42 protein-coding genes and 1 pseudogene are annotated in these 49,962 nt (G+C 69.2%); 23 read left to right on the top strand and 20 right to left on the bottom strand.

Annotation, left to right across the window (positions count from 1 at the left end; translation table 11 throughout):
* Nucleotides 1-85: 85 nt before the first annotated feature.
* Nucleotides 86-1,270, top strand: coding sequence for a benzoate/H(+) symporter BenE family transporter (locus HH110_RS18855; RefSeq protein ID WP_176991038.1), 1,185 nt, complete (start codon nt 86-88; stop codon nt 1,268-1,270).
* Between the two features lie 46 nt (nt 1,271-1,316).
* Here the strand turns inward: HH110_RS18855 and HH110_RS18850 are convergent, their stop codons facing one another.
* Genes HH110_RS18850 through egtB form a run of 3 tightly spaced genes read right to left on the bottom strand, consistent with a single transcriptional unit; the run spans nt 1,317 to nt 5,801 of the window.
* Nucleotides 1,317-3,488: a lytic murein transglycosylase gene (locus HH110_RS18850; RefSeq protein ID WP_176991037.1), complete on the bottom strand. Its 2,172-nt coding sequence runs from the start codon at nt 3,486-3,488 to the stop codon at nt 1,317-1,319.
* Between the two features lie 55 nt (nt 3,489-3,543).
* Nucleotides 3,544-4,518: an L-histidine N(alpha)-methyltransferase gene (egtD, locus tag HH110_RS18845; protein WP_176991036.1), complete on the bottom strand. Its 975-nt coding sequence runs from the start codon at nt 4,516-4,518 to the stop codon at nt 3,544-3,546.
* Nucleotides 4,515-5,801, bottom strand: a complete 1,287-nt coding sequence (egtB, locus tag HH110_RS18840) for an ergothioneine biosynthesis protein EgtB (RefSeq protein ID WP_176991035.1) — start codon at nt 5,799-5,801, stop codon at nt 4,515-4,517. Before egtB ends, egtD begins: the two co-directional genes overlap by 4 nt.
* Nucleotides 5,802-5,970: 169 nt before the next feature.
* Between egtB and HH110_RS18835 the strand changes: the two genes are divergently transcribed.
* Nucleotides 5,971-7,278 (top strand): diguanylate cyclase, encoded by a 1,308-nt coding sequence (locus HH110_RS18835; RefSeq protein WP_176991034.1) that lies wholly within the window; start codon nt 5,971-5,973, stop codon nt 7,276-7,278.
* Here HH110_RS18835 and HH110_RS18830 read toward each other — a convergent pair.
* Nucleotides 7,257-7,652 (bottom strand): YchJ family metal-binding protein, encoded by a 396-nt coding sequence (locus HH110_RS18830; RefSeq protein ID WP_176991033.1) that lies wholly within the window; start codon nt 7,650-7,652, stop codon nt 7,257-7,259. The genes HH110_RS18835 and HH110_RS18830 overlap by 22 nt on opposite strands.
* 62 nt (nt 7,653-7,714) lie before the next feature.
* On the opposite strand from HH110_RS18830, the gene HH110_RS18825 reads away from it, so the two are divergent.
* On the top strand, nt 7,715-8,491 hold the full coding sequence (locus HH110_RS18825) for a TSUP family transporter (RefSeq protein WP_176991032.1): 777 nt from the start codon (nt 7,715-7,717) through the stop codon (nt 8,489-8,491).
* 37 nt (nt 8,492-8,528) lie between these two features.
* Here HH110_RS18825 and HH110_RS18820 read toward each other — a convergent pair whose 3' ends face one another.
* The 4 genes from HH110_RS18820 to folE form a co-directional block, all read right to left on the bottom strand.
* Nucleotides 8,529-12,161 (bottom strand): ATP-binding protein, encoded by a 3,633-nt coding sequence (locus tag HH110_RS18820; protein WP_176991031.1) that lies wholly within the window; start codon nt 12,159-12,161, stop codon nt 8,529-8,531.
* A gap of 46 nt (nt 12,162-12,207) precedes the next feature.
* A complete protein-coding gene (locus HH110_RS18815) occupies nt 12,208-12,909 on the bottom strand; it encodes a DUF4194 domain-containing protein (protein WP_176991030.1) in 702 nt (233 codons plus the stop codon).
* On the bottom strand, nt 12,896-14,365 hold the full coding sequence (locus HH110_RS18810; RefSeq protein ID WP_176991029.1) for a DUF3375 domain-containing protein: 1,470 nt from the start codon (nt 14,363-14,365) through the stop codon (nt 12,896-12,898). Before HH110_RS18810 ends, HH110_RS18815 begins: the two co-directional genes overlap by 14 nt.
* 127 nt (nt 14,366-14,492) lie before the next feature.
* Nucleotides 14,493-15,095, bottom strand: a complete 603-nt coding sequence (gene folE, locus HH110_RS18805) for a GTP cyclohydrolase I FolE (protein WP_019183982.1) — start codon at nt 15,093-15,095, stop codon at nt 14,493-14,495.
* 159 nt (nt 15,096-15,254) lie between these two features.
* On the opposite strand from folE, the gene HH110_RS18800 reads away from it, so the two are divergent.
* The 6 genes from HH110_RS18800 (at nt 15,255) to HH110_RS18775 (ending at nt 20,922) form a co-directional block, all read left to right on the top strand.
* Nucleotides 15,255-15,710 (top strand): MarR family winged helix-turn-helix transcriptional regulator, encoded by a 456-nt coding sequence (locus HH110_RS18800; protein ID WP_176991028.1) that lies wholly within the window; start codon nt 15,255-15,257, stop codon nt 15,708-15,710.
* Nucleotides 15,711-15,811: 101 nt separating this feature from the next.
* Nucleotides 15,812-16,021, top strand: coding sequence for a DUF1656 domain-containing protein (locus tag HH110_RS18795; protein ID WP_019183984.1), 210 nt, complete (start codon nt 15,812-15,814; stop codon nt 16,019-16,021).
* Entirely contained in the window at nt 16,018-16,926 is a 909-nt protein-coding gene (locus HH110_RS18790) for an efflux RND transporter periplasmic adaptor subunit (protein WP_176991027.1), read from the top strand. Before HH110_RS18795 ends, HH110_RS18790 begins: the two co-directional genes overlap by 4 nt.
* Nucleotides 16,923-18,380, top strand: coding sequence for an efflux transporter outer membrane subunit (locus HH110_RS18785; RefSeq protein ID WP_176991026.1), 1,458 nt, complete (start codon nt 16,923-16,925; stop codon nt 18,378-18,380). The genes HH110_RS18790 and HH110_RS18785 overlap by 4 nt, the downstream gene beginning before the upstream one ends.
* A gap of 3 nt (nt 18,381-18,383) precedes the next feature.
* A complete protein-coding gene (locus tag HH110_RS18780) occupies nt 18,384-20,441 on the top strand; it encodes an FUSC family protein (protein WP_176991025.1) in 2,058 nt (685 codons plus the stop codon).
* 85 nt (nt 20,442-20,526) lie between these two features.
* Nucleotides 20,527-20,922 (top strand): hypothetical protein, encoded by a 396-nt coding sequence (locus HH110_RS18775; protein ID WP_088435243.1) that lies wholly within the window; start codon nt 20,527-20,529, stop codon nt 20,920-20,922.
* Between the two features lie 14 nt (nt 20,923-20,936).
* Here HH110_RS18775 and recD read toward each other — a convergent pair whose 3' ends face one another.
* From recD to recC, 3 genes are read right to left on the bottom strand one after another with little or no spacing between them, the layout of a single operon-like run.
* Nucleotides 20,937-22,835, bottom strand: coding sequence for an exodeoxyribonuclease V subunit alpha (gene recD / locus HH110_RS18770; protein WP_176991024.1), 1,899 nt, complete (start codon nt 22,833-22,835; stop codon nt 20,937-20,939).
* Nucleotides 22,832-26,473, bottom strand: a complete 3,642-nt coding sequence (recB, locus tag HH110_RS18765; RefSeq protein ID WP_176991023.1) for an exodeoxyribonuclease V subunit beta — start codon at nt 26,471-26,473, stop codon at nt 22,832-22,834. Before recB ends, recD begins: the two co-directional genes overlap by 4 nt.
* Nucleotides 26,470-29,817, bottom strand: a complete 3,348-nt coding sequence (gene recC, locus HH110_RS18760) for an exodeoxyribonuclease V subunit gamma (RefSeq protein WP_176991022.1) — start codon at nt 29,815-29,817, stop codon at nt 26,470-26,472. The genes recB and recC overlap by 4 nt, the downstream gene beginning before the upstream one ends.
* Before the next feature lie 144 nt (nt 29,818-29,961).
* Here recC and HH110_RS18755 point away from each other — a divergent pair, with 144 nt between their 5' ends.
* The 6 genes from HH110_RS18755 (at nt 29,962) to HH110_RS18730 (ending at nt 34,094) form a co-directional block, all read left to right on the top strand.
* Nucleotides 29,962-30,750: an ABC transporter ATP-binding protein gene (locus tag HH110_RS18755; protein WP_176991021.1), complete on the top strand. Its 789-nt coding sequence runs from the start codon at nt 29,962-29,964 to the stop codon at nt 30,748-30,750.
* Nucleotides 30,750-31,499 (top strand): MlaE family lipid ABC transporter permease subunit, encoded by a 750-nt coding sequence (locus tag HH110_RS18750; protein WP_176991020.1) that lies wholly within the window; start codon nt 30,750-30,752, stop codon nt 31,497-31,499. The genes HH110_RS18755 and HH110_RS18750 overlap by 1 nt, the downstream gene beginning before the upstream one ends.
* Before the next feature lie 107 nt (nt 31,500-31,606).
* On the top strand, nt 31,607-32,134 hold the full coding sequence (gene mlaD, locus HH110_RS18745; protein WP_019183994.1) for an outer membrane lipid asymmetry maintenance protein MlaD: 528 nt from the start codon (nt 31,607-31,609) through the stop codon (nt 32,132-32,134).
* Nucleotides 32,131-32,793: a phospholipid-binding protein MlaC gene (locus HH110_RS18740; protein WP_019183995.1), complete on the top strand. Its 663-nt coding sequence runs from the start codon at nt 32,131-32,133 to the stop codon at nt 32,791-32,793. Before mlaD ends, HH110_RS18740 begins: the two co-directional genes overlap by 4 nt.
* Nucleotides 32,783-33,094: an STAS domain-containing protein gene (locus tag HH110_RS18735; RefSeq protein ID WP_176991019.1), complete on the top strand. Its 312-nt coding sequence runs from the start codon at nt 32,783-32,785 to the stop codon at nt 33,092-33,094. The genes HH110_RS18740 and HH110_RS18735 overlap by 11 nt, the downstream gene beginning before the upstream one ends.
* Before the next feature lies 1 nt (nt 33,095).
* The gene (locus HH110_RS18730) at nt 33,096-34,094 is read left to right on the top strand and encodes a VacJ family lipoprotein (protein WP_176991018.1); all 999 of its coding nucleotides are present in this window, start codon (nt 33,096-33,098) and stop codon (nt 34,092-34,094) included.
* 119 nt (nt 34,095-34,213) lie between these two features.
* Here HH110_RS18730 and HH110_RS18725 read toward each other — a convergent pair whose 3' ends face one another.
* From HH110_RS18725 to rmuC, 3 genes are all read right to left on the bottom strand, one after another.
* On the bottom strand, nt 34,214-34,774 hold the full coding sequence (locus HH110_RS18725; protein ID WP_342589255.1) for a glutathione peroxidase: 561 nt from the start codon (nt 34,772-34,774) through the stop codon (nt 34,214-34,216).
* Nucleotides 34,775-34,830: 56 nt separating this feature from the next.
* Nucleotides 34,831-35,187, bottom strand: a complete 357-nt coding sequence (locus tag HH110_RS18720) for a hypothetical protein (RefSeq protein WP_176991016.1) — start codon at nt 35,185-35,187, stop codon at nt 34,831-34,833.
* Between the two features lie 85 nt (nt 35,188-35,272).
* Entirely contained in the window at nt 35,273-36,856 is a 1,584-nt protein-coding gene (rmuC, locus tag HH110_RS18715; RefSeq protein ID WP_176991015.1) for a DNA recombination protein RmuC, read from the bottom strand.
* 49 nt (nt 36,857-36,905) lie between these two features.
* Between rmuC and HH110_RS18710 the strand changes: the two genes are divergently transcribed.
* Entirely contained in the window at nt 36,906-37,529 is a 624-nt protein-coding gene (locus HH110_RS18710) for a glutathione S-transferase family protein (RefSeq protein WP_176991014.1), read from the top strand.
* Nucleotides 37,530-37,533: 4 nt separating this feature from the next.
* On the opposite strand, the gene nfsB is transcribed toward HH110_RS18710, so the two are convergent.
* The gene (gene nfsB / locus HH110_RS18705; RefSeq protein WP_176991013.1) at nt 37,534-38,187 is read right to left on the bottom strand and encodes an oxygen-insensitive NAD(P)H nitroreductase; all 654 of its coding nucleotides are present in this window, start codon (nt 38,185-38,187) and stop codon (nt 37,534-37,536) included.
* 29 nt (nt 38,188-38,216) lie between these two features.
* On the bottom strand, nt 38,217-39,224 hold the full coding sequence (locus HH110_RS18700; protein ID WP_176991012.1) for a zinc-binding alcohol dehydrogenase family protein: 1,008 nt from the start codon (nt 39,222-39,224) through the stop codon (nt 38,217-38,219).
* Between the two features lie 91 nt (nt 39,225-39,315).
* On the opposite strand from HH110_RS18700, the gene HH110_RS18695 reads away from it, so the two are divergent.
* Nucleotides 39,316-40,239, top strand: coding sequence for a LysR substrate-binding domain-containing protein (locus tag HH110_RS18695; protein ID WP_176991011.1), 924 nt, complete (start codon nt 39,316-39,318; stop codon nt 40,237-40,239).
* A 59-nt stretch (nt 40,240-40,298) separates the two neighbouring features.
* A complete protein-coding gene (gene leuE, locus HH110_RS18690; RefSeq protein WP_176991010.1) occupies nt 40,299-40,925 on the top strand; it encodes a leucine efflux protein LeuE in 627 nt (208 codons plus the stop codon).
* A gap of 46 nt (nt 40,926-40,971) precedes the next feature.
* Here leuE and HH110_RS18685 read toward each other — a convergent pair whose 3' ends face one another.
* Nucleotides 40,972-41,871, bottom strand: a complete 900-nt coding sequence (locus tag HH110_RS18685; protein WP_176991009.1) for a LysR family transcriptional regulator — start codon at nt 41,869-41,871, stop codon at nt 40,972-40,974.
* Nucleotides 41,872-41,972: 101 nt separating this feature from the next.
* On the opposite strand from HH110_RS18685, the gene HH110_RS18680 reads away from it, so the two are divergent.
* From HH110_RS18680 to HH110_RS18670, 3 genes are all read left to right on the top strand, one after another.
* Complete coding sequence (locus HH110_RS18680) at nt 41,973-42,968, top strand: aldo/keto reductase (protein WP_176991008.1); 996 nt, start codon at nt 41,973-41,975, stop codon at nt 42,966-42,968.
* Nucleotides 42,969-43,067: 99 nt separating this feature from the next.
* On the top strand, nt 43,068-43,478 hold the full coding sequence (locus tag HH110_RS18675) for a hypothetical protein (protein ID WP_176991007.1): 411 nt from the start codon (nt 43,068-43,070) through the stop codon (nt 43,476-43,478).
* A gap of 146 nt (nt 43,479-43,624) precedes the next feature.
* The gene (locus tag HH110_RS18670) at nt 43,625-45,037 is read left to right on the top strand and encodes an amino acid permease (RefSeq protein ID WP_176991006.1); all 1,413 of its coding nucleotides are present in this window, start codon (nt 43,625-43,627) and stop codon (nt 45,035-45,037) included.
* Between the two features lie 86 nt (nt 45,038-45,123).
* On the opposite strand, the gene HH110_RS18665 is transcribed toward HH110_RS18670, so the two are convergent.
* Together HH110_RS18665 and HH110_RS18660 are read right to left on the bottom strand one after the other, a co-directional pair.
* Nucleotides 45,124-46,368: a dipeptidase gene (locus tag HH110_RS18665; RefSeq protein WP_176991005.1), complete on the bottom strand. Its 1,245-nt coding sequence runs from the start codon at nt 46,366-46,368 to the stop codon at nt 45,124-45,126.
* A gap of 151 nt (nt 46,369-46,519) precedes the next feature.
* Nucleotides 46,520-47,689 (bottom strand): class I SAM-dependent rRNA methyltransferase, encoded by a 1,170-nt coding sequence (locus tag HH110_RS18660; protein ID WP_176991004.1) that lies wholly within the window; start codon nt 47,687-47,689, stop codon nt 46,520-46,522.
* Between the two features lie 279 nt (nt 47,690-47,968).
* Between HH110_RS18660 and HH110_RS18655 the strand changes: the two genes are divergently transcribed.
* Both HH110_RS18655 and HH110_RS18650 read left to right on the top strand, forming a co-directional pair.
* Nucleotides 47,969-48,928: a TerC family protein gene (locus HH110_RS18655; protein WP_123730941.1), complete on the top strand. Its 960-nt coding sequence runs from the start codon at nt 47,969-47,971 to the stop codon at nt 48,926-48,928.
* Nucleotides 48,929-49,025: 97 nt separating this feature from the next.
* Nucleotides 49,026-49,808 (top strand): rhomboid family intramembrane serine protease, encoded by a 783-nt coding sequence (locus HH110_RS18650; RefSeq protein WP_176991003.1) that lies wholly within the window; start codon nt 49,026-49,028, stop codon nt 49,806-49,808.
* A 44-nt stretch (nt 49,809-49,852) separates the two neighbouring features.
* Here the strand turns inward: HH110_RS18650 and HH110_RS18645 are convergent.
* Nucleotides 49,853-49,962 (bottom strand): annotated as a pseudogene (locus HH110_RS18645) (IS110 family transposase); the annotation flags it as partial.

Here is a 49,962-nt window from a genome sequence, read left to right as displayed (position 1 = left end):
CATCAACAAGCGCGGCAGCACGCGCGTTGCGCGTGCTGCCGCTGGCTTGCTAACAATGCATCTCTTGTCATCAGGAATGCATGCGATGTCTGCGGTCGGCAAACGTTCGTTGTGGCGCGATCTCTCTCTGCCAGCGGTGATGGCAGGCTTCATTACGGTATTGGTGGGCTTCGCCAGTTCGGCGGTGATCGTGTTCCAGGCCGCACGTGCGGTGGGCGCAGATCAGGCGCAGATCGCTTCATGGATGTGGGCGTTGGGCCTTGGCATGGGCGTGACGTGCATTGGTCTGTCACTGCGTCATCGGATGCCCGTCGTCACCGCATGGTCGACGCCGGGTGCTGCCATGCTCGTGGTGGGTGCGAGCGCCGTCGGCTACAGCGATGCGATCGGTGCATTCGTCCTTGCCGCAATGCTGGGGATGCTGGCCGGCTTCTCGGGGATCTTCGCGAAGGTGATGAAGCGTGTACCGATGGCGTTGGCCGCCGGCATGCTCGCCGGTGTACTGCTGCGCTTTGGACTGGATGTATTCGTCTCCATGGGCACCCAGCTCGGGATGGCGCTGGCGATGTTCACCACCTGGCTGATGGGGCGACGGCTGTTCCCGCGCTATGCGGTGATCGCCACCCTGCTTGTCGGTGTGATGGTGGCGGCCGGCCAGAGCCTGCTGCATATGCAGGACGTACGGCTGGAACTGGCGATGCCGGTGTTCACCTGGCCGACGCTGTCGTGGTCGGCAGTGTTCGGCATCGCCCTGCCCCTGTTCGTGGTCACCATGGCCTCGCAGAACATCCCGGGCGTGGCCGTGATCCGCGCCTCCGGCTACGACACGCCGGTGTCGCCGGTGATCGGCTGGATCGGGGTGGTCAATACGCTGCTCGCCCCCTTCGGCGCCTTTGGGCTGAACCTGGCTGCGATCACTGCGGCGATCTGCATGGGACGCGAGGCACACGAGGATCCTGCGCGGCGTTACACCGCAGCGGTGGCCGCCGGCGCCTTCTATATCGTGGTCGGGCTGTTCGGGGCGACGGTGGCGGCCGTGTTCGCCGCCTTCCCCAAGGAACTGGTGGCCTGCGTGGCCGGTATCGCGCTGTTCGGCACCATCGCCAACAGCCTCGCGATGGCGTTGCGTGAGGAGGCGGATCGGGAGGCAGCGCTGGTGACGTTCCTGGTCACTGCCTCGGGCCTGTCGCTGGCCGGGATCGGCTCGGCGTTCTGGGGGTTGGTGGCCGGTGGCATCTGCCTGGTGGCGCTGCGACCGCGCCCTGCCTGATGCAGCCGGGGCAGCGCGCGACAAACGCCCTGCCCCCGGCCATGACTTAGTGAAGCGGCAGCACCCGGAAGGTCTGGGTCAGGGTGTGGCTGGCACCCGCCGCCAGGGTCACCACGTCCGGACCGGCGTTGGCCGCCTCCAGACATACATAGCTGCGCCAGCCTGCCCCGACATCGGTCATCCTGCTGGCGCCCGCCTCGCCCGGGTTCCAGGCCACCAGTGAGCGGCTGCCGGTGGTGGTGATCTCGATGCGGCGCTTCAGGCCCGGGTCCTTGAGCAGGTAGCGGCCGCCGGCCTGCGTATAGATGCGGTCGCTGCGGCCGGGATCGCGCGGGTCGCGCAGGCTCCACTCGCCCTGCTGCTGGCGCGGCGCGGCATAGTCCTCGAACTTGTCCAGGTAGGACAGGCCATCCAGGCCTTCGACGCTGACCTGCATCGCGTCGCTGACATGGAAGTAGTTGTGCAGGGCCTGGGTGAAGGCGACCGGCTGCCGGCCGGTGTTCTCGGTGATCAGGCGCTGTTCCAGGGTGCGGCCGATCCGCAGTTCCATGCGCAGGCGCAGGTCCAGGTTCTCCAGCACCGGCGGGGCCAGGGTCAGCACCATCGTGCCGTCGGCCTCGCGGCGTGCCTGCTGCAGGGTCCACGGCACGTTGCGGACGAAACCGTGCGAGGGCACGTCATTGCCCTGCCCCTGGCGGCCGAAGTAGGGCCAGCACACGGGGGTGCCACCGCGGATCGGCGTCGGCAGCGGCTGGGCGCTCGGCGAGAGCCACATCACGTCCTGCCCGCCCTTGGGCACATAGGACAGCAGCTGGCCGCCGAACACGCTGATCGCGGCGGTGGCGAACGGGGTCTCGACCGTCCACGCGGGGAAGCCCTGCACATCGGCCAGGCTGAGGCCGGGCACCTTGGGCAGGGCAGCGCGCGGCGCGGCCGGCGACTGGACGTACTGGGCGTGGTTGGGCGGCAGGGTGAAGACGGTGGATGCGGGCATGGTCGGCGTTGAAGAAGAAGGAGCACCGCGCAGGGCGGTAAGGATGCGCTGGCCGGCACGGCCATCCGCAGGGGTCCAGCCCAGGCGCTGTTGCTCGGCCTGGATGGCGCGGCGGGTCGCGGTGCCGATCATGCCGTCCGCGGTACCGATATCGTGGCCGCGGGCCAGCAGCAGGGTCTGCAGCTCGCGGCGTTCGGTCCGGCCGATGCCGGGATCGTCGGTCGGCCAGGCCGCGACGATACCCGTTCCACCGCGCAGGCGGTCGGCCAACGTGGCGATGGCCAGCGCGTAGCTCTCGGCGGCGTTGTAGGCGTAGATCGCGTCGTAGTTGCGGAACACCAGCCAGGCCGGGCCCTTGGCACCGGTCGGGAGCAACAATGCGGGATTGCTGTCCGCCGGGAGCCCGGTAGGCGCCAGGGCACCCCCGGCGATCGGCACGATGCCCAGCGCGCGCCAGTCGGCCAGCGGCTTGCGCTGGGTGCGACCGGCCAGGCCGGCGTTGAAGCCGGCCGGAATCTTCACCTCGACGCCCCACGGCTGCCCGGTGCGCCAGCCGGCCTTCTTGAGGTAATTGGCAGTGGACGCCAGGGCATCGGGAATGGACGCGACCAGATCACGACGACCATCGCCATCGCCGTCCACCGCGATGCGCGCATAGGTGGAGGGCATGAACTGGGTGTGGCCGAACGCGCCGGCCCAGGAGCCGGTCAGGCCTTCGGCACGCAGGTCGCCGGCGTCGATCAGCTTGAGCAGCGTCAGCAGTTCGCCCCGGAAGAAGGGCTGGCGACGGCCTTCGCAGGACAACGTGGCCAGCGACTGCAGCAGGGGGCGCTTGCCGAACACGCGCCCGTAGTCGCTCTCCACCCCCCAGACCGCCACGATCGTGGCCGGATCGACACCGTACTCGGCCGATACCCGCGCCAGCAGATCACGGTGCTCGGCCAGGCGGGCGCGCCCATCCGCCACGCGCTGGGTATCCACCAGGGCGGCCAGGTAATCCCACAACGGGGTGGTGAACTCCGGCTGCGCATCGAGCAGCGGCAGCACGCTGGGGTCCGGGGTCAGCCCGGCGGTGAGCACGTCGAAGCGCTCGCCCGTGATGCCCTGCTTGCCGGCCTGCGCCTTGAGCGTGCCCAGGCACGTGGAGAAGGCATCCGGCGCAGCGATCGCGAGCGACGGTGCGCCGAGACACAGCCCGGCCAACAACAGGGGCGACCATCGCATTGGCGGGAATCCTTGCAGCCAGTGGACCTGCATCATAGCGGCAATGCCGCGCAGGTCAGGCCGGCTGCAGCAGGCGCAGGCCGAAGGCGGGATCGGTGGCGTTCCAGTGCGCCGTCACCTGCAGACCGGCGTCGGCAGCCATCCGGGCGAATACCGCGTCGGTGTACTTGTGGCTGTACTCGACGGTCATCGCCTCACCTTCGGCGAAATCGAAGCTCTGCCCATCCACATGCACGCGCTGGTCGCGCTGGCTGACCAGCTCGGTTTCGATGCGCAGGCGCGGCACGCTGTAGCGGGCGCGATGGCGGAAGCCGTCCAGGTCGAAGTCACTGCCGATGTCGCGATTCAGACGACGCAGCAGGTTGAGGGTGAACTCGGCGGTCACCCCGGCGGCGTCGTTGTACGCGGCCTCGATCAACGCCGCATCCTTGTGCAGGTCGATGCCGATCAGGGCCATCCCCTCCGGGCCCATGGTCTGGCGCATCGCCTTCAACAGCGCGACCGCCTCGTCATGGGCGAAGTTGCCCAGCGTCGAGCCGGGGAAGAACACCAGGCGGCGGGCCGGTTCGCGCTGCGGGGACGGCAGCTGCACCGGCTGGGTGAAGTCGGCACACACCGGCAGCATCTCGATGTCGGGCAGCGACGCGGCCAGCCGGCTGATGCTGTCCAACAGCGCGGCACGGGAGATTTCGATCGGGGTGTAAGCAACCGGATCGCGCAGCGCATGCAGCAGCAGTTCGGTCTTGCGCCCGCTGCCGCTGCCCAGCTCCACCACATGCAGGTGCGGGCCGACCACCTTGGCGATATCCCGCGCGCAGTCCTGCAGCAGCTGCAGCTCGGTGCGGGTCGGGTAGTACTCCGGCTGCCGGGTGATCTGCTCGAACAGCGCCGAGCCGTGGGCATCGTAGAAGTACTTGGACGGCAGCTGGCGCGGCGTGGCAGAGAGCCCGCGCAGGATGTCGGCGGTGATCTGGTCGCGATCCGGCTGCAGATCGGTCAGTGCGTCGAGCGCATCCCGGACCGAACTCATGCGGCGTCCCGTGCAAGGCGCAGGCCGGCGAACTGCCACCGGGCCGACGGGGCGAAGAAATTGCGGTAGCTGGCGCGCAGGTGATCCGCCGGCGTCACGCAGCTGCCGCCTCGCAGCACCCACTGCCCGCACATGAACTTGCCGTTGTACTCGCCCAGGTTGCCCGGGAAGGTGCGGAAGCCCGGATACGGCCCATAGGCGCTGCTGGTCCATTCCCAGACGTCGCCGAACAGCTGGACCATGTCCCCGTCCTCCTCCGCGCCGCCGGGATGCAGCTGATCCGCCTCGGCAAAGCGTCCCCGCAGCGGACGGCCCGCGGTCGCCGCTTCCCACTCGAACTCCGTGGGCAGGCGGGCATCCTGCCAGCGCGCATACGCGTCGGCTTCGAAATAGCTGAGATGGCAGACCGGTGCGTGGGGATCGAGCGCGCGCCAGCCACCGAGGGTGAACTCGCGCTCCAGTGCGTCGTCCCAGTACAGCGGATGCTGCCAGTGCTGGTCCTGGCACAGCGTCCAGCCCTCGCTCATCCACCAGCGCGGCTCGCGGTAGCCGCCGGCCTGCACGAACTGGCGGTACTCGTCGTTGCTGACCGGGCGGTTGGCCAGCGCATGGGCGGCGACCAGGGCACGGTGCACCGGCGATTCGTTGTCATAGGCGAATGTGGGCTGGGTCGGCCAGACCGGCGCGCCGATCTCCACGATCTGCTCGGGACTGCTGAGCCACTGCAGCGGCAGCGCACGCGCCGGCGTCGCCACGAGGTCATCGCGGTACGCGGGCTGCAGCGGGTTGCACCAGAACGCGTGCTTGATGTCGGTCAACAGCAGTTCCTGGTGCTGCTGCTCATGGTGCAGGCCGAGCAGCAACTGCTGCTGGGCCTGCCCGCTCAACGTGCCGGCCTGCAGTGCGGCGATTACGCGCTGGTCGATCTCGGCGCGGAAGCGCAGCACCTCATCCAGCGTCGGCCGCGAGAGCAGGCCGCGCTGGGGACGCGCATGCGCCGGGCCGATGCTCTGGTAGTAGCTGTTGAACAGGTAATGCCAGTCCGCATCGATCGGCACGTAGCCGGGCCGGGTCGCCAGCACGAAGCGCTCGAAGAACCAGGTGGTATGGGCCAGATGCCATTTCGCCGGGCTGGCGTCGGGCATGCTCTGCACCATGGCATCTTCGGCGCTGAGCGGCGCGGCCAGCGCGACCGTGCGTGCGCGCACACCGGCATAGCGGGCGGCCAGCGACGACGGCGGGGCGGCAGTGAGGGGAAGTGCGGCAGCAACGGCGGTATTCATTCCGATCAGGATCGACCAGCCGGGGTGAGTGCGACGTCATGGCACGGCATCGGTACGGTGACAGCTCAAGTTGAATACGCGCAGGCCGCTATCGGGGGAGACCCCTTGCCTGTGTTGTCCGGTTTGCACGCTGCAGCCTCGGCGCGCCGGCCCACCACTGGACCCCTTCTTGCGGACGCACCTGCTACGCCAGCCCAGCCACTATCTGTTCGTGCTGCCTGCCGTGCTGGTGGCCGTCGGGCTGTGGGGCGCCACGCCGGCGGCCGAGGTCGGCAATCCCGTGCACCGCCTGCTGCCACTGGTGCTGGCCTGCCTGGGCGTCGGCCTGGGACTGATCTACGCCCGCGTGCGGGCCGTGTGCCTGATGCTGGCGATCGCGCTGGCCTTCGCCGTGCTGCACGGCGTGGTCGGCACCTTCCTGCGCGAGGGCACGATCTCGGCGCTGACCCCGCTGATCTTCCATGCGGTGTCCTGGTGGCTGCCGCTGCTGTTCCTCTTGCATGGGCTGTGGCCCGAGCGCGGGCGGCTGCGCCAGGACCTGCTGCTGCGCGGCGTGGTCAGTGGAACCGCACTGGGGATTTTCCTGCTGCTGGCGGCACAAGGCCCCGACGGCATGCAGGCGCTGCTGTCGGACCGGCACCTGGCGTGGCTGCCGGGTGGCTGGAGCGCGCTGGCCCAGTTCCCGGCGCTGCTGTTCGTGGTGACCACCGCAGCGCTGGCGGCGCAGGCCTGGCGCCGGCCGCGGCCCCTGCACACCGCCCTGCTGGTCGCCCTGCTCTGCCTGTGGTGGATGTTGCCGCGGGTGTTCGTCTCTCCCGCGCTGTTGCCCGCGGTCAGCTGCATGGCCCTGCTGCTGATCACCTCGGCGATGCTGCAGGAAGCCTTCCACATGGCCTACCGCGACGAACTGACCGGCCTCCCGGGGCGCCGGGCCTTGAACGAGTGCCTGCAGCGGGTCGGGACGACCTACACCATCGCCATGGTGGACGTGGACCATTTCAAGCGTTTCAACGATACCCACGGCCACGACGCCGGCGATGACGTGCTCAAGCTGGTGGCCGCGCGCCTGGCCGACATCGGCGGCGGTGGCCGCGCGTTCCGCTATGGCGGCGAAGAATTCGCGCTGGTGTTCCTGGACCGCCCTGCCCCGGCCTGCGTAGCGGCGGTGGAGGCGATCCGCGCCCGGATCGAGGGCGGGCGCATGCACCTGCGCGACCGCGCCGCGCGCAGCCGCGATGATGCGGCAGGGCAGCTGCAGCGCGGACGCGGGGGCAGCGGCGAGGTGGTGCAGGTGACGGTGAGCATCGGCGTGGCCGACAGCCGGGTCGCCAACAGTCCGCAGGCGGTGATCAAGGCCGCCGACCAGGCCCTGTATGCGGCCAAGGACGCCGGCCGCAACTGCGTGCGCGCGCATGGGCAGCAGGGGACCGTGCCGGTGCGCACGGCCGCGTTGGCTCAGGGCACTGCGTCGAGATAGAACCAGCGGCCGTCCTCGCGGACGAAGCGGCTGTGTTCGAGCATCTTCACCGCGCTGCGGCCGCCGACCTTGTAGCGCGCGGTGAAGCGGACCTGCGCGTGATCGGCATCCGAGCGGGTATGTGCGTGGATCGTCAGCCCCAGCCACTGGGTGCGCTGCCCGGGTGCTTCATCCAGCGACAGCTCGGCCGGACGCGTGGACGGGTGCCAGCTGGCCAGCAGGTAGTCGGCCAGGTGGTGCACGTAGGCGCTGTAGCGCGAACGCATCAGCGCTTCGGCATCCGGTGCGGGGGTGCCGGCGTGATAGAGGCCGCAGCAGGCGGCGTAGGCAAGCGGGCGGCCGCAGGGACAGGGATCGGAGGGGACGATGGTCATGGGGGTATTGTCGCGCGATGGGCGGGCGTATGCTGGCGCGCCTTCTGCCGCGATGTGCCGCCGTGCTTGAGCTGGTTCCCCCTGAGCTGTTGTGGTTGGTGGCGATCGCCTTCATCGCCGGCCTCGTCGATGCCGCCGTCGGCGGCGGTGGGCTGGTGCAGTTGCCCGGGTTGTTCACCGTCCTGCCGCAGCACACGCCGGCGATGCTGTTCGGCACCAACAAGTTCAGCTCGATGTTCGGCACCGCAGCCGCGGCATTCCGCTATGCGCGCAATGTGCGCTTCCCGTGGCGGCCGGTGCTGTTCGCGGCGGGCACGGCCTTCGTGTTCTCGTTTGCCGGGGCCACGGCGGTCAGCCTGCTGCCCAAGGACGCGGTGCGCCCGCTGGTGCTGGTGCTGCTGGTGGCGATGCTCGGCTACACGCTGTGGAAGAAGGACTTCGGTGCCCTGCACCGCCCGCGCGAGATCGGCCGCAGGGAGCTGGTGACCGCACTGGCGATCGGTGCGGTGATCGGGTTCTACGACGGCTTCTTCGGGCCCGGCACCGGCAGCTTCCTGATCTTCCTGTTCGTGCGCTTCTTCGGGCTGGACTTCCTGCGTGCGTCGGCCGCGTCCAAGGTGGTGAACCTGGCGACCAACGTGGCGGCGATCTCGTTCTTCGTACCGACCGGCAACATCCTGTGGCTGTTCGCGCTGCCGATGGCCGCGGCCAACATCATCGGCTCGGTGGTCGGCACGCGGATGGCGCTGCGCGGTGGCACGCCCTTCATCCGCAAGCTGTTCGTCGGCCTGGTGGTGGTGCTGATCGCCCGGATGGGCTGGGATACCTTCGCCGGTTAGCCGGACGGGCCAGCCCTGGGGCTGACCCGTCGATGGCTCAGCGCTTGGGCTTGGCCGGCTTCTTCGCGGCGGCCTTCGGGCCGGCCCTGGTGGCCGTCTTCGTGGCGGCCTTCTTTGCCGGCGCCTTGGCTGCGGCCTTGGCTGCGGCCACCTTCGGGCGCGATACCGGTGCCGGTGCGTCCACGGCGTCCACCTCGGCGTCGGCCTGCCCGGCGGGCGATCCGGCGATCCCCTCGTCGGCAACCTCCTTCGGCACATCGACCACGTCAGACACCGCGATCACCGCGGGTGCCGATGCCGATGCCGCGGCCGTCTCACCCGCGCGGGCCCGCTCCGGCAGCTTCAGGCGCCGACCCTCGTCGTCGTACTCGATCAGCAGCACGCCGGAGTCGTGGCGACCACTGATTTCCACGAAGCAGGCACCCCCGATGAAGGGCTCCAGCGTCATCACCGACTTCAGCGGGGTGGCCACGACCATCTGGAACCCGAAGTTGTCGAAGATGTTCATCGCCAGCGCGGTGAACTCGTTGTCGGCCTTGTCGAAGGCTTCATCGAGCACCACCGCCGCGTAGCTGGGCAGCTGGCCGTCGGCACCGCCGAGCTGGTAGCGCAGCGCGGCGGCCAGGCAGGTGGTGGCCAGCTTCTGGCGCTGGCCGCCGGACTTGCCCGCACCGCTGCGGTAGATCTCGACCTGCTGGCGGGTGGCGGCATCGAGTTCGACGCCGACGAACTCCACGTGCAGGCGCACGTCCAGCACCAGCTCGCGCCAGCGCTTGTCCTCGCCTTCCTGCGAGCCGAGCTTGGCGACCAGCTCGCGCAGCACCGCGAACTGCGCTTCGGCCAGTTCGCGCTGCTCGGTCTGCTGCTGGGACAGCACGTCGCGCAGGCGCTGGTGGAAATCCAGTACCTCGGGCAGGCGGCGGTCGGTGAGTTCGATGGTCAGCAGGGTGCCGCGGTTGAACGGCACCTGCTCCAGCGAGGCATTGACCTCGTCCAGGCGCTGGGCGATCGACTTGCGCGCCTCGGCCGTGTGCCGCTGCAGGGCCAGCAGGTTGTTCTTGCTCTGGCTCTGCAGCAGATCGAAGAAACGCGCTTCGTGCTGCGGCAGGCCATCGTTCTCCAGCCGCTGCAGGCGGGCGAGGAAATCCTCGGCGCTGGACAGGCTGACGGTGAAATCGCCACTGTCTTCCGGCCAGGCCTGGCAGTAACGGCGGAAGCAGCCGAGCAGCAGGTTCTCCAGGCGGTTGTGTTCGGCCTGGGAACCGCCGAGCTGTTCGTTGAGCGTGTTGCTGATCTGCCGGAAGTGGGCTTCCAGGTTCTCCAGGCTGAGCACGCCGAGCGCTTTCAGGCGTTCGTCCAGGCCCTGTTGCTGCAGCGGCGTGACCACGCGCTTGGCCAACGGCGCGCACTGCTCGTGCAGGCGTTCCAGGCGTTCGTGCTCACGGCCGAGCTGGCCGCGCTCCACGCGCACGTCTTCATAGGTGCGCTTGGCCTGGGCCACATCGGCCCGGGTCTTCTCGATCTGTTCGCCCAGCCTGCGCAGATCGGCATTGCCTTCGCGCAGATCGTGCAGGGCCTGGGCGATGTCGTCCAGACGCTGCAGCGGTGCGGCCACATCGATCTCGTCCCAGCCCAGCGTGCACAGCTGATGGCAGGCCAGGCGGGCCTTGCCATCCTGTTCGCGCTGCGCGCGCAGGCCGGCCACGTCGCTGTCGCAGGCGGCGATGCGCTGGGCCAGTTCGATCGCTTCGCGCTCGTACAGATCCAGCTTGTCGCGGTTGTTGAAGCCGAGCAGCCAACGACGGCGATCGCTGATGTTGTGGCGATCGTCCTTCTCGAAGCGTTCGCCCGGATGCTTGACCTGGCCTTCCTTGGTGATGCCGCGGTCCGTGTCGCGCAGATGCCGCGCATCCACGCATTCGTAGTCGAAGCGCTTGCCCAGCTCGCGGCGCAGCCAGCCGGCATAGCCGTGCTCGCGCAGTTCCAGCTTGTGCAGCAGCGAACGCGCGCCCGGCTCACGGCCGTGCAGCGCATCGTCGTTGCGGCGCACCCGGTAATACACCAGGCGGGTACCGAGGTGGGTCTGGTTGATCCACTCCGAGACCTGGGCGTGGTGGCGCTCATCGACCAGCAGCGACTGCGCGAAGCCATGCAGCACGCGCTCGATGGCGCCCTGCCATGCGGCGTCTTCGTCGCGGACCTGCAGCAGTTCGCCCACGAACGGCAGCGCCGCCTCGGGAATGCCGGTGTCGCTGCTCAGCCGCGCGCGCAGCTGCTGCATGGGTGCGGGAATGCTGGACGGGGTGCGCTTGAGCGCGTCCAGTTCCGAGCGCACCTCGGCGAAGCGGCGCTCGTCGTCGCGCTTGCCCCCCATGCGTTCGGCGATGGCCTCGTCCAGTTCGGCCGCGGCGCGCTGGCCGTCGTCCAGCCGGGCCTGCGCGCGGGCGAGCTGTTCGGCAAAGCCATGCGCGGTCTCGGCCAGGGTTTCACCCAGTTCACGGCTGGCATGGTTGGCCTGGCTGCGCTTGGCCAGGCGGCGGTCGCGTTCCTGGGCGACACGGCCCTGCTCGCGCTCCAGCTCTTCGATGCGTTCGCCGCCCTGCTGGCGGCGCTGCGCCTCCAGTTCGGCGAGGTGGCTTTCATGGTTCTCCAGCGCACTGCGGCGCTGGCCTTCTTCCCCGGACAGACCGCGGTCGCGGGTATCCAGTTCCAGCAGGCGTGCCTCGAGCAGAGCCAGGCGACGCTGCTCGCGCACGCCGTCGATGCCCAGCTTCATCTCGTCCAGGTCTTCGCGCTGGCGGCGCAGTGCCTGCAGATCGGCGTAATGCCCACGCGCCGGCAACAGGGTCTCGACCTGGCGACGCGCGGTGACCACGGCCTGGTGGGCGCCATCGAGTTCGGCGAAATCATCGACCAGCCGCTCGGCCGCATCGAAGGTGCGCGGTGCATCGAGCATGAAGTCGCGCAGGAACACGTTCAGATCGCCGAGGTTCTTCGCAGACTGCGTCTTGTGCAGCAGGCGCAGCGCCATCTCGTTCTCGATCCCGAGCACGTGGCGGAAACGTTCGGCATAGCTGGCGAAGCTGTCGAAGTGATGCACATCGCCCAGGCGCTGCTTGAGCTTGCGCAGGTCCAGGTCGAAACCACCCAGGTCGCGCGCGATGTCGAAGCTGCGCTCGGCCACCATGTAGTGCTTGCGCACATCGGCCGCGGCGGCACCGTTGCCGGCGATCCAGAACAGGCGCACCAGGCTGACGATGCGGCCGTCGTTGCTGCGGTATTCCAGCACCAGCGCGGTCCAGGTGGCGCCCTTGCGCAGGTACTGGGTGGCGATCTCGCCGGTGCCGCTGTCCTGCTGGTCGGCCCAGGCGCCACGCACGTAGGAGACCAGGTTGCGGTCGCGGCCACTGCGTTCGGCTTCGCGCGCGGCGGCGTTGAAGTCGACCAGGGCCGGCGGTACCAGCAGCGCGGACATCGCATCGAGCAGGGTCGACTTGCCCGAGCCGGAGCGGCCGACGAACAGGAAGCCGCGTTCGGCGATCGGCACTTCGGTCAGGCCGGAGAACGTGCCCCAGTTGTGGACCTGCAGGCGGCGCATGCGGAACTGCTGCGCGCGCGGGTCGGGCTGGTCGCCGGGGAACAAAGCGGGTGCGGGAATGTGGACGGTCATGGCAGGGCTAGCAATCCAGGCAGGGCAGCGGCGCGCGGGCGCGCGCTCAGGCGTCGAGGTCGGCCGGCGCTTCGCGCAGGCGGCGGTACACCTGCGCCAGGGCGGCGACATCTTCGGCGGAGAACATCAGTTTCAGTGCCGGCGAGACTTCATGACGCGCATCGTCACCGCCGAGGCGGGTGAGGATGTGGTTGTCCTTCATCTTCTGCACGGCACTGGCGACGCGGCGGTTGAAGCCGGCGCGGTCGGTGGACAGGTGGCGCTCGTACACGGCCAGTGCTTCGGCCAGTTCACCGTCCTCGACCACCGCGCGCACGCCGCGCGCATCGGCTTCGGCCAACTGCTGGCGCAGGTGCAGCAGCAGCACCGAGTCGATGAAGGTCAGCGGCGAGGTACGCAGCAGCACCGGCGCATCGATATCTTCGGTATCGGCCTGGCGGGTGAAGGCCACGCCGCTCTCGCGGTCCAGCACCAGTTCCAGGAACAGGTCCGAGAGCGCCGAGCGGATCGCCGCTTCGCTGCGGATCAGCGCCGGCCACAGCTTGGCGTGGCGCAGCTGGTCGATGCTCGGGCCGATCAGCAGCTGGCACAGCGCGCGGCGGCCATCCAGCGGCAGCCGGCCGGTGTCGCCCATGTAGAACACGTCATTGTTACGCCGCAGGACGGGCGTCACCACGACCGGTTCGTCGTCGTGCTCGTCTGCGCCGCCGTCGATCGGGGCGTCGTTGGATTGGTCATGCCAGCTCATGGCGTTTCTCCTGGGTGAACCAGATCAGCGGAATGCGGGCGCGACGCCAGTGGCCATCGCCGCCGCGCCATTGCGCGATCTCCTGTTGGTCGGCGGCGACCTCGCCATGGCGGGTGCCAAGAGAGAGGTAACCGATGATGCTGCCGAGGCCCTGCGGGGCCTCGCGGTGTTCAAGCACCTGGGCGATCGACAGCCGCGGCTGCGCGCCGAGCAGGTCATGCAGGTCGCGGCGCAGGGTGCGGAAGTCGATTTCCGAGGCCGCCACCAGGTCGCCGACGCTCTCCAGCGAGATCGCGGCGGTGTCGTTGCGCTGCACGCTGCCATCGACCTGCGCCTGGCGCGGATCGTGCAGCTTCCATTGCGAGAGCGAGCGCAGCCGGCTGGTGGTCAGCTGCAGGTCGCGGCCGATGGAGCGCTGCGCCGGGATGTGATCGCGCAGGCCCAGAGCCTCGCCCTGTGCCTGCTTGAGCAGCTGGTTGAGGCGGCGCTGTTCCAGGTAGCCACGGCTCTGCACGAAGCCGCGCAGGCTGCGCGCGAAGTGCTGCAGCACGTCGTGGACCTGGCCACCGCGCTCGAGCATGGTGGTGGTGAAGCCGCGCAGGAAGGTGCGCTCGTTACGGTCCAGCTTGCGCGCGAAACCACGCGCGAGCACGGTCTCCAGCGCGGCATCGAGCTGGGCACTCTGTTCAGCATCGTTGAGCAGGCGCCAGAACGCCTCGAAGCTGCGCCCGGCGTCACTGTCGCCGATCACGTCCACGCCTTCGAACAGCTTGGACAGCACGTCGCCGCGCTCGCCCTCGTCATCGATGATGCGTTCGCGGAATTCACGGTTGAGGCGTTCGAAGTCGTCGCGCACGCGGCGGAAGTCTTCGGTCAGCTCGTCGGCCAGGCCGATGATCTGGCGGGTCCGCTCCAGCGCGCGCTTGCCATCCAGCGAGGAGACCTTGCCGCCGCTGACACGGGCGATCTCGGCATCGATGCGGTCGCGCTCGTCGCGCAGCGCGGACAGGCGCGCATCCGGGTTGGATTCGGTCAGCGCGGCCAGCTGCGAGAGCTGCTCGATCACCAGCGCCAGCCGGCTCTCGGTTGCGGCGGCGCGCGCCTGCTCCAGGCTGTCGGCGAAGCGGATCGCCTGCGCGGCCTGGGTGGACAGTTCGTACTGTTCCTGGTCGGCGCCTTCCGGCAGGCGACGTTCCAGCCAGCCCTGGGCCAGCCAGTGCGCGATGTAGGCCTGTGCGGTGCGCGGCAGGTCGCGCGACAGCTCATCGGCCCTGAGGTCATCCAGCGCGCGCTGCAGGCGTTCGTGCAGCACCGCGGTGGACAGGGTGCGTTCGTCCTGCATCAGCAGGCTCTGCAGCAGGCCGATGATCTCCGGCGCGTGATCGGCCGCCAGCAGCTTCCACTGCGACTGTTCGCGCAGGTGGCGGTAACGGGTAATGCGCTCGCGATGTTTCATTCGAGACCGGGGACAGGAAGACGGGCCGCGCGGATCGCGGCGGCCGGGAGGGAAACGGGACGCGCACGCACCCGCAGGGCCGGGCCGAAGCCCAGCGCCTGCCGGTCGCGCGCGACAGCGCGGGGAATCAGCGCTTGCCGCCCACTTCGATGAAACGCAGGAACTCGGCGCGGGTGCGCGCGTCCTCGCGGAAGCTGCCCAGCATCTTCGAGGTGACCATGCTGACGCCGCGCTTGTGGATGCCGCGGGTGGTCATGCACTCGTGCGCACCTTCCACCACCACGCCCACGCCGACCGGCTGCAGCACGTCCTGGATGCACTGGGCGATCTGCGCGGTCATCTTTTCCTGGACCTGGAAGCGGCGTGCATACGCCTCGACCACGCGGGCCAGCTTGCTGATGCCCACCACCTTGCCGGCCGGCAGGTAGCCGACGTGCACGCGGCCGATGATCGGCGCCATGTGGTGTTCGCAGTGGCTTTCGTACTCGATGTCGCGCAGCACGATCAGTTCGTCGTAGCCGGCCACTTCCTCGAAGGTCCGCTCCATGTAGGCGCGCGGGTCGTCGCGGTAGCCGCTGAACCAGTCGCCATAGGCTTCGGCAACGCGGCGCGGGGTATCCAGCAGGCCTTCACGGGTCGGATCTTCACCGGCCCAGCGCAGCAGGGTGCGCACCGCCGATTCGGCCTCGGCCTGGGTGACGGGGTTGGCGTCGTTGTCTTGCTTGCTCATTACATACAGCACCCGAAGGGGGGCGAGCATCGTACCCGACAGACCCCTCGGGCGTCCTGCGCGGCGGCGCCCCGGCCTCGCCCGGGCAGGCGCTCATTGGGCGGCGGTTGTGCCACGGGTATTGATAGGACGCGAATTAGTAGTATCCTATCTATTCTGATGAACCGATCCCTCGACGAACGTACCCAGCTGCAGATGCAGCTCAGTTCCGGCCTGCTCTATGCAGGGCGGCAGTGGCAGCGCCTGGCCGACCAGGCCCTGGGCAGCTACGGCATCTCGGCCGCCTGCACCATGCCGCTGCTGATGATCGGGCGCGCCGGCGGGGGTATCCGCCAGGTGGCATTGGCCCACCAGCTGGGCATGGAAGGCCCCTCGCTGGTACGCCTGCTGGACAAGCTGGCCGCCAGCGACCTGGTCCGCCGCGAATGCGACGCCAGCGACCGCCGCGCGAATCTGCTGTGGCTGACCGACAAGGGCGAGGCCCTGGTCAGCGAGCTGGAAACCCAGTTGATCGGCCTGCGCCAGGACGTGTTCGGCGAGCTGACCATGGATGAACTGCGCACCGTCCTGAAGCTGTGGCAGCTGCTGGCCGATGCGGCCGACCGCGTGACGTAAGCCTGTTCCCCCGTTGTACCGCCCGGTGTCGTACTGCGACGGCATGACGTACGACGACCAACGGTCGTCGCCTACCTTTCTCCTGTGAATCCTTTGCCTCGATGTACGGTGAATTCAGTCTCTATGGTGTGTTCGTCCCGACCCTGCTCGGGCTGATGCTGCTTGCCTACCTGCTCAAGAGCGGGTTGCGCGTGGTCCTGCAGCGCACCGGCGCCTACCGCCACATCTGGCACCCCGCCCTGTTCAACCTGGCCGTGTACGTGATCGTGCTCGGCGGGTTGTTTTCCCTGATGCGTTGGATGCAATCGTGAACAAGATCCTCAAGCAGACATTCCCGGTCGTGTTGACCGTCGTGGCCGTGGTGGCCGCCGTGCTGGTGCTGCGCCACCTGTGGGCGTACTACATGGACGAGCCGTGGACGCGCGATGCGCACGTCAGCGCCGACGTGGTGCAGGTCGCGCCGGACGTGTCCGGGCTGGTGGAGGCGGTGAAGGTCGCCGACAACCAGCCGGTCAAGCGCGGTGACGTGCTGTTCGTGGTCGACCGCGCGCGCTATGAGATCGCGCTGGAACAGGCCCAGGCCGCGCTCGGCGAACGCCGTGCCACGCTGGACCAGCTGCGCCGCGAGATCGCGCGCGACCGCAGCCTGCAGGATCTGGTCGCCGCCGAGGATGCCGAAGTGCGCCGCGCCAAGCTGCTCGCCGCGCAGGCCTCGATGGCCACCGCGCAGGCCGCCGTCGATCTGGCCAAGCTCAACCTGGCGCGTACCGAAGTGCGCAGCCCCAGCGATGGCCACGTCAACGACCGCACCGTGCGCGCGGGCGACTACGTGACCGCCGGGCGCCCGGTGATGGCCGTGCTCGATACCGGCTCGTTCCGCGTGGACGGCTACTTCGAAGAAACCCGCCTGCAGGGCGTGCATGCCGGCCAGAAGGTCGACATCCGCCTGATGGGCGAAGCGCAGCCGCTGCAGGGCCACGTGCAGAGCATCGCCGCCGGCATCGAAGACCGTTACCGCAGCGAAGGCAGCAGCCTGCTGCCGAACGTGACCCCTGCCTTCGACTGGGTGCGGCTGGCCCAGCGCATCCCGGTGCGCATCCATATCGACCGCGTGCCGGCCGGCGTGAACCTGATCGCCGGGCGTACCGCCACGGTCACCATCCAGCCGGACACCGCCCCGGCCACGCCGGTGCAACCGGCACGGACGGCGCTGTGAACCGCCCGGCGCTGCACCGCATCGCGCTGGGGCTGGCGCTGACCACGCTGGCCGCATGCCGCACCGTCGGTCCGGACTACGCGGTGCCGGCCGGGTCCGCCTTCCAGCGGCCGGAGGCGAATGCCGCCTTCCTCGAGACCGGCAACCCGCAGGTTGCCGCTGGCGCCGCGCTGCCCGCGCGCTGGTGGGAGCTGTACCAAGACGACACCCTCAACGCGCTGGTGCAGCAGGCGCTGCGCGACAACGTCGAACTGAAGGTCGCCGATGCCAACCTGCGCCGCGCCGCCGCCGTCTACGAGCAGGCGCTGGATGCAGGTGGCGTTGAGTACGAGGCCGAGGCCGGGGTCAGCCGCGCGCAGCTCTCGGCCGAATCATTCCTGCTCGAACACGAACTGCCGCCGATCAACCTGGCCGACGGCAAGTTCGCGGTGTCCTACCAGTTCGATCTGTTCGGCAAGCTCAAGCGCGCCTCCGAGGCCGCGCATGCCGACGAGCAGGCCACCGCCGCCGCGATGGACCTGGCGCGCGTGTCGCTGGTCGCGCAGGTGGCCGGCAGCTACGTCGACATCTGCCACGCCAACCATGAGCTGCACGTGGCCGAGCACTCGCTGCAGTTGCAGCAGCGCAGCCGCGAGGTCACCCAGCGCTTGATCACGGCCGGTCGCGGTACGCCGCCGGAGCTGGCCCGCGCCAATGCCCAGGTCGCGATGCTGCAGGCCGCGCTGCCGCCGCTGCGTGCACACCGCCAGGCCTCCGAATACCAGCTGGCCGCCCTGCTTGGCCGCACGCCGGGCCAGCTGCCCGAGGGCGTGAGCGACTGCAGCCAGGCCCCGACCCTGGCCCAGGCCCTGCCGATCGGCGATGGCCGCGCGCTGCTGCAACGCCGCCCGGACATCCGCCAGGCCGAGCGCAAGCTGGCCGCCGCCACCGCGCGGATCGGCGTGGCCACCGCCGAGCTTTACCCGGACATCCGCCTGGGCGCCTCGGTCGGTGCGGCCGGCCTGCTGGAAGACTTCGGCACGCCGCTGACCCAGCAATGGTCGATCGGTCCGCTGATTTCCTGGACGCTGCCCTCCTCCGGCACGCACGCACGCATCCACGCCACCGAAGCCGGTGCCGACGCCGCGCTGGCCGAGTTCGACCACAGCGTGCTGCAGGCGCTGCGCGAAACCCAGACCGCGCTGAGCCGCTATGCCCAGGATCTGCAGCGCCTGCAGTTCCTGCAGCAGGCGCAGCAGCAGGCCGACCTGGCCGCCAGCCAGAACCGCCGTCTGTACCAGGGCGGACGCACGCCCTACCTGGCCAGCCTGGACGCCGACCGCAGCCTGGCCAGCGCCGATGCGACCCTCGCCGAGGCGCAGGCGCAGGTCTCGCGCGACCAGATCCAGCTGTTCCTGGTGCTCGGCGGCGGCTGGAATGCCGACGCCGTCGCCACCGGCACGGCCGCGAGGTAAGCCATGCTGCTGCTGGACAGACAGGCCTGGTTGTTCTCGGTCAAGACCTTCCTGGCCGCGATCGCGGCGCTGTACATCGGGCTGGCCGGCAACCTCTCGCGCCCGTACTGGGCGATGGCCACGGTCTACATCGTGACCCAGCCGATGCTCGGCCCGACCCGCGCCAAGGGGGCCTACCGCATCCTGGGCACGCTGATCGCCGGCGCGGCCACGCTGTGGATGCTGCCGCACCTGGTGGAAACGCCACTGCTGCTCAGCGCGGCGATGTCGCTGTGGCTGTCCGCGTGCCTGTTCATCGCCCTGCTCAACCGCGGCCCGCGCGGCTATGCCTTCCTGCTGGCCGGTTACACCACCGCCTTCATCGGTTTCCCGGCGGTGACCTCGCCGGACACCATCTTCGACACCGTCGTGGCACGCAGCGAGGAGATCATCCTCGGCACCGTGGTGGCCGTGCTGTTCGCCTCGCTGTTCTTCCCCGCCTCGGTGCGGCCGATGCTGCGCTCGCGGATCGGCAGCTGGATGGGCGATGCCGCCGACTGGTGCCGGCAGATCCTGACGCGCGGCCATGCGCACGGCCCGCGCAACCGCCTGGCCGCCGACCTGGTGCAGTTCGAAGCGCTGATCGAATTCATGCGCCGTGACGACCCGCGCCATGCCGGCGCGGCGGTTTCGATGGAGCGACTGCGCGAGCGCATGCTGCTGATGCTGCCGGTGCTCTCCTCGATCGCCGACCGGCTGGGGGCACTGCGTGCGGGGGGCCGCGCGCTGCCGCCCGGACTGGAGCCGTTGATCGCCGATCTGGCGCACTGGCTGGAGCAGCCGGGCCGATCAAGTGCCAGCGCCTACGCCACGCTGCGCGCGCGCATCGTCGCACTCAAGCCGGCAGTGGACGGCGAGCTGGATCACCTGCTGCTGGTCACCCTGCTGCTGCGCCTGGAAGAACTGGTCGACCTCTGGCAGGACTGCACCACCCTGCACGCGGCCATCGACGAAGGCACCGCGCCGAGCGATACCGCGCACTACCGCGTGCGCACCCAGCGCGTGGACCACGTACGCCACGTGGACTACGGCATGGCGCTGTTCTCCGCGGCCAGTGCCGGCGTCGCCCTGATGACCTACTGCGTGCTGTGGATCGGGCTCGGCTGGGAAGGCGGTGGCAACGGCGCGATGATGGCCGCGGTGGCCGCCGCGTTCTTCGCCGCGCAGGACGATCCCGCGCCGAGCATGCTGTCCTTCCTGCTGTGGGCCATCGTGGCCAGCCTGGTGGCCGGCGTGTACCTGTTCGGGATCTTCCCGGCGGTGCACGACTTCGGCAGCCTGGTGCTGGTCCTGGCGGTGATCTTCCTGCCGCTGGGCCTGCTGCTGCACCGGCCCAAGACCGCGCTGATCGGCCTGCCGCTGACGGTCAACCTGGTGGCGCTGCTGAACGTGCAGAACACCTACAGCGCCAACATCCAGAGCTTCATCAACTCGGCCGTGGCGATGTTCATCGGGATCGGCTTTGCGGTGGTGATGACGCGGCTGTTCCGCTCGGTGGGTGCCGAGTGGACCGCGCGCCGGCTGGTGCGCCAGGGCTGGAACACGCTGGCCGATGCGGCCGAGGGCCGCGGCCAGCAGGACCGCCAGCAGTTCGCCGCGCGCATGCTCGATCTGCTCGGCCTGCTCGCACCGCGCCTGGCGGCCACGCCGGAAGGCAGCGACATCGCCTCGGTGGACATGCTCACCGAAGCGCGGATCGGGCTGAACATCCTGCAACTGCGCCGCTCGCGGCACGGACTGCCGGCGGCCAGCGTGGCCGCGATCGACGCGATCCTGGACGAGGTGGCGGCCCATTACCGCGCGCAGGCGGCGCGTCGGCGTCCCCTGCCCGCCCCCACGGGGCTGCAGGCCCGGCTGGAGGCCTCGCTCAAGCGCGTGCAGACCGTGGAGGCCGGCAAGGCCCGCGATGAGGCCCTGATGGGCCTGATCGGACTGCGCTATGCGCTGTTCCCCGAGGCACCGGTGGCCGCAGCGCCGGCCGAGACCACCGCAGGCCCACCCGGCCTGCCCGCGCCGCGCTGAACCGGCCAGGGCGCGGGCCGGCCGGTCCGCGCCGATCAGGGCTATCCTGACGCATGCATTTGCGCATGGATCAAGGTGATTCCCGATGAGTTACGACCTGATGGTGTTCGACCCCGCCGTCGCCCCGCGCGAGGCCGAGGCCTTCCTGCAGTGGTATGACGCCCAGACCGAGTGGAACGAGACGCACGACTACGACGACCCGAAGGTGTCGGTACCGGCGCTGCAGGCGTTTTTCGCCGCGCTTGCCGAGCACTACCCGCCGATGGACGGCCCGCTGTCCGATGAGGAAGACGACCGCCCGGAAGTGACCGACTACAGCATCGGCCAGCACGTGGTCTACGCCTCGTTCGATGACGAGGTGGCCGAGAACGCGCACGGCCTGGTGCAGGTGCTGGCCAACACCCACCAGCTGGGCTTCTTCGATGTCAGCGGTGACGGCGCCATCGTGTTCCCCGATGGCACCGTGGTGATCCCGGAGTAAGACCGGACACGGGGCTAGAACAACTGCCCCTGGGCCGGCGCCGTCACGACGGCGTCGGCCAGCGTTTCCTCCACGCCGCCCTGCAGGCGTGCGGCCAGGCCCGACAGACGGCTGGCATGCCGCGCCAACGCGGCCTCCAGTACCTCCGCATTGCCGAGCACATGCAACGACTGCCGCGCGCGGGTCATGCCGGTGTAGATCAGCTCGCGCGACAGCACGCGGTTGTCGCGTCGCGGCAGCTGCAGCCAGACCTCATCGAACTCCGAGCCCTGCGCCTTGTGCACGGTCATCGCGAACGCGCTTTCATGTGCGGGCAACGCACCGGGGTGGAAGCCGCGCGGTTGGTCCGGCGTCTCGCCGGGGAACCAGGCGGTCACGCTGCCCTGTCGATCGATCAGGCAGATGCCGATGTCGCCGTTGAACAGGCGGTGCCGGTAGCTGTTCTCGGTGATCAGCAGCAGCCGGCCGTGGAAATAACCCGGCGCCATGCCCGGGCGCGGCACACCGGCCAGCAGCGCTTCGATACGGGCATTGAGTCCGCGTGCACCCTGTGGGCCTTCGCGCACGGCGGTGAGCAGGCGGATGCGGCCGGCATTGGCCAGCGCCACGCCGGGATCGGCCGCTTCACCGAGGCCACGCCAATGCCCGAGCAGCTGCTCGCGGTGGTGCTGCAGTGGATCGCTCTGGTCTTCGTGGAAGTGCACACCGGCGAGCCTGCCCATGCGTAGCAGCGCCAGTGCGGTGGCACTGTTGCCGTCGCGCACGGCATGCGCCAGCGGCGCCAGATCGAGCGCGTCGGTCTGCCGGTAGCCCCGCTGCAGCTGCACGCGCCGGCCGCCGAACCGACGTGGCGGTGCCAGCGGTTGCAGCGCATCGGGCGCGAGCAGCGCGCGCAGGGCCTGCGCGTCATCGGCCTGGGTGCCCAGGCCATCGCCACTGGCGCGCAGGACCGCACTGAGCACATCACCGGCTTCCACCGAGGGCAGCTGATCGGGATCGCCGAGCAGCACCAGCCGGCTGCCGTCGGCGACCGCCTCGACCAGCTTGGTCATCAGCGGCAGGTCGATCATCGAGGCCTCGTCCACCACCACCACGTCATACGGCAGCGGGTTGTCGGCGTGATGGCGGAAGCGCGGCGAATCGGGGATGACCCCGAGCAGGCGATGCAGGGTGGTGCCCGTGCTCGGCATCGCATCGCACAGGGCCGGCGCGATGCCGACCAGGCGCAGCCGCTGCACGGCCAGGCGCAGGCTCTCGGCCATGCGCTCGGCGGCGCGGCCGGTGGGCGCGGCCAGCGCGACCCGTGGCAGTGCCTGGTCGGCCTGCACCGCCTGTGCGGCCAGCAGCACCAGCAGCCGCGCGATGGTGGTGGTCTTGCCGGTACCGGGGCCACCGGTCACCAGCACCAGCGGATGGCGCAGCGCGACGGCGGCGGCACGCGCCTGGTGATCGATGCCGTCGCGCGCCTGCGGGAACAGCTGGCCGAACAGCGTGGCCAGGGTGCCGGGATCGGCCTCGGCCAGCGGATGCGTGGCGATGCGCTGCAGGCCAACGGCGAGGCGGCGCTCGTACTCGCGGTAACGGCGCAGATAGAGCAGCCCGTTCTCCAGTACCAGCGGCGCATCCCCGGCGACCACGTCATCCGTCTCCGGCACATCCACCCACGGCGAGGCGCGCAGCTGCGCCAGCCACACGTCGGGCGCAGGCCACTCGATCTCGGCGTCGATCAGCCGCTGCGGTTGGTGCGGGTCCAGGCCGGCGTGCCCTTCCGAGACCGCCAGCGATGCCAGTGCGGCACCCAGCAGCACTGCATCGGGCGTGTCCGGGCGCAACCGGCGCAGGCTCTGCGCCAGCGCGTGGTCGATGGTACGCAAGGCGCTGTTGCCACGGTACAGCGTGGTGAGCAGGCTCATGCCTCCCCCCGTGCGCGCGCGGCCATGCGGGCCTGGGCGTGTTCGCCACCGGCGAACAGCGCATCCAGTGCATCGACCAGGGCCGGATCGAAGCGGTGTGCGTACAGGCCGGGACTGTCTTCGCGGCGGGCATCCAGGCCACGGCAGAACAGGTAGCGGATGCCGCCCATATCGCGCGTGTAGTCGTACTGCGCGCCCAGCCGGAAGCGCAACCAGCGATGCAGCGCCACGGTGTAGATCAGCGCCTGCAGATCGTATTCGCTGTGCTGCATCGCACTGGCCAGCCGCGCCGCGTCGTAGCCGGGCAGGCGGTTGGATTTGTAGTCGAGCACGTACCAGCGGTCCGCGCGCACGTAGGTGAGATCGATCTTGCCGGTCATCAGGCCCTCCAGCCGCCGCCGCGTGCCGAAGCCATGGCGGTCGCGGACCAGCCCGTGCGCGTGCAGCAGGGTCAACAATGCCGGCACCGCGGTCGGCTGCATCGCGAAGTGGAACTCGATTTCGGCGCGGCGTGCCTCGGCCGGCAGGTCGTGCAGTGCGCCGCCTTCCGGCAGGGGCACGGTCAGGGTCTGGCCGACCAGCGCGGTCAACAGGGTCACGCCATCGTCCAGGTCTTCCTCGGCATAGCCTTCCGCGCGCAGCGAAGCACGCAGGATCTCGGCTTCCTCGCCGGGTGCCGACTGCCCAACCTGCCAGCCGCCCCACTGCGCGAAGTCGGTGTTTTCCAGCGCATCGTGCAGCACGTTGCCGAAGCGGCTGCCCATGAAGCGCGGGTCGATCTCTTCCAGGGGCACGGCCGGTTGTTCCGTCTCCAGCGTGAGGTCCACGCCGGCCGGTTCGTCGGCGGCGGGGGCCGGTACTTCGGTCGCGGCCGCATCGGTGTCATGGCCCGCGTCGGCATGCGCCAGTTGGGTGAAGCTGTACACCCACCAGTCGTGCGGCACGCGGCGGGTCAGCGCGCGTACCGGTGGCAGTTCGCCCTCGCGCTCGAACGCGAGCTGCGCCGGGCGGGGTTCCACCGGGCCCTCGATCACGGCGATGTCCGGATGCGCACGCAGCGCCTCCAGGTCCGACAGCATCGGCGCCAGGCGGGTTCTGGCCAGCCCGGCGAGATCGCCGGCGGCGATCCACAGCGCGTGCTCGGCACGGGTCAGCCCGACGTAGAGCAGGCGCGCGTCTTCGGCTTCCTGTTCCTGCGCGCTGCGCGTGCTGGCCGCACTCCAGCTGTCGTCCTTGTCCAGCTTCCAATGCAGCTCACGGCGGCCGTTGGCGTACACCGTGCAGTTGGCCTCGGTGTTGGGCGCGCCGCCGCCGATGCCGACGAACGGCAGGAACACCAGTGGATACTCCAGCCCCTTGCTCTTGTGCAGGGTGATGATCTGCACGCGGCGCGCATCCGATTCCAGGCGCAGCAGCTGCTGCTCGTCGTCCTGGTCGGCATGCGCCATCTGCACCTGCAGCCAGTCGAGCAGGCCATGCATGCCCAGGGTCTGCCCGGCCGCCTGCTGCAGCAGTTCGCCCAGCTGCAGGTAGTTGGTCAGGCGGCGCTCGCCATCCAGCAGACCGAGCAGGCGCTCGGCATGTTCGGCGCAGAGATCGGCAATCACCGCGAACGGACCGCCGCGCTGCCAGCGCTCGCGCCATTCCAGCAACCGCACCTGGAACGAGCGCTGTGCATCGCCTTCGCGTTCCAGCGCGTCGATCGCCTCGGCATCTTCGCCGAGCAGCACGGTCGACAGCGCGGCGCGCAGGCGCCCTTCGTCGGCCGGCTGCAGCAGGGCCAGCAACAACAGGCGCAGGTCGTGTGCTTCGGGCGTGGCATACAGGCTCTGCTTGCCCGCGGCGACCGCAGGAATTCCCACCGCGCCGAGCGCCTGCTGGATGCGCGTGGCTTCCTTGTGCGAGCGCACCAGCACCGCGATGTCGCCGGGTTGCACGGGCGCACCGCGCAGCAGCGCGCGCCCTTCGCGGGCCTCGCTGAGGATCTGGTGGATCGCGGCGACGCAAGCGTCGCTGGCCTGCTGCCGGGAAGGATCGGCCTTGAGGTCGCCGCCCTCGGTGTTGTGCAGCACGCGCACGGTCAGGCCGGGCGCGGGTATCCCGTCGCGCAGGAAATCCGCATCCACCCGGGTGCTGCCGGGATGCACCGGCTCGAAGGCGATGTCGGCCTCGAGGAAGGCACGTTCACCGGCATTGGCGTACAGCGCTTCGATCGCGTGCAGCACCGCCGGACGCGAGCGGAAGTTGCGGTCCAGCGCGGGCGCCGCGTCGGCCTGGCGCTTGGCCTTCAGGTAGGTATGGATGTCGCCGCCGCGGAAGCCGTAGATCGCCTGCTTGGGATCGCCGATCAGGAACAGCGCCGGGGCCAAGCCGGCCTCGCGGGTCTCCTCCGAATCGCCGAACACGCGCTGGAAGATGCCCCACTGACGGTCGTCGGTGTCCTGGAACTCGTCCACCAGCGCGATCGCATACTGCGCACGCAGCTGCTGCACCAGGGTCGCCCGGTGCGGGCCCTCCAGTGCATCGGCGACACCGTCGATCAGGTCATCGTAGGTCTGCACGCGGCCGATCCGCTTGAGCTCGGCCAGGCGCGCACGCGCTTCGTCGCGCAGGTCATGCAGGAACGCGGTGGCCTGCTGACGCAGCCACTGCTCACGCGCGTCGGCGGCATGCCACCAGCACTGCAGCGCATCGAACAGCGGCGAGACCGGGCACTGTCCCTCCATGCCGTCCTTGCAGAAGGCCAGCAGCTGCACCGGCAGCAGCTTGCCCAGGTGGCTCTTGTCGCCGCGCGGCCAGTGCTGCGCGCTGCGGCCGGCAAACAGCTCGCCGAAGGCCTTGTCGAAACTCGGCCGTTTGGCTCGGCGGCCGTCGAAGACCTTGCGATCGAAGGCGGTGGCGATCTGTGCCTGCGCGTCCTCGGCGTACGCCTCGATCGCGTCGGCCAGGGCCGCAGCGGCGAGCCGCAGCTGCGGCGCCGGGTCGTCGACGCTGTGGGTGGGGCGCGGCGGCAGCAACGGCAAGGGCTTGATCAGCGTGGAGAGATCGCCGGCCAGCGCCTCGGGAGACGACCACAGCCAGGTCAGCGCATCGACCGTGGCCGGGTCGTTGGCATGCACGCGCCAGAGGTCGGCGGCGAGTTCCTCGTGCAGCTCCCGCTCGCTGGGCAGCAGGGTCGGCGGATCGAAGGTATGTCCGCTCTCCAGGGCATGCTCACGCAGCACGCGGGTGCAGAAGCCATGGATGGTGAAAATCGAGGCGAGGTCGATTTCATCGGCCGCGGTCTGCAGCCGGCGCGCCAGCGCAGCCGGGGTTTCTTCACCGAGCGCGAGCTGGCGTTGCAGGATCACCCGGGTCAAGGCGACCTCCGGGCTGTCCTGTTCGCTCGGCACGCGCTCCACCAGCTGTGCGGCCAGCGCCAGGCGCTCGCGGATGCGCTTGCGCAGTTCCTGCGTCGCGGCATCGGTGAAGGTGACGGCCAGGATCTGGCCGATGCGCCAGCCTTTCTCCACCACCAGCCGGGTGAACAGCGTGGCCAGGGTAAAGGTCTTGCCGGTCCCCGCGCTGGCCTCGATCAGGCGCACGCCGTCCAGCGGCAGCGCCAGGTAGGGATCGTCGAGCAGGTCGTGGTCGATCATCGCAGGGCTCCTTCCTCGTCGAAGCCCGGGAACACCCGGCCTTCGCGCACCGCGGTGAACACCACGAAGCTGTTGTGCAGCAGTTGTCGGTAACTGTCCGCGCTGGCGAAGGGATCATGGCCGCGCAGCGCCAGCTGGTAGCCGGCGCCGGTGGATTCGCCCCAGCTGCGGTCGCTGCCATGCCACTTGGCGCGGCCCTCGGCCTCGCGCTTGGCCTCGGAGGCGGTGTACAGCACCCAGCCGGTGGACGGGCCATATAACAGCGGCGCGCGCAGGCCTTCACCGCGCAGTTGCAGCAGGCGGCGCAGGACCTGGCGCGCGCGCTCGGTGTCCAGCGGCGGCAGCGTGTGCGGGCCCAGCCCGTCATCGCCCGCCTCGTGGAACTGGACCAGCGAGCGTGCATCGCCGGCCGCGTTGGCCAGCAGCCAGTCCAGGCCCTGGCGGATCGCGGCACGGCCGTTGAGCGGGCCCGGGCGCAGGCGCACCAGGCCGTGCGGATGCAGGCCGTCGACCCGGCCGTGCAGGCGCACGCCATCGATCTCCACCTCGTAGCGGCGACTGTCGGCCGCGGTACCGGCCTGCCACTGGGCCAGGGCCTGCGCGTACGGCTCGGTCTGCGCCTGCAGCAGCGCGAACTGGCGCTCGCCCAGCGCACCGGAGGGCAGCAGCGCACGCGCGCGCAACCGGGGGTAGAGCTGCGCGGCATCCTCGTCGAGGGTGGCCTCTATCACCGCCTGCTGGAGCAGCGCGGTGTCGCTGCCGCGTGTGGCCATTACCAGCGGCTCGACGTCTTCGGCGTTGTCCACGTCGTCGGGCAGGCGCAGGCCGAGCCGTTGCGAGAGGAACTGGCTGGCCGGATCGGTGAGGAAGCGACGCAGTGCGTCCACGCTCAGGTCGGCCGCACCGCTGCCGCTCTCCATCGGCGGCAGGGGCCGCGCGAACCACGGCGCCAGCGCGCGGCGTGCACCGCCGAGCGAGCCGGCGGCCGGGTGCCACTGCTGGCGGTAGCTGAAGCGGCGCGGTTCTTCTCCGCCACCGAACGCGGCTGGCGCGAACGGCTGCAGCGAATGCCGCACCGTCATCTGCCTGGCGGCCGCGGGCGGATCCAGGTGGTAGTCGGCCGCCGCATCGATCAGCTCGCTGACCAGTACCGAGGGCTCGCGCACGCTGCCATCGCGCGGGTCGGCACCCAGATAGCTCAGGTAGAACACGTCCTGCGCCGAGGCGAACAACTGCAGGAACAGGAAGCGGTCATCCTCGCGCAGCGAGCGGTCGCCGTGCCGACGCTTGTCGGTGCCCAGCTCGGCGGTAAGCTGGTTGAGCCCGGCCGCCGGGTCGCGGCGCGGGAAATCACCGTCGTTCAGGCCGAGCACGCAGATCACCCGGAACGGCAGCAGCCGCATCGGCACCATCCGGCCAAAGCTGACGCCGCCGGTGAGCAGCGGTGCACGCGTATCGGCCTGGGCGAGGACGCCGGCGAAATGCGCACGCAGCACCTCCGGCGGCACCTCGCCCTCGAAGCCGGCGGTGTCGGCGTCGCGGGCGAATTCGTTGATCAGTTTGCGCAGGCGCTCCAGTGCGCGCTGGCTGTTGGCGGCCTGCGGCGGCTCGGGCAGCAGCGCATCGAGCAGGGCCAGCAGGCGCTGTCGCCACTGCCCGGGCGACATCGCCTCGCCGAGTACTTTCTGGTAACCCGCCAGCAGGCGGAGCAGGCGGAGCAGGCGGTCCAGCGCGTCCAGCGCACTGCCTTCCAGCTCCGGCCACGGCGCGACCCCGGCGATATCGCCGTCGCTGCCGCTGGCATGCCCGAGCAGCAGGCGATCGAGCGCGAACTGCCAGGTAAAAGCATCGTCGACCGGCGCCTGGTGCTGCCCGCGATGGGTGGCATCCAGCCCCCAGCGCGCGCCGGCGGCCCGCAGCCAATCGTGCAGGCGGTCGAACGCTGCGGCATCGAGACCGGCCGCCTCGGCCAGCGGCGCGCTGGCGAGCAGGTCGAGCACTTCGTTCAGGCCGAAGCGCGACACCGGGAGCCCGAGCAGATGCACGAACACATCGGCCAGCGGCTCGCCGGCCAGCGGGCTGGTGTCGGCCAGCGCATACGGAATGTGCTCGTCGCCCCCGCTGCGTCCGCCGAACACCGCTTCCAGGTACGGCACGTAGGGATCGATGTCCGGCGCCAGCACCGCGATGTCGCGTGCCTGCAGTGGCGGATCGAAGCGCGGGTCCTGGAGCAGGCCGCGCAGCTGGTCGTGCAGCACCTGCAGTTCGCGCAGGCGGGTGTGGCAGGCATGCACCTGCAGGCTGGGATCGTCATGGCGCAGCCCGTCGCGCAGCGCTCCGGCCGGCTGCCCGCGACGGTGGAACAGGTCGCGCTGCAGGCGGTGCAGCAGGCTGTCGGACAAGCCACCGTCGTCCATGTCCGGACGCGCATCGTCTTCGGGATCATCGTAGGCGGCGATCTCGCCGGAGGGGTGCACGACCTCGTAGCTGCCCAGCACCGCCATGAAGTCGCGACCGGCCGCGCCCCAGGCCTGCAGCAGGCGGTTCTCGCCCGCCGCCTCGCCGAATGGGTCGGGCGCGCCGCTGCGCAGCTTCTCGCCCAGGGTCTGCAGATCGCCCCAGTAGGCCTGGGTCGGCGTAGGCAGATAGAAGTGCATCGTGCCGACCCGCGCCTGGGTCGCCATCACCCGCAGCACGTCCGGGGAGATGTTGAGCGTGGCGAAGGCGAACACACGCGCCGGCAGGCCCTGCGGCAGCGGCTGCCCGGCGCCCTCGAAGCGGGCCAGATAGGCATCGATGCGGCGCGCACGGTACTGCTCGCCACCGGCAATGCGCCGCCACAGGATCGCCTGCGGGTCGTTCGGTGCCGCGCCGGCCTCCCAGCGCAGCAGCCAATCGCGGCGCCAGGCCTGGTACTTCTCGAACACCGAGGCCAGCTCGGCGGCCAGCGCCCACGGCTTGAGCGGGTCGGCCGCGGAAAGATACGCCTGCAGGGCCGCCATCGGCGGCTGCGCCATCAAGGCCGGGTCGCGCAGGGCGGCGTACAACCGCCAGCGCAGGCCCTCGGCATTGAGATCGTCATGTTCACCGGGCACGTTGGCGTTGAGGGCACGGGCGACCAGCTCACCGGGGGTGAGGAACTCAAGATTGGCGGCAATGCCATACTCGGCCGCCAGGGTCGACTGCAGCCAGCGGCGCATCGCGACCTGCGGGATCAGCACCACCTCCGGCACCAGGATCGATTGGCCCGGCACCGGCGTGCGCAGCGTCGTGGCCAGCAGGGCGGCCAGCACATCGAGCGAGTTGGAGTGGTACAGGCGGAAGTCTGAAGCAGCGTCGGTCATCGCAGGAGTGTGCCGCAGCCCGCGCACGAACGCAGCGCCGGCGCTGCCCTCACCTGCCCGTGCGACAATACTGCACGGTGCAGTTCGGTTATGTTCAGCCGTTCACCACGATCTTACAACGTTGGAATTTTGTTAATGGCGCTCATGACGGTTTCCGAAGAGAGTCTGGTGCAGTTGTCCAACGTCCGCATCGACCGCGGCGGACGCACGATCCTGCGCGACGTTTCGCTGACCGTTCCGCGCGGCAGCATCACCGCGGTGCTCGGCCCGTCGGGCAGTGGCAAGTCCACCCTGCTGGCCGCACTGACCGGTGAGCTGCGTCCGGCCGCCGGTGACATCACCCTGTTCGGCCAGCCCATCCCGACCGGCGCACGCGCGCTGTTGGAGATGCGCAAGAGCGTGGGCGTGCTGCTGCAGGGCAATGGCCTGCTGACCGATCTGACCGTGGCCGAGAACGTGGCCCTGCCGCTGCGCACCCACACCCGCCTGCCCAAGCCCGTATTGCGCCGCCTGGTGCAGATGAAACTGCATGCGGTCGGCCTGCTGGCCGCTGCCGACGCCTGGCCGCGCGAGCTGTCCGGCGGCATGGCGCGCCGTGTGGCCCTGGCCCGCGCGCTGGCACTGGACCCGCCGCTGATGATCTACGACGAGCCGCTGACCGGGCTGGATCCGATCGCGTCAGGCGTGATCATGAGCCTGATCCAGCGCCTCAACCACAGCCTGGGGCTGACCAGCATCATCGTCAGCCACCACGTGCACGAGACCCTGCCGATCTGCGACCAGGTGATCGCGATCGCCAACGGCGGCATCGTGTTCCAGGGCAGCCCGGCCGCGCTCGAATCCAGCCAGGACCCGCTGCTGCGGCAGTTCCTGCATGGTGAGCCGGACGGCCCGATCCCGTTCGATGCCGCACCGCGTGCGAGGGTTGCCTGATGCCGTTCGTTGACGCCACCCGCTCGCTCGGTCGCGCCGGCCTGTTCTCGGTGACGGTGCTGCGCGGCTCGCTGCCGACCGCCGATTTCCTGGCCGAGCTGACCCGCGAGATCTACAAGATCGGCGCACGTTCGCTGCCGATCATCGCCGTGGGCGGTGCCTTCGTGGGCCTGGTGCTGACCCTGCAGGGCTACCGCACCTTGACCACCTTCGGCGCCGCCGATGCCTTGTCGACCCTGCTAGGCCTGTCGCTGTACCGCGAACTGGCGCCGGTGCTGACCGCGCTGCTGTTCATCGGCCGCGCCGGCAGTTCGATCGCCGCCGAACTGGGCCTGATGCGCGCCACCGACCAGATCAAGGCCCTGGAGCTGATGGCGATCGACCCGGTCGCCAAGGTCGTCGCACCGCGCTTCTGGGCGGCGGTGCTGACCGTGCCGCTGCTGACCGGCATCTTCTGTTCGCTGGCGATCAGTGCCAGCTACTTCGAGGCCGTGCACGTGCTCGGCCTGGACAATGGCGTGTTCTGGTCGGCGCTGAGCAACAGCGTGGACTTCTGGGATGACTTCGGCGTGGCGATGCTGAAGTCGGCGATCTTCGGCGGCACGGCGGCCCTGGTCGCGTCCTATGTCGGCTTCCATGCCGAGCCCACCATCGAAGGCACCTCGGTCGCCACCACGCGTGCGGTGGTCAACGCCTCGCTGCTGGTGCTGGTCTTCAACTTCGTGCTGTCCGCCATGATGTTCCAGTAGGTACCGACCGTTGGTCGGTACGCCTCTTCGGTGCGCTTCTTCGGTACGCAAAGACTTCCCGCCCGGACACCTGTCCAGGCACCTGACAAAGAACAGTGAGATATCCCATGGCCATCCGCGGTCCCAGACTCGAATTTTCCGTCGGCGCCTTCCTGCTGCTGGCGCTGGCCTCGCTGCTGGTGCTGGCCGTGGCCTCCACCAACCAACGGTGGGGCACCGGCGGCAGCGGCTACGAACTCAAGGCGCGCTTCACCCAGATCGGCCAGCTGCGCAAGCAGGCGCCGGTCAAGATCGGCGGCGTGACCATCGGCCAGGTCTCGGGCATCGAACTGGATCCCCAGAAGTTCGACTCGATCGTGACCCTCAAGCTCGACGGCAAGTTCAAGGACCTGCCCGCCGACACCTCGGCCGGCATCTTCACCAGTGGTTTGCTCGGCGAGAGCTATATCGGACTGCAGCCGGGCGGAGATCCGGACGTACTCAAGTCCGGCGACGAGATCGTCTTCACCCAGCCGGCGGTGGACCTGCTCCAGCTGGTCGGCAAGTACATGTTCAGCGGTCCGGCCAATACCGGTGGCGCTGACTCCCACGATGGCAACGGCGCGCCCGCGCCTGCAACGGAACCGCAACCATGAAAAAGACCCTGATCCCGGCGCTGCTGGCCTCGGCCCTGCTCGCCGCCACGCCCTCGCTCTCCTTCGCCCAGGCCGCCCCTGCCGCCGCTGCCGCCCAGCAGGGCCAGGCCAGCAAGGCCGTGATGGACGCCAGCACCCGCATCCTGACCTCGCTGCAGCAGCGCCGCACCGAGTTCCGGGCCAACCCGGCCGTGCTGCGTGACTTCATCAACAGCGAGCTCAACAAGACCTTCGACCGTGACTACGCCGCCCGCCTGGTGCTGGGCGTGCATGGCCGCGGCGCCTCCGATGCCGACGTCAAGCTGTTCGCCGATGCCATGGCCGACAACCTGATGCAGCGCTACGGTTCGGCCCTGCTCGAGATCCAGGGCAAGCCGACCTTCCGCCTGAAGAGCGAGTCGCCGCTGCCGGGCAACCGCGGCGTGCGCGTGTCCACCGAGCTGATCCGGGCCGGCAACGAGCCGACCCCGGTCGACTACCTGATGCGCAACGTCAACGGCCAGTGGAAGATCTTCGATGTGATGATCGAAGGCATCTCCTACGTGCAGACCTTCAAGACCCAGTTCGACGCCCCGCTGCGCCAGAAGTCGATCCAGCAGGTGGCCACCGAGCTGCGCAACGGCAGCATGCAGGCCGGGCAGGCCCCGCGTGGCAAGTAACAGCGCCAGCGTGCAGCGCAACGGCACCTCGCTGGTCTTCAGCGGGCTGCTCGACCGCGCGGCGGTGACGGCCCTGTGGCCCTCGCTGACCGCGCTGGACGGCGTGCAGCAGTTGGATCTGGCGGCAGTGAGCCGGCTCGACAGCGCCGGTCTGGCGCTGCTGGCCGAGCTGGCCGCACGCCTGCGCGCAAACGGGACAACGCCGACGATCGTCGGCAGCCCGGACGGTTTCACCGACCTCAGTGCCGCCTACCGGCTGGCACCCTCCCTGGATTTCCATGCCCTTTCTGCGGCGAGCTGACATGAACGTCATACGCACCCTCCCCCTCCTTGTGCTGGCGCTGGCCCTGAGCGCCTGTGCCGGCAAGCCCGCACGCGACAGCGCACCGGTCAGCGTCGAGGTCGCCCCTGCGGCGGCACCGGCTGCCGATGTGGCCGACACCGATGCGGTATCGGCCGAGGCCGTCGCCGACACGGCCGCCCAGGCAACGCAGGCCAGCACCGATCCGGCCGCCGCGCCGGTCACCGGCGGCACTGCGCCGACCAATGCCGAGGACGACTTTGCCGCCCTGTATGGTGGCCCGGCCCCGACCGCGGACGGCACCGAGCCCACCGGCGCGCCGTACGATCCTTGGGAACCGTTCAACCGCAGGGTGCACAGCTTCAACAACGTGGTCGACCGTGCGGTCGCACGGCCGCTGGCGGTGGCCTATACCAACGTCGTCCCGCGCTTCGCACGGACCGGCGTGAGCAACTTCTTCAGCAACCTGCGCGCACCGGTGACGATCACCAACCAGCTGCTGCAGGGGCGTCCGGATGATGCCTGGGACAGCCTGGGCCGCTTCCTGATGAACTCCACGCTGGGTATCGGCGGTCTGTTCGATCCGGCCAGCAAGGCCATGGTGCCGCGCCGCAAGGAAGACTTCGGCCAGACCCTGGGCACCTGGGGCTGGCGCCGTTCGCGGTACGTTGAACTGCCGTTCTTCGGCCCGCGTACCGTGCGCGATGTGTTCGGCCTGGCCGGCGACATGCCGCTCTCGCCGATCCGCACGATCGAAGAGGACAAGATCCGCATCGGCCTGCAGGGCCTGCAGCTGGTGGACATGCGTTCGCAGCTGCTGGCCGTGGACGACATGCGCGACAACGCGGTGGACGAGTATTCGCTGGTCCGCGATGCGTGGCTGCAGCGCCGCAACTACCAGATCGAGAACGACCTGCGCGGCAAGCATGCGCGCGGCAAGGACGATCCGGACGCGCCGATCCCGGTCGATGCGATGCCGATGCCGAACTGGGGTAATTGATCGGAGTACCGACCAACGGTCGGTACCTACCGAGGCGGTAAACCACGACCGTTGGCCGTGGTGCGAGCAAAGAAAAAGCCCCGCCGAAGCGGGGCTTTTTCTGTTTCCGGGTCAGCCGATCAGGCCGCCAGCGCGGCGTCGATCGCCGCGACCAGGCGCGCGTCATCGGCCGGCACGTCCGGGGCGAAGCGCGCGATGACCTTTCCGTCGCGGCCGATCAGGAACTTCTCGAAGTTCCACAGCACGCCCGGGGCAGCGTTGACCACCAGCTCCGGGTACTTGGCCACGGCGCCCTGCAGCTTCTCGCGCATCGGGCCTTCGCCGGTGGCAGTCGGCTGCGCGGCGGTCAGCTGCTGGTACAGCGGATGGGTGTCGTCACCGGCGACGCTGATCTTGGCGAACATCGGGAAGCTGACGTTGTATTCCAGCTGGCAGAACTGCTGGATGTCCGCTTCGCTGCCCGGCTCCTGCGCCAGGAAGTTGTTGGCCGGGAAACCCAGCACTTCCAGGCCGGCCGCCTGCTTGTCGGCGTACAGCGCCTGCAGGCCTTCGTACTGCGGGGTCAGGCCGCACTTGGAGGCGACGTTGACGACCAGCAGCACCTTGCCGCGGTAGTCGGCAAGCGAGGTCGGCTGGCCTTCGATGGTGGTAACGGGGATGTCGTAGACGGTCTGGCTCACTGCAGATTCCTTGCGTTGCATCGGGGGAGGCACAGCATAGCCGTGCCGTGGGGAGATCAGTCGACGCAGATCGTGCCGAGCGCCACGCCGCCATCGATGCGCTGGCGGCAGCCGAAGTTCTGGCTGACATCGCGCTGGCAGACGCCACGCGCGGCCGTTCCCGGCGCGACATCGCTGGTGGCCAGGCACTGGCCACTGCAGTCGGCCTTGGCGCTGCAGACCTTGCCGGCATCGGCGTAGGGCACCACGCACTGCACGCGCTGCAGGCGGCCCAGCGGCTGCAGGCTGCCACCGGCGGCGGTGCATTCAGCGGCGCTCGGCGTGGCGGGTGTCGCCGCCGTGGTGTCGGTGGAGGGCGTGCTGCTGCACCCGGCCAGGGCGAGCAGGAGGGACAGCATCAGGGTCAGACGCATGGGCGGTTCCTTGAAAGGTGGAAGACGGCAGGGAAAGGACGTGCCACGCAGCATGCGCGATCGCATGCATGCGTCGCGTCGCCGCTTAGTCCTGCACGGTGCTGGCCTCGTCGCCGGCCATATCCTCGTCCTCGCCGCTCATGTCGCCGAGCAGGTCCTGGGTCTGTTCACCGCCCAGCGTTTCCACGCTGCGCAGGCGGCGTTCGATGGTGCGCGTCTTGCGGCTGGCTTCGCCGAGGCTGCGACCCACCGTGGTGATCTGCTTCTCGGCCTTTTCCAGGATGCCGGCGAACTTGCCGAACTCACTCTTGACCGCGCCGAGCAGGCCCCACACTTCGCTGGAGCGCTGTTCGATGGCCAGCGTGCGGAAGCCCATCTGCAGGCTGTTGAGCAGCGCGGTGACGGTGGTCGGGCCCGCCACCACGACGCGATGGTCGCGCTGCAGCAGGTCGATCAGGCCGGGGCGGCGGATCACTTCGGCGTACAGGCTTTCGGTGGGCAGGAACATCACCGCGAAATCGGTGGTGTGCGGCGGCGCGATGTACTTGTCGCAGATCGACTTGGCCTGGATGCGGATCGCGCGTTCCAGCTGGGCGCCCTGCAGGCGTACGCCCTCGACATCCCCCTGTTCCTGCGCATCGAGCAGGCGCTCGTAATCCTCGCGCGGGAACTTGGAATCGATCGGCAGCCACACCGGGGTGTCTTCATGGCCGCGGCCCGGCAGGCGCACGGCGATGTCGACGATCTCGTTGCTGTCCGGGCGCACTTTGACGCCGCGCGCGTACTGCTCCTGGGTGAGCGTCTGCTCGAGGATGTTGTCCAGCTGCACTTCGCCCCAGCTGCCGCGGTTCTTGACGTTGGTCAGCACGCGCTTGAGGTCGCCCACGCCGGTGGCCAGCTGCTGCATTTCACCGAGGCCACGCTGGACCTGCTCCAGCCGCTCGGAGACCAGCTGGAAGGAGGCGCCCAGGCGGGTTTCCAGCGTGGTCTGCAGCTTCTCGTCGACGGTCACGCGCATCTGGTCGAGCTTCTCGGCGTTGTCGCTCTGCAGGCTCTTGAGCTGCTGCTCGAGCGTGGCCCGCATCTCGCCGATACGCTGTTCGTTGCGCTGGGTCATCTCCTGCAGGCGCAGGCCCAGCGATTCGGCCAAGCGCTGCTGCGACTGCCCGGTTTCCTCGCGGCCCAGGCGCGCATCTTCGGCCAGGGCCTGGCGCAGCGCGGCCATGTGGCTGTCGGTGCGCGTGGTCAGTTCCACCAGCTGCTGGCCGAACGCTTCGATGCGTGCCTGCTGCTGTTGCCCGAACGCTTCCAGCTGCGCGCGCACTTCCTGCATGCGCAGCGCCAGCAGGTCGCCGGTGCGCTGCTGGCTGAGCGTGCTTTCCTCGCGGGCCTTGCGCGCGTCTTCGCCGAGCGCATCGCGCAGCAGGTCCAGGCGCTGGTCGGTGCGGGTGGACAGATCGGTCAGCGCGCGCGCGAAGCTCTCCAGCCGCGCGTCCTGCTGGCGGCCCAGGCCTTCGAGCTGCTCGCGCAGTTCGCTGCGGCCGACCCGCGCTTCCTCGCGCAGGGTCTGTTCGAGGTCGCCATGGCCGGAACGCCGCAGCAGCGCGAGCAGCTGCAGCACGAGGACGGCACACACCAGGCCGCCGAGGAGGAAGAATTCGGTTTGCATGCGGCAAGTGTAGGATGCTGGCGTCTCAATGGCTGCGCCGGATCGAGCAATGCTGGAAATCCTTGGAAAGTCCACCTCCATCAACGTTCGCAAAGTGCTGTGGCTGTGCGCGGAACTGCGCCTGGACCATCAGCAACCGGGCGGCGACGGCACCGATCCAGCAGGCGCCGCAGCGGCACTGGCTGCCCTCAACCCCAACGGGCAGGTTCCCGTGCTGCGTGATGGCGGCTTCGTGCTGTGGGAATCCAACAGCATCTGCCGCTATCTGGCCGCCCGCGAGGGTCGAGACGACCTGTTGCCGCAGGCACCGCAGGCCCGCGCCAGGGTGGAGCAATGGATGGACTGGCAGGCGACCGATCTCAATACCGCGTGGCGCTATGCATTCATGGCCATGGTACGCCGACATCCGGACTACGCCGACCCGACGGCGGTGGCCGCCAGCCTGGGGCAGTGGAATCGCTTGATGGGGATGCTGGACCGGCAGCTGGTGCAGACCGGCGCCTACGTTGCGGGCACCGAGTTCAGCCTGGCCGACGTCGTGCTGGGCCTGTCGACCCAGCGGTGGCGCCTGACTCCCGGCGACAAGCCGACCTTTCCGGCCGTGGACGCGTGGTTCGAGCGCCTGCGACCACGTGCGGGGTTCGCCCTGCACGTGGACAACGGCGTGCCCTGACCTCTCAGAGGTGGGTGAACACCTGGTCCTTGGGCAGCCGCGACTTGGGCAGGTCGGCATTGAAGTTGGCCTCGCTGCCATAGCCCAGCGCCACCAGCACCACGCTGGTCAGGCCACGCTCGCGCAGGCCCAGCTCGGCATCCAGCACCGCCGCGTCGAAGCCTTCCATCGGGGTGGCGTCGATGCCGTGCACGCCGGCGGCCAGCAACAGCGTGCCGAGTGCCAGGTAGGTCTGCTTCTGCATCCAGTGCTGCACGTCGCCCAGCGTGTGGCGATGCAGGTCCACGTAGTGGTGCAGTGCGCCGCGCTGGCCTTCGCGTGCTTCCGGCGTGGGATAACGGCCATCCGCGGTTTCCTGCTCGATCACCTGCGCCAGGTAGGCATCATCGATGCCGGTGCGGGTGGCGAACACGATCACGTGCGAGGCATCGGTGATCTTGGCCGTGTTGTAGGGCTGGTTGGGCTGGGTCGCGCGCGCGATGCGGGCGCGCGCCTCGTCACTGCCGGCAACCAGGAAATGCCAAGGCTGCGCGTTCACCGAGGACGGCGCGTGGTGCAGCACGTCGAGCAGGTCGTGCAGTACCGCCGGCGGCAGCTTGCGGGTCGGATCGTAGGCCTTGGTGGTGTGGCGGCGACGGGCCACTGGAGCGAGGGTCATGTGCGGGTAGTCCATGGGGGCGGTGAGGGTCAGAACCCTTCGAGGACGAGCTTGCCGCGTGCGCGGTGGCTCTCGATCAGGGCGTGCGCCTGGCGCAGGTTGGCGGCGTTGATCCGGCCGTAGTGCTCGCCCAGCGTGGTGCGCAGGACGCCGGCATCGATCAGCGCTGCCACGCGTTCAAGCAGGTCGTGCTGGTGCTGCATGTCGGGGGTGTTGAAGCTGGAGCGGGTGAACATCGATTCCCAGTGCAGCGACAGGCTCTTGCGCTTGAGCGCCATCACATCGAGCTGGCCGGGGTCGTCGATCAGCGCCAGCTGGCCCTGCGGGGCGAGCACGCTGACGATCTGGTCGTAGTGCTGGTCGGTATGGGTCAGGCTGGCGACGTGGCTGACCTCGGCGATGCCCAGGCGCTGCAGGCCTTCGCTCAGCGGCTGGGTGTGGTCGATCACGTGGTGCGCGCCCAGCGCGTAGACCCAGTCCTGGGTATCCGGGCGCGAGGCGGTGCCGATCACGGTCAGGCGGGTCAGCTGGCGGGCCAGCTGGACCAGGATCGAGCCGACGCCACCGGCCGCGCCGATCACCAGCAGGGTCTGGCCTTCACCGCCGTTCTCGGGGATGCGCAGGCGGTCGAACAGCAGCTCCCAGGCGGTGATCGCGGTCAGCGGCAGCGCGGCCGCGGCGGCGTCATCCAGGCTGGCCGGCGCGTGGCCGACGATGCGCTCGTCCACCAGCTGGTACTCGGCGTTGCTGCCGGCGCGGCCGATCGCACCGGCGTAGAAGACCGCGTCGCCGGGCTGGAACAGCGTCACTTCGTCGCCCACGGCATCCACGATGCCGACCGCGTCGAAGCCCAGCACGCGCGGCTCGGTCACCGCCACGCCGTTGCGGACCTTGGTGTCGACCGGGTTCACCGAGATCGCGCGGACCTCGACCCGCAGGTCGCGCGGGCCGGGGGTGGGGATCGGCAGGGTGATGTCCACCAGTGCGGCGGGATCGCTGATCGGCAGGCCATGCTGGGTATAGGCGACGGCTTTCATCGTGGGGAGATCCGTTGGGGAAGACGGACAGGGTGCGCTTCACGGCCGGGCGGAGAAAGGCGCAAAATCGGGCAGCACTTTCACTGCAGGAATGAAGATGATCCGGTTCGACGGCCTCGCCCTGTTCGTCCGCACCGCCGCGCTCGGCAGTTTCTCAAACGCAGCGCGCGAGGCCGACCTGCTCCCGGGCCAGGTGGCCGCGGCCGTCGCGCGGCTGGAGCGGGAGCTGGACCTGCGCCTGTTCGTGCGCTCCACCCGCAGCCTGCGCCTGACCGCCGAAGGCGCGCTGTACCTGCCCTACGCGCAGGAGGTGCTGGCCGCGCTGCGCGAGGGCGAAGCCCGGGTGCGCGGCGAGGATGCCGAGCTGCGCGGCACGCTGCAGGTGGCCGCACCGTCGGACCTGGGCCGCAACCTGCTGCTGCCGTGGCTGACCGAGTTCCGCGCCGCACACCCGAAGCTGCAGCTGCGCCTGCAGTTGTCCGACCAGGTCGCCGATGTCTTCCGCGATCCGGTCGACATCGCCTTCCGCCTGGGCCGCTTCGACAACGCCAGCTACGTCGCCCTGCCGCTGCTGCCCGGCAATCGCCGGGTGCTGGCCGCCTCGCCGGACTACCTGGCCCGGCACGGTGCGCCGAACAGCCTGGAGGCCTTGAAGGACCACCACTGCCTGCTCTACCAGCTGGCCGGGCGCGCGTATGACCGCTGGAGTTTCGAGCTCGATGGCCGGCGGACGGTGATCCCGGTGCGCGGCAACATGGTCTGCGACGATGCCGACGTGGTGCGCCGCTGGGCAGTGGCCGGGCAAGGCATCGTGTTCAAGTCGTGGCTCGATGTCTGCGCCGATGTCCAGGCCGGGCGCCTGCAGGTGCTGCTGGACGGCGCGGGCGACAGTCTGCCGTTGAACCTGGTGTGCCCGCACCGCAAGCAGTTCTCCCCGGCGATCCGGCAGCTGCATGCGATGTTCGCGCACCGCCTGCAGCCACTGCTCGCCGGATTGCCCAGCAGCGCGCGCTGACGCTATCGCCCGGCGCGCGGCTGCCGGACAATGCCCCTCCCCGTTGTCGAGTCGCCGCCATGCCGTGGATGGGCATCCAGGATCTGTGGACCTTTGTCGCTGCCGTGCTGGTGTTCCTGGCGTTGCCAGGACCGGGCACCTTCACCCTGCTTACCGCCACCGGTCGCGGTGGGGTGCGCGGCGGCTATACGGCGCTGTTCGGCCTGTTGCTGGGCGACCAGATCCTGATGTGGCTGGCGGTGGCCGGCGTGGCCGCACTGCTCAAGGCCAACCCGCTGGTGTTCCACGCCGTGCAGTACCTGGGCGCGGCCTACCTCGTGTGGATCGGCATCGGCCTGCTGCGCCAGCCGCGCGCCCAGGGCGAGGAAGGCGGTATCCGGCTCACCCCCGGCCACTACTTCCGCCAGGCGGTGCTGATCAACCTGCTCAACCCGAAGGCGATCATCTTCTACATGGCCTTCCTGCCGCTGTTCATCGATCCGGCCCGTCACCAGGGCGTGGTGACGTTTGCGACCATGGCGCTGATCATCTTCGCCATGGGACTGGCGTACTGCTCGGTGCTGATCGGGGTCGGCAATCTGTTGCGCCGTCGGATTCTCCAGCACCCGCGGGTCGGGCTTTGGCTGAGGCGCGTGGCGGGCGTGTTCCTGGTCGGGTTCGGCGTGCGGCTGGGCGTCAGCGGCTGAGGTCCCGCCGCCGCGGGAAATGCGGCCACCGCGCGCGCGCCGTTCGTCAGCGCCGCATCGCGTCGCGCAGGTAGTCGATGAACACCCGCAGCTTGGGCGCCATCTGTTCGCGGGCCGGGTAGTACAGATGGAACCCGGCGAACGGCTGCTGCCAGTCCTGCAGCACGCACTGCAGGCGGCCGGCCGCCACATCGCCGGCGTACAGCGCCTCGAACCCCTGCGCCAGGCCCATGCCGCCGATCACCGCGGCACGGATCAGGCCGGCGTCGTTGAACACCAGCCGGCCGGCCACCTCGACCTCGAGATCGCGGCCGTCGCGGGTGAACTCCCATGCCATCCGCCGGCCGGTGCTGAGCCGATGCACGATGCACTCGTGCGTGACCAGTTCGGCCGGGGTGGCGGGTATCCCGTGCCGGGCCAGGTAGTCCGGCGTGGCCACGACCACCTGGCGCTCCAGCGGCCCGATCGGTACCGCGATCATGCCGCGGGCCAGGCTTTCGCCCAGCCGGACCCCGGCGTCGAAGCCACCGGCGACCAGGTCGCTCAGCGCGGTTTCCACGAACAGCTCCACCTCGATTTGTGGATACCGCGCCAGGAAGCCCGGCAGGTGCGGCAGCACCAGCAGTTCGGCGGCGATCCGGGGCACGTTGATGCGCAGCTTGCCCGCGGGCACATCGCGCACCTGGTCCAGGTCCTCGAAGGCGGCGTCGATCCGGGCCAGGCCCTCGCGCACCTGTACCAGGAAGCGCGCGCCCTGCTCGGTCAGGCCGACCCGGCGCGTGGTCCGCTGCAGCAGCCGCACGCCGAGATGGGCTTCCAGCGCGCGCACGGTCTGCGACAGCGCCGAGGGCGACACGCCCAGCTCATCGGCGGCCCGGGTGAAGCTGGCATGGTGCGCGACGCGGGCGAAGGCGACCACGGCGGGCAGCGGGTGCTGGGCACTCATTGTGAAGGCTGGCTTCAAGGACGATGCAGGAGCAGCCAGTTTATCCACATAGTCCACAGGAGGATGCTGGGGGTGTTCCCTCTCTTCCCCCGGAGTACCCGATGCAGACCCGTACCCTTGGCCGCACTGGCCCCACCGTCTCCGCGCTCGGCCTGGGCTGCATGGGCATGAGCGCCTTCTATGGCGGCCGCGGCAGCGATGCCGAATCGATCGCGGTCATCCACCGCGCGCTGGAGAGCGGCGTCACCCTGCTCGACACCGCCGACATGTACGGCCCGCACACCAACGAGGTGCTGGTCGGCAAGGCGATCGCCGACCGCCGCGACCACGTGTTCCTCGCCACCAAGTTCGGGATCAGGCTGGAGCCGAGCGACACCGCCGCGCGCAGCGTCGATGGCCGCCCCGAGTACGTGATCGCCGCCTGCGAGGCCAGCCTGCAGCGGCTCGGCGTGGACCACATCGACCTGTACTACCAGCACCGCGTGGACGGCACGGTGCCGATCGAAGACACCGTGGGGGCGATGGCGCGGCTGGTCGAGCAGGGCAAGGTGCGTTTCCTCGGCCTGTCCGAAGCCTCGGCCGGCACGATCCGCCGCGCCCATGCGGTGCACCCGATCACCGCGGTGCAGACCGAGTACTCGCTGTGGTCGCGCGATCCGGAGGAAAACGGTGTGCTGGCGACGGTGCGCGAGCTCGGCATCGGCTTCGTGCCCTACTCGCCGCTGGGCCGCGGCTTCCTGACCGGCGCGATCCGCAACCCGGCCGATTTCGAGGCCGATGACTATCGCCGCCAGTCGCCGCGCTTCCAGGGCGAGAACTTCGACCGCAACCTGGCCCTGGTCGACGCGGTCACCGCGATGGCCAGCGACAAGGGCGTGACGCCCGGGCAGCTGGCCCTGGCCTGGGTGCTGGCGCAGGGCGACGATCTGGTGCCGATCCCGGGCACCAAGCGGCTGGCCTACCTGGAGGAGAACCTCGGCGCGCTGCAGGTCCAGCTCAGTCCCGATGACGTGTCGCGCATCAATGCGATCTTCCCGGCCCATGCTGCTGCCGGCCCGCGCTATGCCCCTGCGGCGATGGCGACGTTGAACCGCTGAACTTCATCGACCGGATCGGCAGGCTCGATCCGGCCGATTCCCCCTACGGGTGCGCCGGGAGGACAATGACCCCCTCTCTGTCTGGATGGACCCTGGCCCATGCGTTGGCTCACCCCGTTGTTGCTGCTGCTGGCCATCGCGCCGGCCCACGCCGATGAAATCCGCTGCCTGACCGGCGGCAGCCGCCAGCAGATCCACCTCGAATGGAAACTCCCCGAGGGCACCGCGGACGGTGAACGGGTCAGCCATGTGCGTTATGCCGGCAAGACCCAGTGGCTGCGGCTGACCCTGGCCTCGCAGGAGAGCACGGTGCTTGCCGAGGACCGCCCCTGGCAGTTCGACACGGTGTGGGACGAGCACCTGGACGGAAAGGTCATCGGCCACTATGCGATCAGCTCGCAGGGCGCGCGCATCTATGGCTTCTCGTACACCAACGCCCGCACCGGCCAGCAGACCGCGTTCGGCGAAGACGTCGAGGCGATCACCGACACCGGCTGCCACTGGGAATGAGTGTCCGGCCTTTGTGCCGCTTTCGTCACCTTCGCCTCAGTCATGCGGGCCGCGCAGCTGCTTACGACGCTTGGCAGTAGTAATGCTGCGCCGCGTTCGGTAAAACTCGCAGACTTGTCGTTAACAGTCATCCACCGCGAGGCCCCATGTCATTGCTCCGGCGCAAGTCCCTAGACACCGTCACCGTCCATGAAGCCGGCAGGCAACTGATCCCGACCCTGAGTTGGCCGCACCTGATCGCGCTGGGCATCGGCGCGATCGTCGGCACCGGCATCTACACCCTGATCGGTGTCGGCGCGAACCTGGCCGGCCCCGCGGTGCTGATCTCCTTCGCGATCGCCGGTGCGGTCTGCGCCTGTGCGGCCCTGTCCTACGCCGAGCTGTCGACGATGATGCCGGCGGCCGGCAGCGCCTACACGTACAGCTACACCGCGCTCGGCGAGGTGGTGGCCTGGGTGGTCGGCTGGAGCCTGATCCTGGAGTACTCGCTGGTGGTCAGTACGGTGGCGGTCGGCTGGTCCGGCTACGCGGTCGGCTTCCTGCATGGCTTTGGCATCGACCTGCCCCTGATGCTGACGGCCGGCCCCCACGTGGAAGGCGGCTTCATCAACCTGCCCGCCGTGCTGATCACCTTCCTGGTGGCCGGCATGTTGATGGCCGGCACCAAGGAGAGCGCCACCCTCAACGCGGTCCTGGTGGTGATCAAGATCATCGCGCTGACCGTGTTCGTGGCGATCGCCCTGCCGCACTTCGATACCGGCCACATGGAGCCGTTCATGCCGTTCGGCTTCGTCAAGTCGCTGGGCGCCGATGGCGTGGAACGCGGGGTGATGGCGGCTGCAGCGATCATCTTCTTCGCGTTCTACGGCTTCGATGCGATCTCCACCGCGGCTGAAGAAACCAAGAAGCCCGAGCGCGACCTGGCGATCGGCATCATCGGCTCGATGGTCGGCTGCACCATCATCTATGTGCTGGTGGCGCTGGCCGCCGTGGGTGCGATGAGCTACACGATCTTCGGCCAGAGCGCCGAGCCGCTGGCCCTGATCCTGCGCGAACTGGGCAGCCCGGGCGCGGCCAAGTGGATCGGCGCAGCGGCGGTGATCGCGCTGCCGACCGTGCTGCTGGCCTTCCTGTATGGCCAGAGCCGCATCTTCTTCGTCATGTCGCGCGATGGCCTGCTGCCGCGTGGCCTGTCCAAGGTCAGCGCGCGCACCGGCACCCCGATCGCCACCACGCTGTTCACCGCCGTGCTGGTTGCGGCGCTCGCCGGTGTGGCGCGGCTGGATGAGATCGCCGCACTGGCCAACGCCGGCACGCTGGCCGCGTTCACCGCGGTGGGCCTGTGCCTGGTGGTGCTGCGCAAGCGCGAGCCGAACCGGGTGCGCAAGTTCCGCACGCCGCTGGCCTACGTGGTCGGCCCGCTGGCGGTGATCGGCTGCGTGTACCTGTTCTTCAGCCTGCCGAGCACCACGCAGTTGTACTTCCTGGCGTGGAACGTTCTGGGCCTGATCGCCTACTTCGCCTATGGGCGTCGCAATGCGGTGCTGGGCAAGGCCTGATCCGGGCGTGTGCCGACCAACGGTCGGCACCTACCGCCGCCATGGTCCGGTAGAGCCGAGCATGGCTCGGCACGACCGGTCCGGGATCAGCGTTTGGCTGCCTGTTGGGCATGCGCCTGGGCCTGCGCCATCACCCTCAGCAGGTTGCCGCCCCAGATACCGGCGATCTGCTTCTCGCTGTAGCCCTTGCGCAGCAGCCACGCGGTGATCTTCGGCAGCTGGCTCACGTCCTGCAGATCAGCCAGGCCACCGCCGCCATCCCAGTCCAGCCCGATGCCCACGTGCTCAGGGCCGACCACCTTCAGGATGTGCTCGAAGTGGGCGAAGAAATCGTCGAGCGTGGCCTTGCGCAGCGGGATGCGCTGGTCGATCTCTTCCAGCCCCTTCTTCAGCGCGACGCCCTGCTGGATGCTCATGCCGTCGTAATCGGTACCGAGCTGTTCCATCAGGGCCGTCTCGGCCTTCTTGCGCGCCTCGCTCTTGCCGGTATCGATCAGGTAGCCGCCATACGCGTTGACCTGGATCACGCCGCCGGCCTTGGCCAGCCGCTTCAGGCGCACATCGTCGAGATTGCGCGGATGGTTGTAGATCGCCTTGGCCGAGCTGTGCGAGAGCACGAACGGCACCGGCATGCGTTCGATCAGATCATCGAACACCGCATCGGAGGCATGCGACTGGTCGATGACGATGCCCAGCCGCACCGCTTCATCGACCAGCGCCTTGCCGGCCGGGCTGAGGCCCTTCCACTCGGCGCCCTTGGGGTCGGTGGCCGAATCGGCGAACTCGTTGTTGGCGAAGTGCACCGTGCTGAGCAGGCGCAGACCGGCCAGGTGGTAGTAGCTGAGCAGCGTGGGGTCGTCGACCAGCGGGCTGGCGTTCTCCATGCTGATGTAGACCACGCGCTTGCCGGCGGCCTTGATGCGCGCGGCATCGGCGGCGGTCAGCGCGAGCTGGAAGGTGTCCGGATGCGCGGCGAGCATCTCGCGGATCTCGGTCAGGCGCAGCAGGCCGGCATCGCGGTCATGCTGGTGCGCCTGCGCGCTGCGGTCGCCCTGGTCGGTGTAGATCGCCCAGAAGCCGCCATCGAGCGCGCCTTCGACCATGCGCGGATAGTCCACCTGCGACAGCGCGTTGTGGTCGTGCCGCTGGGTGATGTCGAAGCCGTCGCGGTGGAAATTGGCCGGCGTGTCGAGGTGGCTGTCCAGGGTCAGCAGCCGGTGCTGCAGCGTGGACGCCCTGGCCAGTTCCTGCGGGGTGAATTCGATCGCGTGGGCGGCTAGTGGCGTGCACAACGCCAGCGAAACCAGCAAAGACAGACTGCGCAACGTCATGACGCCTCACCTTGGATGGGAAGCGTCAGACCATAGCGCTGTAGCGCCTAGCTGGGTAGGTGCCGACCGTTGGTCGGTACCGGCAACAGAGCGCACCGACCAACGGTCGGTGCCTACCCGATGCCTAACGTGGCCGGGATCCCGGTGCGGATCAATCCACCACGCGGCAGAACACGGCCTTGAGGTAGCGCGATTCCTGCACGTGGGCCATGAACGGGTGGTCCGGGCCGGCGCCGGCCACCTTCAGGATCTGGATGGTGCGGCCGGCGTAGAACGCGGCGCGGCGCAGCATGTCCAGGAACTGATCCTCGGCCACCAGGCCGGTGCACGAGAACGTGGCGAGCAGGCCACCGGGCTTGACCACGCCCAGCGCCAGCTTGTTCATGTCCAGGTACTTCTTCAGCGCGGTGATGACCTGGTCGCGGTCGCGGGTCATCTTGGCCGGGTCGAGGATCACCACGTCGAACTGCTCGCCGCGGTTGGACGCATCGCGCAGCCACGGGAAGATGTCGGACTGGATGAACTTCGGACGCACGTTGTTGAGCTTGGCGTTGCCCTTGGCGATGGCGATCACGTCTTCATCGATGTCGATGCCGACCACCTCGGCCGCACCGCGCGCGGCGGCGTACACCGCAAAACCGCCGGTGTTGCAGCACAGGTCCAGCACGGTCTTGCCTTCCACCTGCTGGCTCAGCCACTGGCGGTTCTCACGCTGATCGGCGAAGAAGCCGGTCTTGTGCGCACCGGCCGGGTCGGCGCGGAACTTCACGCCGTACTCGGTGATCACCGAGGCTTCGGTGGTGGTGTTGCCGTGGAAGTCGAAGCTTTCCTGCTTCTGCACGTGTTCGTCGGCGAAGCTGTGGAAACGGCAGCCCGGGAACTGCTCACGCAGGGCCTCGTAGACCCACTCGCGGTGGCGGAACATGCCGGCGGCGAAGAACTCGACCACGACCAGATCGCCATAGCGGTCCACGACCAGGCCGGACAGACCGTCGCCTTCGCTGTGGACCACGCGCCAGGCATCGGAGATCTCGTCCAGCTTGAGCACCTCACGACGCAGCGACACCGCCTGGGCGATCTTGCGCGAGAACCAGCCGGCGTCGACCGGGATGGCCTGATCGGTCTCCAGGATGCGCACGGCGATGCGCGAGTGACCGTTGTAGAAGCCACGCCCGATCCACTCCCCATCCACGCCGACGACGTCGACGAGGGCACCGGGTTTGGGACGGACGGCCGGCTTTTCGACCAGTTTCTGGAAGATCCACGGGTGGCTGGAGCGCCAGGCGTTCTTGAGGCGGACAACGGGAAGGGGGGTATTCATGGGCGTATTGTAAACGGCCCCCGGCCCCGGCCGGCAGGCCGCCAGTTGACGGCGACCGGGCCACCCCGCAGAATCGGCCGCAGAAGGGGAGTAGCTCCCAGACGTTGTCGCCGTCAATTCGAGCCCGCAGGCTCCGGTGCAACGGCAGTCCCATCCATCGGGACTGCGAGCGAGACCTTCGCCGTATGGCGAAGCTCTGTCCCCGGATCCCCCCGATCCTCCGTTGCAGATCCTCGCCGTCCGGCTTGAGGCATTCTATTTTTCCAACGGACAAACCCAATGCAGACGATCGGTAATGTGTGGTTGTGGGGCGGCTTCGGCGCGGTGGTGATCATCGCGTTGCTGGTCGATCTCGTTTTGATGCGACACGGCGGGCCGCACAAGGTCACCTTCAAGGAGGCCCTGTGGTGGTCCATCGGCTGGGTCGCGCTGGCCCTGGCCTTCAACGGTGGCCTCTGGTACTACCTGAACGAGACCGCCGGCCAGGTGGTGGCGAACAAGGTCGGCCTGGAGTTCCTGACCGGTTACCTGGTCGAGAAAGCCCTGGCCGTGGACAACATCTTCGTGTTCCTGATGATCATGGGCTACTTCGCGGTGCCCGAGGAACAGCGCCAGAAGGTGTTGATCATCGGCATCCTGGGCGCGATCGTGCTGCGTACGATCATGATCTTCGCCGGCAGCGTGCTGCTGACCAAGTTCCACTGGCTGCTCTACGTGTTCGGCGCGTTCCTGCTCTTCACCGGCTGGAAGATGTGGTTCTCGGCCGGCAGCGAGCCGGATCTGGAGACCAACCCCGCCCTGCGCTGGATGCGCAAGCACCTGCGCCTGCTGCCGGACTATGCCGGCAACGCGATGAGCGTCATGCGCGATGGCAAGCGCTGGTTCACGCCGCTGTTCGTGGTGCTGATCCTGATCGCGGTGACCGACGTGATCTTCGCGGTGGACAGCATCCCGGCGATCTTCGCGATCACCACCGACCCGTTCATCGTGCTGACCTCCAACGTGTTCGCGGTGCTGGGCCTGCGTGCGATGTTCTTCCTGCTGGCCGGCATGGCCGATCGCTTCCACCTGCTGCCGTACGGCCTCGCCCTGGTGCTGGCCTTCATCGGCATCAAGATGATGCTGATCGACATCTTCAAGATCCCCACCCCGATCTCGCTGGGCGTGGTGGCGGTGATCATCGCCGCGACCGTGGTGTTGAGCCTGAAGAACCCGCCGAAGGAAGGCGGCCACGCCTGACCGACCGTGCCGCCTGCGGGATTGTCCCGCAGGCGGTACCTCTCTCTCCCACGGCGTTGCCCTTGTGTTCATCGGGGGCGACGCCATTCCTAAGGGTATGAACGCCAACCTGCCCCAGCCCACCGGCGCGCCGCCGGTCCCGTCCCGCAACGACCGTGGTGGTGTGCTGCGGGCGTTCAACCTGAGCCTGGCCTTCGTGCTGCTGCTGGTGGCGGTGTATACCGCCCAGGGCCACTTCGACTGGCGTCCGTGGGCGGTTGCCCCGCTGGACAAGGCCGGCCTGCTCGGGATTCTCGGTGCACCGCTGCTGCACGGCTCGATCCAGCACCTGGGTGCCAATGCGGCGGCCCTGCTGATCCTCGGCACCCTGGCCGGCAGCGTCTATCCCAAGGCCACCGTGCGCGCGCTGCCCCTGTTGTGGGTCGGCTCGGGCCTGGGCGCCTGGCTGCTCGGCGATCTGGGCAGCCGCCATCTGGGTGCCAGTGGCATCACCCACGGCCTGATGTTCCTGGTGTTCGTGCTCGGCCTGCTGCGCCGCGACCGGCCGGCGATCGCGGCCGGACTGATCGCCTTCCTGTTCTACGGCAGCATGCTGCTCACCATCCTCCCGCACGAACCGGGCGTGTCCTGGCAGTCGCACATGGGCGGTGCCTTCGCCGGCATCATCAGCGCTCTGCTGTTCCGCCTCTCCGACCCGATGGCGCCACGCAAGCGCTACAGCTGGGAGGACGAGGAAGAGGACGACACCGAGGCAGCGCGCGACGCCGATCTGGAACCGCCCTCCCCGACCCGCGTCCCGGTGCTGTGGCAACCGCGCGAGGGCCGCGACTTCGTGGTGCTGCCGTTCCGGCGGCGCGATGAAGGGTCATCGCTGGACTGACCGGCAACGCCATCTGATGGCAAGCCGAGGTAGCAACTGTCTTATCAGGTGCAGACCAACGCGGCCTCGGCGTCCCGCTTGCGGGCGTTGAGGATGACCAGCATCTTGCGCATGACCGCTACCAGCGCCACCTTGCTCGCCTTGCCTTTGGCTT

The organism is Stenotrophomonas sp. SAM-B (assembly GCF_013387485.1).
Taxonomy (GTDB): domain Bacteria; phylum Pseudomonadota; class Gammaproteobacteria; order Xanthomonadales; family Xanthomonadaceae; genus Stenotrophomonas; species Stenotrophomonas maltophilia_AA.
The sequence above is the reverse complement of the archived record's forward strand: the minus strand, read 5'-3'. Positions and strand labels throughout refer to the sequence as shown.

What these genes read in the sequence shown, in the direction of transcription:
- recB (WP_176991023.1), bottom strand. Translation starts at nt 26,473, where the DNA reads ATGATCGACCACGACCTGCTCGACGATCCCTACCTGGCGCTGCCGCTG.
- HH110_RS18700 (WP_176991012.1), bottom strand. Translation starts at nt 39,224, where the DNA reads ATGAAAGCCGTCGCCTATACCCAGCATGGCCTGCCGATCAGCGATCCC.
- HH110_RS18740 (WP_019183995.1), top strand. Translation starts at nt 32,131, where the DNA reads ATGAAAAAGACCCTGATCCCGGCGCTGCTGGCCTCGGCCCTGCTCGCC.
- HH110_RS18815 (WP_176991030.1), bottom strand. Translation starts at nt 12,909, where the DNA reads ATGAGCTGGCATGACCAATCCAACGACGCCCCGATCGACGGCGGCGCA.
- HH110_RS18710 (WP_176991014.1), top strand. Translation starts at nt 36,906, where the DNA reads ATGCTGGAAATCCTTGGAAAGTCCACCTCCATCAACGTTCGCAAAGTG.
- HH110_RS18830 (WP_176991033.1), bottom strand. Translation starts at nt 7,652, where the DNA reads ATGACCATCGTCCCCTCCGATCCCTGTCCCTGCGGCCGCCCGCTTGCC.
- mlaD (WP_019183994.1), top strand. Translation starts at nt 31,607, where the DNA reads ATGGCCATCCGCGGTCCCAGACTCGAATTTTCCGTCGGCGCCTTCCTG.
- HH110_RS18655 (WP_123730941.1), top strand. Translation starts at nt 47,969, where the DNA reads ATGCAGACGATCGGTAATGTGTGGTTGTGGGGCGGCTTCGGCGCGGTG.
- HH110_RS18810 (WP_176991029.1), bottom strand. Translation starts at nt 14,365, where the DNA reads ATGAAACATCGCGAGCGCATTACCCGTTACCGCCACCTGCGCGAACAG.
- nfsB (WP_176991013.1), bottom strand. Translation starts at nt 38,187, where the DNA reads ATGACCCTCGCTCCAGTGGCCCGTCGCCGCCACACCACCAAGGCCTAC.
- HH110_RS18775 (WP_088435243.1), top strand. Translation starts at nt 20,527, where the DNA reads ATGAGTTACGACCTGATGGTGTTCGACCCCGCCGTCGCCCCGCGCGAG.
- HH110_RS18800 (WP_176991028.1), top strand. Translation starts at nt 15,255, where the DNA reads ATGAACCGATCCCTCGACGAACGTACCCAGCTGCAGATGCAGCTCAGT.
- recD (WP_176991024.1), bottom strand. Translation starts at nt 22,835, where the DNA reads ATGAGCCTGCTCACCACGCTGTACCGTGGCAACAGCGCCTTGCGTACC.
- HH110_RS18675 (WP_176991007.1), top strand. Translation starts at nt 43,068, where the DNA reads ATGCGTTGGCTCACCCCGTTGTTGCTGCTGCTGGCCATCGCGCCGGCC.
- HH110_RS18685 (WP_176991009.1), bottom strand. Translation starts at nt 41,871, where the DNA reads ATGAGTGCCCAGCACCCGCTGCCCGCCGTGGTCGCCTTCGCCCGCGTC.
- HH110_RS18780 (WP_176991025.1), top strand. Translation starts at nt 18,384, where the DNA reads ATGCTGCTGCTGGACAGACAGGCCTGGTTGTTCTCGGTCAAGACCTTC.
- HH110_RS18755 (WP_176991021.1), top strand. Translation starts at nt 29,962, where the DNA reads ATGACGGTTTCCGAAGAGAGTCTGGTGCAGTTGTCCAACGTCCGCATC.
- HH110_RS18670 (WP_176991006.1), top strand. Translation starts at nt 43,625, where the DNA reads ATGTCATTGCTCCGGCGCAAGTCCCTAGACACCGTCACCGTCCATGAA.
- leuE (WP_176991010.1), top strand. Translation starts at nt 40,299, where the DNA reads ATGCCGTGGATGGGCATCCAGGATCTGTGGACCTTTGTCGCTGCCGTG.
- recC (WP_176991022.1), bottom strand. Translation starts at nt 29,817, where the DNA reads ATGACCGACGCTGCTTCAGACTTCCGCCTGTACCACTCCAACTCGCTC.
- HH110_RS18695 (WP_176991011.1), top strand. Translation starts at nt 39,316, where the DNA reads ATGAAGATGATCCGGTTCGACGGCCTCGCCCTGTTCGTCCGCACCGCC.
- HH110_RS18680 (WP_176991008.1), top strand. Translation starts at nt 41,973, where the DNA reads ATGCAGACCCGTACCCTTGGCCGCACTGGCCCCACCGTCTCCGCGCTC.
- HH110_RS18650 (WP_176991003.1), top strand. Translation starts at nt 49,026, where the DNA reads ATGAACGCCAACCTGCCCCAGCCCACCGGCGCGCCGCCGGTCCCGTCC.
- egtB (WP_176991035.1), bottom strand. Translation starts at nt 5,801, where the DNA reads ATGAATACCGCCGTTGCTGCCGCACTTCCCCTCACTGCCGCCCCGCCG.
- rmuC (WP_176991015.1), bottom strand. Translation starts at nt 36,856, where the DNA reads ATGCAAACCGAATTCTTCCTCCTCGGCGGCCTGGTGTGTGCCGTCCTC.
- HH110_RS18750 (WP_176991020.1), top strand. Translation starts at nt 30,750, where the DNA reads ATGCCGTTCGTTGACGCCACCCGCTCGCTCGGTCGCGCCGGCCTGTTC.
- HH110_RS18850 (WP_176991037.1), bottom strand. Translation starts at nt 3,488, where the DNA reads ATGCGATGGTCGCCCCTGTTGTTGGCCGGGCTGTGTCTCGGCGCACCG.
- HH110_RS18720 (WP_176991016.1), bottom strand. Translation starts at nt 35,187, where the DNA reads ATGCGTCTGACCCTGATGCTGTCCCTCCTGCTCGCCCTGGCCGGGTGC.
- HH110_RS18795 (WP_019183984.1), top strand. Translation starts at nt 15,812, where the DNA reads ATGTACGGTGAATTCAGTCTCTATGGTGTGTTCGTCCCGACCCTGCTC.
- HH110_RS18660 (WP_176991004.1), bottom strand. Translation starts at nt 47,689, where the DNA reads ATGAATACCCCCCTTCCCGTTGTCCGCCTCAAGAACGCCTGGCGCTCC.
- folE (WP_019183982.1), bottom strand. Translation starts at nt 15,095, where the DNA reads ATGAGCAAGCAAGACAACGACGCCAACCCCGTCACCCAGGCCGAGGCC.
- HH110_RS18665 (WP_176991005.1), bottom strand. Translation starts at nt 46,368, where the DNA reads ATGACGTTGCGCAGTCTGTCTTTGCTGGTTTCGCTGGCGTTGTGCACG.
- egtD (WP_176991036.1), bottom strand. Translation starts at nt 4,518, where the DNA reads ATGAGTTCGGTCCGGGATGCGCTCGACGCACTGACCGATCTGCAGCCG.
- HH110_RS18855 (WP_176991038.1), top strand. Translation starts at nt 86, where the DNA reads ATGTCTGCGGTCGGCAAACGTTCGTTGTGGCGCGATCTCTCTCTGCCA.
- HH110_RS18730 (WP_176991018.1), top strand. Translation starts at nt 33,096, where the DNA reads ATGAACGTCATACGCACCCTCCCCCTCCTTGTGCTGGCGCTGGCCCTG.
- HH110_RS18820 (WP_176991031.1), bottom strand. Translation starts at nt 12,161, where the DNA reads ATGACCGTCCACATTCCCGCACCCGCTTTGTTCCCCGGCGACCAGCCC.